Annotated in this window: 56 protein-coding genes and 2 pseudogenes (1 of these 58 running past the window's edge); 28 read left to right on the top strand and 30 right to left on the bottom strand. The window is 67.0% G+C overall.

Annotated features, from left to right (window positions below; genetic code table 11):
* Nucleotides 1-1,184 carry the final stretch of a helicase-related protein gene (locus PU704_RS17360; RefSeq protein WP_277552140.1) on the top strand. The gene continues 3,790 nt to the left of window position 1, outside the view, so the window shows 1,184 of its 4,974 coding nt (coding positions 3,791-4,974); its start codon lies beyond the left edge, outside the window; the stop codon is at nt 1,182-1,184.
* A 279-nt stretch (nt 1,185-1,463) separates the two neighbouring features.
* On the opposite strand, the gene PU704_RS17355 is transcribed toward PU704_RS17360, so the two are convergent.
* Nucleotides 1,464-1,796 (bottom strand): hypothetical protein, encoded by a 333-nt coding sequence (locus PU704_RS17355; protein WP_053005138.1) that lies wholly within the window; start codon nt 1,794-1,796, stop codon nt 1,464-1,466.
* 214 nt (nt 1,797-2,010) lie between these two features.
* Here PU704_RS17355 and PU704_RS17350 point away from each other — a divergent pair, with 214 nt between their 5' ends.
* From PU704_RS17350 to PU704_RS17340, 3 genes are read left to right on the top strand one after another with little or no spacing between them, the layout of a single operon-like run.
* Nucleotides 2,011-2,400 carry a plasmid mobilization protein gene (locus tag PU704_RS17350; RefSeq protein ID WP_075871008.1) on the top strand — a complete coding sequence of 130 codons (390 nt, stop codon included), beginning with the start codon at nt 2,011-2,013 and terminating at the stop codon, nt 2,398-2,400.
* A complete protein-coding gene (locus PU704_RS17345; RefSeq protein ID WP_075871007.1) occupies nt 2,397-3,911 on the top strand; it encodes a relaxase/mobilization nuclease domain-containing protein in 1,515 nt (504 codons plus the stop codon). Before PU704_RS17350 ends, PU704_RS17345 begins: the two co-directional genes overlap by 4 nt.
* 2 nt (nt 3,912-3,913) lie before the next feature.
* Nucleotides 3,914-4,684: a hypothetical protein gene (locus PU704_RS17340; protein ID WP_075871006.1), complete on the top strand. Its 771-nt coding sequence runs from the start codon at nt 3,914-3,916 to the stop codon at nt 4,682-4,684.
* A 64-nt stretch (nt 4,685-4,748) separates the two neighbouring features.
* On the opposite strand, the gene PU704_RS17335 is transcribed toward PU704_RS17340, so the two are convergent.
* Genes PU704_RS17335 through PU704_RS17300 form a run of 8 tightly spaced genes read right to left on the bottom strand, consistent with a single transcriptional unit; the run spans nt 4,749 to nt 13,798 of the window.
* Nucleotides 4,749-5,153, bottom strand: coding sequence for a DUF4913 domain-containing protein (locus tag PU704_RS17335; RefSeq protein WP_075871005.1), 405 nt, complete (start codon nt 5,151-5,153; stop codon nt 4,749-4,751).
* 2 nt (nt 5,154-5,155) lie between these two features.
* Complete coding sequence (locus PU704_RS17330; RefSeq protein WP_277552139.1) at nt 5,156-6,961, bottom strand: type IV secretory system conjugative DNA transfer family protein; 1,806 nt, start codon at nt 6,959-6,961, stop codon at nt 5,156-5,158.
* On the bottom strand, nt 6,958-8,709 hold the full coding sequence (locus PU704_RS17325; protein ID WP_075871011.1) for an ATP/GTP-binding protein: 1,752 nt from the start codon (nt 8,707-8,709) through the stop codon (nt 6,958-6,960). The genes PU704_RS17330 and PU704_RS17325 overlap by 4 nt, the downstream gene beginning before the upstream one ends.
* A complete protein-coding gene (locus tag PU704_RS17320; protein ID WP_277552138.1) occupies nt 8,709-10,226 on the bottom strand; it encodes an SCO6880 family protein in 1,518 nt (505 codons plus the stop codon). Before PU704_RS17320 ends, PU704_RS17325 begins: the two co-directional genes overlap by 1 nt.
* Entirely contained in the window at nt 10,207-12,081 is a 1,875-nt protein-coding gene (locus PU704_RS17315) for a TrbL/VirB6 family protein (RefSeq protein WP_277552137.1), read from the bottom strand. Before PU704_RS17315 ends, PU704_RS17320 begins: the two co-directional genes overlap by 20 nt.
* Nucleotides 12,074-12,823 (bottom strand): DUF8175 domain-containg protein, encoded by a 750-nt coding sequence (locus PU704_RS17310; protein WP_277552135.1) that lies wholly within the window; start codon nt 12,821-12,823, stop codon nt 12,074-12,076. The genes PU704_RS17315 and PU704_RS17310 overlap by 8 nt, the downstream gene beginning before the upstream one ends.
* 43 nt (nt 12,824-12,866) lie before the next feature.
* On the bottom strand, nt 12,867-13,166 hold the full coding sequence (locus tag PU704_RS17305; RefSeq protein ID WP_277552134.1) for a hypothetical protein: 300 nt from the start codon (nt 13,164-13,166) through the stop codon (nt 12,867-12,869).
* Nucleotides 13,163-13,798, bottom strand: a complete 636-nt coding sequence (locus PU704_RS17300; RefSeq protein ID WP_075871082.1) for a DUF6668 family protein — start codon at nt 13,796-13,798, stop codon at nt 13,163-13,165. Before PU704_RS17300 ends, PU704_RS17305 begins: the two co-directional genes overlap by 4 nt.
* 148 nt (nt 13,799-13,946) lie before the next feature.
* Between PU704_RS17300 and PU704_RS17295 the strand changes: the two genes are divergently transcribed.
* The 6 genes from PU704_RS17295 to PU704_RS17270 all read left to right on the top strand — a co-directional run bounded on the left by PU704_RS17295 (nt 13,947) and on the right by PU704_RS17270 (nt 19,549).
* A complete protein-coding gene (locus tag PU704_RS17295) occupies nt 13,947-14,195 on the top strand; it encodes a helix-turn-helix domain-containing protein (RefSeq protein ID WP_255396082.1) in 249 nt (82 codons plus the stop codon).
* A gap of 616 nt (nt 14,196-14,811) precedes the next feature.
* Entirely contained in the window at nt 14,812-15,744 is a 933-nt protein-coding gene (locus PU704_RS17290) for a MinD/ParA family ATP-binding protein (RefSeq protein ID WP_075871083.1), read from the top strand.
* A gap of 33 nt (nt 15,745-15,777) precedes the next feature.
* On the top strand, nt 15,778-16,896 hold the full coding sequence (locus PU704_RS17285; RefSeq protein ID WP_277552133.1) for a transglycosylase SLT domain-containing protein: 1,119 nt from the start codon (nt 15,778-15,780) through the stop codon (nt 16,894-16,896).
* A complete protein-coding gene (locus PU704_RS17280; RefSeq protein WP_075872983.1) occupies nt 16,893-17,486 on the top strand; it encodes a hypothetical protein in 594 nt (197 codons plus the stop codon). Before PU704_RS17285 ends, PU704_RS17280 begins: the two co-directional genes overlap by 4 nt.
* Before the next feature lie 58 nt (nt 17,487-17,544).
* Nucleotides 17,545-17,763 (top strand): hypothetical protein, encoded by a 219-nt coding sequence (locus tag PU704_RS17275; protein ID WP_075872984.1) that lies wholly within the window; start codon nt 17,545-17,547, stop codon nt 17,761-17,763.
* A 175-nt stretch (nt 17,764-17,938) separates the two neighbouring features.
* Nucleotides 17,939-19,549 (top strand): replication initiation protein, encoded by a 1,611-nt coding sequence (locus PU704_RS17270; protein ID WP_255396352.1) that lies wholly within the window; start codon nt 17,939-17,941, stop codon nt 19,547-19,549.
* Nucleotides 19,550-19,630: 81 nt separating this feature from the next.
* On the opposite strand, the gene PU704_RS17265 is transcribed toward PU704_RS17270, so the two are convergent.
* The 3 genes from PU704_RS17265 to PU704_RS17255 all read right to left on the bottom strand — a co-directional run bounded on the left by PU704_RS17265 (nt 19,631) and on the right by PU704_RS17255 (nt 21,616).
* The gene (locus PU704_RS17265) at nt 19,631-20,263 is read right to left on the bottom strand and encodes a Fic/DOC family protein (RefSeq protein WP_075872986.1); all 633 of its coding nucleotides are present in this window, start codon (nt 20,261-20,263) and stop codon (nt 19,631-19,633) included.
* Nucleotides 20,256-20,453 carry an antitoxin VbhA family protein gene (locus PU704_RS17260; RefSeq protein WP_075872987.1) on the bottom strand — a complete coding sequence of 66 codons (198 nt, stop codon included), beginning with the start codon at nt 20,451-20,453 and terminating at the stop codon, nt 20,256-20,258. Before PU704_RS17260 ends, PU704_RS17265 begins: the two co-directional genes overlap by 8 nt.
* A 236-nt stretch (nt 20,454-20,689) precedes the next feature.
* The gene (locus PU704_RS17255) at nt 20,690-21,616 is read right to left on the bottom strand and encodes a DNA-binding protein (protein WP_277552132.1); all 927 of its coding nucleotides are present in this window, start codon (nt 21,614-21,616) and stop codon (nt 20,690-20,692) included.
* A gap of 704 nt (nt 21,617-22,320) precedes the next feature.
* On the opposite strand from PU704_RS17255, the gene PU704_RS17250 reads away from it, so the two are divergent.
* Nucleotides 22,321-23,091, top strand: a complete 771-nt coding sequence (locus tag PU704_RS17250) for a ParA family protein (protein ID WP_075872990.1) — start codon at nt 22,321-22,323, stop codon at nt 23,089-23,091.
* Nucleotides 23,088-23,438: a hypothetical protein gene (locus PU704_RS17245; protein ID WP_139318639.1), complete on the top strand. Its 351-nt coding sequence runs from the start codon at nt 23,088-23,090 to the stop codon at nt 23,436-23,438. Before PU704_RS17250 ends, PU704_RS17245 begins: the two co-directional genes overlap by 4 nt.
* A gap of 469 nt (nt 23,439-23,907) precedes the next feature.
* Here PU704_RS17245 and PU704_RS17240 read toward each other — a convergent pair whose 3' ends face one another.
* Nucleotides 23,908-24,237, bottom strand: coding sequence for a histone-like nucleoid-structuring protein Lsr2 (locus PU704_RS17240; RefSeq protein WP_075872991.1), 330 nt, complete (start codon nt 24,235-24,237; stop codon nt 23,908-23,910).
* 406 nt (nt 24,238-24,643) lie between these two features.
* On the opposite strand from PU704_RS17240, the gene PU704_RS17235 reads away from it, so the two are divergent.
* Nucleotides 24,644-25,585, top strand: coding sequence for a HamA C-terminal domain-containing protein (locus tag PU704_RS17235; protein WP_075872992.1), 942 nt, complete (start codon nt 24,644-24,646; stop codon nt 25,583-25,585).
* A 151-nt stretch (nt 25,586-25,736) separates the two neighbouring features.
* Nucleotides 25,737-28,142: a DEAD/DEAH box helicase gene (locus tag PU704_RS17230; protein ID WP_277552131.1), complete on the top strand. Its 2,406-nt coding sequence runs from the start codon at nt 25,737-25,739 to the stop codon at nt 28,140-28,142.
* Here the strand turns inward: PU704_RS17230 and PU704_RS17225 are convergent.
* Together PU704_RS17225 and PU704_RS17220 are read right to left on the bottom strand one after the other, a co-directional pair.
* On the bottom strand, nt 28,095-28,271 hold the full coding sequence (locus PU704_RS17225; RefSeq protein WP_083665265.1) for an Lsr2 dimerization domain-containing protein: 177 nt from the start codon (nt 28,269-28,271) through the stop codon (nt 28,095-28,097). The two genes, PU704_RS17230 and PU704_RS17225, sit on opposite strands and share 48 nt — an antisense overlap.
* Nucleotides 28,272-28,310: 39 nt before the next feature.
* Nucleotides 28,311-28,766: a hypothetical protein gene (locus tag PU704_RS17220; RefSeq protein WP_075873089.1), complete on the bottom strand. Its 456-nt coding sequence runs from the start codon at nt 28,764-28,766 to the stop codon at nt 28,311-28,313.
* Between the two features lie 251 nt (nt 28,767-29,017).
* On the opposite strand from PU704_RS17220, the gene PU704_RS17215 reads away from it, so the two are divergent.
* From PU704_RS17215 to PU704_RS17200, 4 genes are all read left to right on the top strand, one after another.
* Complete coding sequence (locus PU704_RS17215; RefSeq protein ID WP_047804902.1) at nt 29,018-29,611, top strand: recombinase family protein; 594 nt, start codon at nt 29,018-29,020, stop codon at nt 29,609-29,611.
* Between the two features lie 164 nt (nt 29,612-29,775).
* Entirely contained in the window at nt 29,776-30,258 is a 483-nt protein-coding gene (locus PU704_RS17210; RefSeq protein ID WP_047804846.1) for a hypothetical protein, read from the top strand.
* A 134-nt stretch (nt 30,259-30,392) separates the two neighbouring features.
* Nucleotides 30,393-30,737 carry an aldo-keto reductase family protein gene (locus tag PU704_RS17205; protein ID WP_047804847.1) on the top strand — a complete coding sequence of 115 codons (345 nt, stop codon included), beginning with the start codon at nt 30,393-30,395 and terminating at the stop codon, nt 30,735-30,737.
* Nucleotides 30,738-31,050: 313 nt separating this feature from the next.
* Nucleotides 31,051-31,539, top strand: a complete 489-nt coding sequence (locus PU704_RS17200) for a GNAT family N-acetyltransferase (protein WP_047804848.1) — start codon at nt 31,051-31,053, stop codon at nt 31,537-31,539.
* Nucleotides 31,540-31,648: 109 nt separating this feature from the next.
* Here PU704_RS17200 and PU704_RS17195 read toward each other — a convergent pair whose 3' ends face one another.
* Nucleotides 31,649-32,146 (bottom strand): DUF1990 family protein, encoded by a 498-nt coding sequence (locus PU704_RS17195; RefSeq protein ID WP_047804849.1) that lies wholly within the window; start codon nt 32,144-32,146, stop codon nt 31,649-31,651.
* 41 nt (nt 32,147-32,187) lie between these two features.
* Between PU704_RS17195 and PU704_RS17190 the strand changes: the two genes are divergently transcribed.
* The 3 genes and pseudogenes from PU704_RS17190 to PU704_RS17180 all read left to right on the top strand — a co-directional run.
* Nucleotides 32,188-32,709 carry a hypothetical protein gene (locus PU704_RS17190; protein ID WP_047804850.1) on the top strand — a complete coding sequence of 174 codons (522 nt, stop codon included), beginning with the start codon at nt 32,188-32,190 and terminating at the stop codon, nt 32,707-32,709.
* 128 nt (nt 32,710-32,837) lie between these two features.
* Nucleotides 32,838-33,074: a S1 domain-containing protein gene (locus PU704_RS17185; RefSeq protein WP_047804851.1), complete on the top strand. Its 237-nt coding sequence runs from the start codon at nt 32,838-32,840 to the stop codon at nt 33,072-33,074.
* A gap of 98 nt (nt 33,075-33,172) precedes the next feature.
* Nucleotides 33,173-33,364 (top strand): annotated as a pseudogene (locus PU704_RS17180) (IS1380 family transposase); the annotation flags it as partial.
* Here PU704_RS17180 and PU704_RS17175 read toward each other — a convergent pair.
* A complete protein-coding gene (locus tag PU704_RS17175) occupies nt 33,364-33,822 on the bottom strand; it encodes a hypothetical protein (protein WP_277552143.1) in 459 nt (152 codons plus the stop codon). The pseudogene PU704_RS17180 and the gene PU704_RS17175 sit on opposite strands and share 1 nt — an antisense overlap.
* Between PU704_RS17175 and PU704_RS17170 the strand changes: the two genes are divergently transcribed.
* Together PU704_RS17170 and PU704_RS17165 are read left to right on the top strand one after the other, a co-directional pair.
* Nucleotides 33,704-33,994 (top strand): transposase, encoded by a 291-nt coding sequence (locus PU704_RS17170; protein WP_272027660.1) that lies wholly within the window; start codon nt 33,704-33,706, stop codon nt 33,992-33,994. The genes PU704_RS17175 and PU704_RS17170 overlap by 119 nt on opposite strands.
* Nucleotides 33,991-34,959, top strand: a complete 969-nt coding sequence (locus tag PU704_RS17165) for an IS3 family transposase (protein ID WP_272027659.1) — start codon at nt 33,991-33,993, stop codon at nt 34,957-34,959. Before PU704_RS17170 ends, PU704_RS17165 begins: the two co-directional genes overlap by 4 nt.
* 342 nt (nt 34,960-35,301) lie before the next feature.
* Here the strand turns inward: PU704_RS17165 and PU704_RS17160 are convergent, their stop codons facing one another.
* Entirely contained in the window at nt 35,302-36,252 is a 951-nt protein-coding gene (locus PU704_RS17160; protein ID WP_047804853.1) for a M56 family metallopeptidase, read from the bottom strand.
* 6 nt (nt 36,253-36,258) lie between these two features.
* On the bottom strand, nt 36,259-36,645 hold the full coding sequence (locus PU704_RS17155; RefSeq protein ID WP_255396363.1) for a BlaI/MecI/CopY family transcriptional regulator: 387 nt from the start codon (nt 36,643-36,645) through the stop codon (nt 36,259-36,261).
* Between the two features lie 108 nt (nt 36,646-36,753).
* On the opposite strand from PU704_RS17155, the gene PU704_RS17150 reads away from it, so the two are divergent.
* The 3 genes from PU704_RS17150 to cydD are packed head-to-tail and all read left to right on the top strand — an operon-like array spanning nt 36,754 to nt 42,885.
* The gene (locus tag PU704_RS17150) at nt 36,754-38,337 is read left to right on the top strand and encodes a cytochrome ubiquinol oxidase subunit I (RefSeq protein ID WP_047804855.1); all 1,584 of its coding nucleotides are present in this window, start codon (nt 36,754-36,756) and stop codon (nt 38,335-38,337) included.
* Nucleotides 38,338-38,365: 28 nt separating this feature from the next.
* Nucleotides 38,366-39,460 (top strand): cytochrome d ubiquinol oxidase subunit II, encoded by a 1,095-nt coding sequence (cydB, locus tag PU704_RS17145; protein WP_047804856.1) that lies wholly within the window; start codon nt 38,366-38,368, stop codon nt 39,458-39,460.
* Nucleotides 39,457-42,885: a thiol reductant ABC exporter subunit CydD gene (gene cydD / locus PU704_RS17140; protein WP_047804857.1), complete on the top strand. Its 3,429-nt coding sequence runs from the start codon at nt 39,457-39,459 to the stop codon at nt 42,883-42,885. The genes cydB and cydD overlap by 4 nt, the downstream gene beginning before the upstream one ends.
* A 185-nt stretch (nt 42,886-43,070) precedes the next feature.
* On the opposite strand, the gene PU704_RS17135 is transcribed toward cydD, so the two are convergent.
* The 8 genes from PU704_RS17135 to PU704_RS17100 form a co-directional block, all read right to left on the bottom strand.
* Nucleotides 43,071-43,985, bottom strand: coding sequence for an aquaporin (locus PU704_RS17135; RefSeq protein WP_160310813.1), 915 nt, complete (start codon nt 43,983-43,985; stop codon nt 43,071-43,073).
* A gap of 401 nt (nt 43,986-44,386) precedes the next feature.
* Entirely contained in the window at nt 44,387-44,548 is a 162-nt protein-coding gene (locus PU704_RS17130) for a hypothetical protein (protein ID WP_158041128.1), read from the bottom strand.
* A 61-nt stretch (nt 44,549-44,609) separates the two neighbouring features.
* Nucleotides 44,610-45,530 (bottom strand): cation diffusion facilitator family transporter, encoded by a 921-nt coding sequence (locus tag PU704_RS17125; protein ID WP_047804858.1) that lies wholly within the window; start codon nt 45,528-45,530, stop codon nt 44,610-44,612.
* Complete coding sequence (locus PU704_RS17120) at nt 45,530-45,907, bottom strand: ArsR/SmtB family transcription factor (protein ID WP_047804859.1); 378 nt, start codon at nt 45,905-45,907, stop codon at nt 45,530-45,532. Before PU704_RS17120 ends, PU704_RS17125 begins: the two co-directional genes overlap by 1 nt.
* 677 nt (nt 45,908-46,584) lie before the next feature.
* Nucleotides 46,585-47,754 (bottom strand): heparan-alpha-glucosaminide N-acetyltransferase domain-containing protein, encoded by a 1,170-nt coding sequence (locus PU704_RS17115; protein WP_238986112.1) that lies wholly within the window; start codon nt 47,752-47,754, stop codon nt 46,585-46,587.
* Nucleotides 47,755-48,220: 466 nt separating this feature from the next.
* Nucleotides 48,221-49,186, bottom strand: a complete 966-nt coding sequence (locus PU704_RS17110) for a cytochrome c oxidase assembly protein (RefSeq protein WP_047804905.1) — start codon at nt 49,184-49,186, stop codon at nt 48,221-48,223.
* A 285-nt stretch (nt 49,187-49,471) separates the two neighbouring features.
* The gene (locus PU704_RS17105) at nt 49,472-50,152 is read right to left on the bottom strand and encodes a DUF305 domain-containing protein (RefSeq protein ID WP_238986113.1); all 681 of its coding nucleotides are present in this window, start codon (nt 50,150-50,152) and stop codon (nt 49,472-49,474) included.
* Nucleotides 50,149-50,676: a DUF3105 domain-containing protein gene (locus PU704_RS17100; RefSeq protein ID WP_257879655.1), complete on the bottom strand. Its 528-nt coding sequence runs from the start codon at nt 50,674-50,676 to the stop codon at nt 50,149-50,151. The genes PU704_RS17105 and PU704_RS17100 overlap by 4 nt, the downstream gene beginning before the upstream one ends.
* A 57-nt stretch (nt 50,677-50,733) precedes the next feature.
* Between PU704_RS17100 and PU704_RS17095 the strand changes: the two genes are divergently transcribed.
* Nucleotides 50,734-51,471: a thymidylate kinase gene (locus PU704_RS17095; protein ID WP_238986115.1), complete on the top strand. Its 738-nt coding sequence runs from the start codon at nt 50,734-50,736 to the stop codon at nt 51,469-51,471.
* Nucleotides 51,472-52,057: 586 nt separating this feature from the next.
* Nucleotides 52,058-53,287: a heparan-alpha-glucosaminide N-acetyltransferase domain-containing protein gene (locus PU704_RS17090; RefSeq protein WP_238986116.1), complete on the top strand. Its 1,230-nt coding sequence runs from the start codon at nt 52,058-52,060 to the stop codon at nt 53,285-53,287.
* Nucleotides 53,288-53,400: 113 nt separating this feature from the next.
* Here PU704_RS17090 and PU704_RS17085 read toward each other — a convergent pair whose 3' ends face one another.
* The 3 genes and pseudogenes from PU704_RS17085 to PU704_RS17075 all read right to left on the bottom strand — a co-directional run.
* A complete protein-coding gene (locus tag PU704_RS17085; RefSeq protein WP_047804864.1) occupies nt 53,401-54,540 on the bottom strand; it encodes a sensor histidine kinase in 1,140 nt (379 codons plus the stop codon).
* Complete coding sequence (locus PU704_RS17080; protein ID WP_047804865.1) at nt 54,537-55,256, bottom strand: response regulator transcription factor; 720 nt, start codon at nt 55,254-55,256, stop codon at nt 54,537-54,539. The genes PU704_RS17085 and PU704_RS17080 overlap by 4 nt, the downstream gene beginning before the upstream one ends.
* 487 nt (nt 55,257-55,743) lie before the next feature.
* A pseudogene (locus PU704_RS17075) lies at nt 55,744-56,042 on the bottom strand (aa3-type cytochrome oxidase subunit I); the annotation flags it as partial.

The raw sequence follows: 56,042 nt of genomic DNA, 5'->3' as shown, positions 1-56,042 counted from the left end.
TGATCGGCTCCACGCAGAGGATGGGGGTGGGGACCAACATCCAGGCGCGGGCGGTGCACTTGGTGGACCTGGACGCCCCGTGGCGCCCGGCTGACATCGCCCAACGCCACGGGCGGATCATCCGCCAAGGCAACCAGAACCCGGAGGTCGCCATCTCCCAGGTGGTGACGAAGGGGTCGTTCGACACCTTCATGTGGCAGACGCTGGAGCGGAAGTCGAAGTTCATCGACCAGATCATGCGCGGCCGGTTGGACGTGCGTGAGATCGAGGACGTCGGGGACAACACGCTGTCCTTCGCCGAGGTGAAGGCGATCTCCAGTGGCAATCCGTTGATCTTGGAGAAGTCGAAGGCCGATCAGGAGCTGGCCCGGTTGGAGCGGTTGAACCGGGCCTGGCACCGCAACCAGTCCTCGCTGGTATTCCGCAAGGACGCCGCCCAGGCGCGCGCGGATGCGCTGGAGCAGGAGATCCCCGCGATCCGAGCAGCGGCCGAGCGGACCACTGATGAGCTCGGCGGTGCGAAGTTCCGGATGACCATCAACGGGGCCACCTACGACAAGCGCACCGAGGCGGCGGAAGCCTGGCAGCGGTGGGCCGGGGCGCACGCCACCTCGCGCCCGCCGAGGGCCGGGGAGACGGACCTCGGTGTCGTCGGTGCGATCGGTGGCCACGACATCCGGGTCGTGCAGCGGCCGGGGAACCTGGCCGACTTGAGCGCCTCACCGGTGGAGCTGCGCATCGACGATGCCCCCGGTGTAGCCGTTGAAGTCACCCGCGCGACGTCGCTGAACCCAAGTGTCGGAATGATCCAACGGCTGGAGAACCAGGTGCGGGCATTGCCGGAAGAAGTCACCAAGCGTGAAGCGGGCCTGGAGTCCGCCCGGCAGGAAGCCGTCGACGCCCGGGAAGCTTTGGGTGTCCCGTTCAAGCACCAGGACGCACTGGAAGCCGCCCGCTGGGAGGTCGAACGGATTGGGCGCGCCATGCGCGGAGAAGAGACGCCGCAACCGACTTTGGATCCGGAGCTGGAGGCGTTGAAGAAGCGGATGCGCATTAACTTCCCCGACGCTCCCACCGCGGGTCGCAGCAGTGGCGGGCATGGTGGAAACGGCCCCGGGCGTCCGCTCGAGGTGGCGCGGCGGCACGACGAGCAGCGTCCCCAGCAGGGCGGCTTGGAGCTGTAAATACTCGCTCTGCTAGGTCTATTCAGATGAACGGTGCCCGCTCCCCACTGGGGGAGCGGGCACCGTCGTTGCGTGGTGACCACGTGCTCGGGAAGCCGTCCACAGCTGGCGGCTACGGAAGTGCCACGGTCGGGCGTGAGGTGACCTGCCGGCTGTGGTCGGGTGGTCGGATGGGGTCCTCGCTGTCCATCATGGGTGCGGGAAAAGCCGCGGAGCGATGGGAGCTTTTGCCGTGCCCATGTGGGCACGGGGCCAGTGCCTCAGCCACGATTCACTCCGTCAGGAGGCAGTGTCAGCCGACTCCGCCAGCTCCTCGGGAGCACTGTCCGACGAAGGACTGGCACCATTTTTAGCCGCCTTACGCCGCTGCACGCGCTGTACCTTTTCGGGTGCAGCGAGCCCGATTTTGCGTAGCTCCTCGGCGGTCCATCCGCCGTTGTTGACGGCGGCCTGGAACGCCTGGGCATCGTTCTTCTCGGCCTCTTTGAGGGCCTCGCGGGCCTCGTCGAGAGCGCCTCGTGCGGTAATCGCCCGGCGGACATAGTCCATCCGGTCGTTGAGCAGCCGCTGTGCTGCTTCTTCTGCCTGCTGGGGGTCAGTGAGCTTCGCCATGCCCCCACGTTAACGGACGCACACGGCGCGTTCCACAGTCCACGGGCGTTCCGCCGGCGTTTCGCACCCGTGGTGCCCCAGCGGAGCAAAGCTATGTTTTATGTGCCATAAAATGCGTACACCGCTAGCCCACGGGGCTTTGCGGTGGCACACTGGTCGTGCGGGGCCCACAAAGTGGGGGCGCTGCGCTGGGCCGGCAAGGAGAGGAGGTGCTGTGGTGGAGCAGGAGAATCCGCGTCGGGTGTGGAAGTCGAGGCGGAAGCGGATCGAGGGCAAGACCCAGTACGTCCGGGTGTCCATGTCGGAGTCAGAGCGTGCTGCGTTGATGGTGCTGGAGCAGCAGACCGGGCTCTCGCCCTCGGCGCTGATGGTCGAGGCGGTGTTCGGATCGGCGGATCCGGTGGCGGTGCAGTTACGACGAAACCAGCTGGCCGAGCTGATTCAAATGCGACACCAAATGGCGACGATCGCCAACAACGTGAACCAGATCGCCCGGCACGCCAACAGCACCGGTGAAGTGCTGCCCGAGACGGCAGAGACGTTGCGGGAGGCCCGCCGATTCGGTGACGAAGTGCTGGCCAAGATCGAAGAGTTGATCCCGTGATCCCGAACATCACCAAGGGCGACAAGCCGATCGGGCTGATGAAGTACCTGGTGGGTCCAGGCCGTTCCAACGAGCACACCGACCCACACCTGGTGGGCGGATCGCCGCTCATCATGGCCTGGCACGACGACGCGCAGCTCAACGAGGAAGCCGCGGTGTCGATTGCCCGCGAGATCGACCTGAACCGGCGCGCCTTCGGGGTGGACGCCGACACCAAACACATCTGGCACTGCTCGTTGTCGATCCCGTACCAGGACCGCGAGGTCACCGATCAGGAATGGTCGGACATCGCCCAGCGGTTCATGGACGAGATGGACTTCACCGAGGCTGGGGCCAAGGCCGGCTGCCAGTGGGTGGCGGTGCATCACGGACGTTCCACCAAGGGCAACGACCACATCCACATCATGGCCTCCACGATCCGCAGTGACGGGACGAAGTGGGCCGATGGCAACGACTTCTCCCGCGCGCAGAAGGTCGCCCGAGGCATCGAGAAGGACTTCAACCTCATCCAGCTCGGCAACCACTCCGAACGGTGGCTACAGCAGGGCGAGGTGCGGCGGGACAGCACTAGGGAGCCGACCCGGTTCGCGCTGGAGCGCATCGTGCGGGCGTGCGCGGTGGCCGCCGAATCAGAGGCGCAGTTCGTGCGTCAGATGCGTCGGGCGAACATGCTCGTGCACCCCCGTTTCGCGGCCGGTACTGACTCGGTGGTGACCGGGTACTCCGTGGCGGAGCGCCCGCCGAAGGGCATGCGACCGCTGTGGTTCGGTGGCGGCAAGCTCGCCCAGGACCTCACGCTGCCGTCCCTGCGCACCCGCTGGCCGGACACCCCCGAGGCCGCCCAAGAAGCATCAGTGGAATGGATGGCCGCTAAGCGGCACCGCCGCATCGTCCACCCGGACGCACCCGGTGCGGCCCTGGACGAGGAGACCGCCCGGCGGCTGGCCGGGGAGCTGAAAGAGGTCCGCCGGCGGCTGGTCAAGATCGCACCGGACGACCACCAATCGTGGGCGCACGCGGCGCGTGAAGCCTCTGGGGTGTTCGCCGCGTGGTCGCACGCCACCGAAGACGGCCAAGGACCGTTAGGGCGCACGGCCCGGGTGCTGGCCCGGTCCGCGCACCGGTCCGGGGTGAAGATCACCACCCCGCTGCAGGCGCCGCTGCGCACCAGTGGCACCACGGCCTTCCTGCTGGCGGCCACGCGGGCTCCGTCCCCGATGGCGCAGGCGCTCATCATGCAGCAGATGCTGCGGATGACCCGGGCATTCCAGGACATGCACCAGGCCAACAAAGAGCTGCGCGAGACGCAGCTGATCGTGGACGCCTTCCAGCAGCACCTTTCGGTCGTGGCGGAGCCCCTGCCGGACGTGAAGCCCACGCGGACGCGCACCGCCTCCCATGCCGGACCGGTGCGTGAGCGTGGTGCGCTGCGCGAGACCCAGGGCCCCACAGCCGTTCCCACTCCCTATGTCGACCGCACCCCCCGCACGGACCACGGAATGGAGCTGTAGAGATGAGCACACAACCCGACGGCGTGAACGACCTGCTCTCCCGAGACCTCCAAGCGGCGATGGCCGTGGCCGGCCGCTGGGGCGAGATGATGGCCCGCCAGCGCGCCGAACAGGTCCGCCAACGTGTCACGGAGCAGCAGCACCGGCGGCGTGAGCTGGAAGAGCGCTTCGAAGCCGAACGCGCCGTGATGCGCACCGAGCTCGCGCCCGTGGAGCAGGACCGGTTCTGGGAGACCGCCAAGCCGGAAGACATCGCCGGCCACTACGGGCTGGCCCGGCAGTGGGAGCAGCACGACGAGGTCGCCCAGGCCGCGCGAGGACGGATCGAGGGGCAAGTGAAGGAACGCCACGGGTTGAGCGTGGAGGACTACCTCGAGCAGCGGACCCCGGAGCCGCAGCGCACCGAATCCGTCGAGCAGGAGGCAGCCGCACGCGAGACAGTGGACGCCCAACGTGACCACGCCGCCGCCGCTCTGAACGCCGCTGAGGCTGGCCGTGGCGATCTCCAGAACGACACCGATGCACGCAATGCTGCCGCTGAGGCCGAGGAGCTGTGGGACTCCGGGGACCGGCGCGCCAACCTGGCCAGTCGACTCATGGACGCCCTCGGTGGCACCGAGGAAGGCCGTGATGGCGTGCGCGCACGCCTGGCGGCGGACCGGGACCAGGGCACGCCCCCGATCGACGCCGTGCGATCCACCCAACGCGGCCCCAAGGCGCGGAAGAACACCGGGCGCGCAGCGGGACGGGAGAGGGGCCTGGAGCTGGGCTGAGGCCCTTCAAGCACAAGAGAAGGGGCGCAACCTGTGACAGGTTGCGCCCCTTCCGCTGTGAGGGTCAGTCGAACAGACCATCCGGTGGCGGCTCCAGGGTCAGGGGCACTCCCTTGGGGCTGTGCGTCCTAGGGGTGCAACCGTGGAAGGGCCCTTTCTCCTCGAAGAGCACACGCATCGTGGGATCGGCGTAGTCACGCCACCACACGGCTAATCCCGTAGACGGATCGGTGCGTAGCTGCTCCCACGCCCGCCACAACCCCGTCAGACGGCTCACCGCTTCCTCATGTCGCCACCACTGGGCGCACCAGGTGAACGTGGTCGAGCGGCCCGCAGGGTCCAGCTGACGTCGGTACACGGGCGCCAGTTGCTCGGTCACGAACTCCGCCACGTTCGCGTAGAACAGCTGTGCAGGAGGCTGTTCCTCGACGTCCTCGTTGCCGTCGGCGGCTTCCTCTTCCCAGTTCATGTCTACTCCTTCACCAGCGCCGCCCACCGGTTCCCGGCAGGCGCGGCCGCCGCTGGCTCAGCAGCCGGCTTCTCGGACTCGTCGCCCTGGTTGACGGTGGCCGCCGTCGGGTTGTTGTGGGCTTCTTCGGAGGCCCTGGACGCATCCGCGTAGGGGCGGTGGTCAATCGGAATGGTGCGCAGCAGCACGGCCCGGGCCCCGGAGCCGAACATCACAGCCCTCCCCTTGGGCAGGGCGGACAGGTCCGCCACCGACATGATGTCGTCGGTGGCGTCCTGGCGGGAGGTGGACCCGGAGTCCTTCTGCCTCGAGGAGGACACGGAGGTGTAGGTGTACTTGCCGATCAATTCGACAAGCATCTTCAAGTAGCCCTCCTCTTTGACGTTGCCGCCGTAGGTGACGACGTTGGCGGTGGAGAACAGCTTCTTCATCCCCGACTCACCCCACACGTCCACCCCCTGGGACCAGGACTGCAGGAACGTGGAGACCACGATGCCCCGGGACCCGTAGTGGCTGTAGAGGTTGGGCAGGTTCATCCAGCGGCACACGTTGGCCGCCTCATCGAGCACGCACAGCATCGGGGTGGACAGCCGGCCCCCGCGCTGGGTGACGGCGTGCTCCTCGGCGGCGGTCACGGTGGCCACGGTCAGTGCGGTCACCAGCGGCCCGGCGGTGCCGGCGCCCTCCTTGGACAGGGCGTAGAGGGTGTGCTTGCCGCGCACGAATGTCTGGGGGTCGAATTGCGGGCGGTCATCGTCCGGGCCAGTGGGGTTGACCCAGGCGGCGATCTTTTCGTTCTTCAGGCACGCGGCCATCTGCAGGGCGGTGGAGTAGACGCTGCCCCGGTACTTCTCCGGTTGGTGGATGGTGCTGGCCACCGAGTCGGCTTCCTTGGTCCACCCGTGCTCATCGAGCAGTAGCGCGGGGGTCTCATCGGTGGAGCGGGTCAGCCAGTAGTGGACCTTCTCGATGGGCTCCCCGCCGACGGCGGCCGCGAGCAACAGCCCGGCGAGCAGGTCCTTGCCGGCGGAGTCGAAGTGGCCATCGCCCTTGGCCCCGACGTCCCGGGAGCCGGCGGCGAAGTTGTTCGCCATCTCGGCGGCGCGCTCACTGTCGGTGACGTAGGTCAGCGGGTTCCACCACCAGGTGGGCTGCTCCCCGGCGACTCCTTGGGGGTCGAAGACCCACACGTCGCCGTTCTCGGCGCGGAGGTCGCGGGTGAGGTCGGAGAGGTCGCGTTTGTTGGAGGTGGCGATCACCGGGCCCGGGGCCTCGATGATGGAGGGGGCGGCCTGGGAGGTGGTCTTGCCGGTACGGGTGCCCCAGATGTGCACCAGCGTGTCCTCCCAGGAGGCGTAGAGAGTATGTCCGCCGCGGACCATCTTGCCGATCATCACCCCCGGGGCCTCCACGCCGAAGCGGGCGGCCTTGGCGCGGGCTTCCTTCTCGGTGAAGGGGGCGACGTCGCGGACTGAGGCCATGCGCGGTGCGGCGCGGTCGTGTTTGACCACCTTCTGGGCCTTTTGGTGACGCTTCCACCCCCACAGCGCGAACAATCCCATTAGCAGCATCCCGATGGTGGCGGCCAGGACGATTTCGGTGGTGCGCCACGGGAGATCCCCGGTGAAAATGCCTAGGGACCGTTCCCAGTACCCGGTGGGCAAGGGATCCGTGCGCGGGGTCAGGGCATGTCCCAGGCTGGCGAGGACGTAGAGGATGGCCGGGACGCCGACCAGAATGAGGAGCAGGGTCAGCAGCAGGGCGACCTCCCCGCCGCCGGTCTGGTACTTGCGGTCCAGGGAGCTCACCGGGCGCCTCTTTCCTGGGCGGCGCGGGACTTGGCCTCGTGCCACTTCTTCTCGGTGTCGTGGACCTGGGACCGGCGCTCGGTGGGGGTGAACTCCATGGCGAACGGGATGCCGGCCCGGGAGCCGACCTTGATGAAGAACTTTCCCTGGCCCGGGGGCGGGGTGGTGGTGCGGTCGTCGAAGTACCAGGCGGCGTTCTCCTCGTCGGCCAGCCACTGAGTGAGCTCGTCGTCGGTGAATGCCTGGTCGGTGGGGGCGTAGACGTCGTCGTTGGTGTACTCCAGGGCCTCATCACCCCGGCGGTTCCAGGCGGGTGGGTCCTGCCAGGCAGCGAGCTGCTCCTGCTCACGCATGGACAGCGGCACGGACTCGGTGAGCAGCGGCATCTCGGACTTGGCGAGCCCGCCGAGGATCTTGATGCCGCAGCGGTCCATGATGCCCTTGGCCTTCGCCCGGTCCTCTTCCCCGCGGACTGCCATCAGATCGGAGGGGGTGTGGGAGGCCATGATCTGCCCTACCCCCCACTCCCGGTTCAGCCGGGTCAGCGCGTTGACCTGGTCCACGATGCCGGGCCCGGCCGCCAGGGTGTTCCACAGCTCGTCGAGGATCACCAGGAACCGCTGACGCTCGATCACCCCGTCATCAGCGAGCATGTTGGAAGTGGTCACGGTGCCGAAGCCGGCCGACCAGCACGCCATCAAGGTCGCCGCCCGCAGGTCCGACTCGGTCTGGGAGATCCGCGACAGGTCGAAGACCATCGGCCGGGAGGCATCAATCCGGTTGGTGGAGGGGTGGGCGAACATCTGCCCGAAGGCCCCGGAGCCGCACAGGGAGTTCAGCGAGGACTCCAACCCCTCGGTGATGGCCTCGTACCGGGCGTCGTCGCCGCGGTCCAGGGCGACCTCGCGCACCTCGACCGGCTTGTCCTTCAGGACCTGGCGCAGGTCCGCCATCACCGGCACCGTGCCGGACTCCGCGTGGCGGGTCTCGAGGACGGTGAGGCACCGGTCCAGGATCGACTCCTCCCGCTCATCCAGCGGCTTCTTGCGCAGGATCGCGATCAACGAGGCGATCAGCGACCGGCGCCTCGAATGCAGCTCATCCAGCAGCTCCTCCGCCCTGGCCGGGGACAGCAGCTTGGCGGCCGCCACGGCCCCGCAGTCGTCCAGGGGGTTGATGTGTCCGACTCCGCGGCCCAGGGGCAGGACGGCGCCGCCGAGGTGCTCGATCATGGCCACGTGCTCGCCCTTGATGTCACCGAGGATCAGCGGCCACACCCCGAAGGCGGCCAACCCGATCGCCATCCGGCGCAGCATGGAGGACTTGCCCAGACCCGGGTTGGCCATCACGAAGGCCGAGGGGTTGGAGATCACCCGCAGCTTCAGGAACCAGGAGATCGGGTCACAGCACACCGGTTCCCCCGAGAGCAGGTTCCGCCCCAGCGGCACGCCTTCCAGAGGAGAGCCGCCGCCCATGGGGAAGGGGAAGAGTCCGCAGACCTGGTAGTTAGTGCCGCGCATCTCCCGGATCGGGTGCAGCAGCTGCGCCTCGCCCAGCCCCCGGCCCTTGTGTCCCCGCGGGCCCGGACGACCCAGCGCCTTGGCAGTGACCGAGGTGCTGCCGGTACGCGGGGGGCGGGCGAAGACCTTCCCGAGCTTCACCCGGGCGAAGGCGCGGTCCAGGACGGTGGTGGTGGCGTTGCCCCGGCTGGCCGGGAGGATGATCTGGTCTCGCTGCTTCTGCTTCATCACAGGGCGTTCCTCACGGTCGAGGGCAGGGCCAAATGGTCCGGGATGACCACACCGAGGGGTAGGCCGGCGGCGAAGGTGGAGTCCTGGGCGCCGTAGGCCTCCTCCAGGCGGATCCGGGCGGAGGTGCCGAGGTTCTCGATGATGGCTTCGGCCTCGTCCAGCTCGGCCCGTGTGCGGACGGTGGCGGTGACGACGAGCCCGAAGTTCAACAGCCCCGCCCCGTCAGCCTCTTCAGCCGCGGTGGCCTGCGCCGCACGGGTCTCTCTCGTGTCCCGGGCGGTGGCGCGGTTGCGGGAAGAGGCGTTGAAGGTAGCGGTGTTGATGTCGTTCTCCACCATCTGCGCGGCCCTCGCCGGGTCGATGGGCCGGTAGAGCAGCGTGACGCGCTTGCGCACCAGCTCGGGGTTCGGGGCGATCAGGGCCTGGAGCACGTTGGCCTGGATGGTCGAGCGCGGGGGCACCGACATCGCCCAGGACTTCGACCAGGAACCGTTGTGGTGGTAGGAGTCCCAGAAGGTGTCGGCGGCCTGCGGGCCCACCTCACTCCAGTCCAGTTCCGGAGCCTTGCCCTGAGAATGGGCGCGGTCGAACAGGACCGCCTCGGCCGGGTCATAGGCCACCCGGATCACCTCACACAACTGCTGCGCCGTCAATGGCTCGGCCACTCCGGCCCCGGTGTCGTTCAGGGACAAGGTGAGGTTGGGCAGGCGCGCGGCCAGATCGTCCGCGACCTCGCCGGCGTTGCGGATCCGCCCGCCGGCCCGCACTGCGGCTTTGAACGTCACCGCGATGTAGGCCCGGGTCACCGTGGCCCCGGTGGGCAGCATCTGCACGGACTCGTTGATCACGTCCCGGGCGAACTGCGGTGCGTTATCAGCCATGCGCGCCTCGATTTTGCGGGCCAGCCGGTATCCGGAGTCCGGTGCGGTCTCGATCGTCACCGAGGCCGCGGTCAACCCCGGCTCGTCGGTGAGCATCCCCAGCCAGTGCGACCAGCGGTCCACCCACCGGTTGATGTGCTCTTGGTCAACCATGCCCCCGCCGTCGGGCTCGGAGGAGAACACCACGGTGTAGTGGTGGCGCTGCGGCACCTCGAGAAGGGCGAAGGGGCGACCGTAGCCGTCGTAGTGCTCCGTGATCTTCGACCGGGCCGAGATCCCGGGCAGCTTCGTGGTGCCCTCCGGCACCCGGCTGACGGGGCCGGCCCGGTAGACATTGGCCCCGCTGTAACGGGTATTGGCCCACCCGGCGCGGCGTACGATGCGCTCGATGAGGGTGCGCCCGTGCTTGTTCTTCTGCATCGACAGCGCGATCAGGGTCAAGACCACGGCCTCGAAGGCCAGGGCGACCAGCCACAGGTTGAGCATCATCAGCAGGATCCCGCCGACCACACCACCGATCAGCAACACCGTGCCAGCGGTGGACAGCCCGGCCAGGCCCTTGGAGGTCGGGGTGCGGAAATTGCCGTACACCCGCGGGCGGTTCTCGCTGGTCTTAGCTTCGGTCTGCGCCATCAGGGCGGCCCTCGTTTCCGGTCTCATTGGCGATCTGCGCCTTGAACGCACGTGTCTGCTGCTGGATGGCCTTGGCCGCCGGCTTCGCTCCGGAGGGGCCGGTCGGCCGCGCCCCGCTACGGGGCGGCGTCGCGCCGGCAGCACTGCCCGGGGCGGGTCGGGCTCCGATGCCAGACGCTGCCGCACCTGCACCATTGCCCGGGGTGGGGTGCACCCCGGTGCTCGTGGCGGGTTTCCCGGCTCCGTCTTGGTTGGGTGCCGCGGCAGAGGCTGCACCCGCCGAGCTGTTGCCCGAGGTGGAACTTCCAGCGCTGGAGGTGCCACCTCCTGCACTGGACTGAGTAGCTTCGGTGACTGCTTCGCCGGTCTTCTGCGCGGCGTTGGCCGCCGCCATGCCCAAGGCCACCGGAGCTGCGGCTGCCCCAGCTGCAGCGGTACCAGCCGTGCCTGCCGTGCTGGTTGTGCTGGCTGTGCTGGCCCCCGTGGTGCCAGCAGTGCCGGTGGTGCCACCGGGGCTGGAAGCCGGCCCAGGAGGCGGGGAGCTCGGCCCGCCCTTGGAAGGAGCAGAGGACTGGGACGACGGCGTGGAGGAGGAATCAGAGCCGAACCCACGCCCCGAGCGAGCCAGGTGGGAGGCGCCCTGCGGGATGGCGGCACCCATCGCCGCGATGCCCAGCGCCCCACCGCCACCGCCGGAGGAGGACATCGAGCCCAGTACGGGACTGAGGAAGCCGATAAGCACCGGCAACGCGAACACGGAGGCGACGATCATCATCAGCCCGGCGGCGAACTGGATCAGCCCGCTGCTCCCGTCCTCCCACACCCCGGTGGTGGACATCTTGATCGCCAACCCGTAGATCAGGGCGGCGGCCGGCTTGTAGAAGGCGAAGGCCAGGGTCCAGGCGATGACCTTCTGGAAGAAGTTCTTGCCCGTCTCGGTGTTCAGGAAGGCGGCTGAGAGCGGGAGGATCCCGGCCATCAGGAACAGCATTCCGGTACGCAGCACCATCAGCATCAGCTGGATGAGGTTCACGATGATCGCCACGACCCCGCCCACGATGATGAGGATGACGTTGCCGCCTAGCCACACCGGATCGGCCGCGCCGGCGCTGGTGGCGTTGTCCAGGGCCAGCAGTTTGAGCACGTCGGTCTGGAAGTCCTCCCCGATGGCGGAGTCGATGATCTGCACGGCCAGGGCGTCGGTGCCTGCCACCAGGACGTTGAGGATCGTGACTCCGGAGGCGGTGACCACGGCCAGGGTGAGCAGGCCCTTGAGCAGCTCCCGGGCTGGTTCAGCACGCTGGGTCCAGGCCATCTGGGCGCCGGCGATCATCACGCTCAGGGCGGCCACGGCCAGGGTGAGGTAGAAGGTCTGGTCCTGGATGAACCCGACAGATCCGGTCAGGTTCATCGCACGAGCCGGGACGAGGAAGCCGATCAGGCTGGTGGCTCCACCGATCAGTGCGGCCCCGGAGGCCAGGAGGGTGGCGGTGTTGACCAGGCCGGCTCCGTCGCCGCGGCGGGCGTTGGTGGCCAGTACGATGCCCAGGAACAGCACCCCGAACACGCACACGCCCATCCCGATCCAGCTCGCGTAGCTCAGCAGCAGGTCGATGTAGGCGTTGAACTCCCCACGGGCCGGGGTCTGGGAAGTGGCCCCGCCCTGGGAGGTGAGGCTGGCGCTGCCGATCCGGGTCCACATGGACCCCAGGGAAGCGATCGTGTCGACCACACCGGCGGTCACGCCGTCCGCGATCTGATCCAGGGCATCCCCGGCCGCCCCGCTCAGTGCTTCACTGATGGTTCCCTTGGCCTTGCAGATCCCGTCGAGGAAATCGCACTTCTCCTCAGCCATTGTCCGGGCCCCACGCGATGTAGCCGCTTAGGTCCGAGACACGGCCGGAGACGGGGCCACCGCTGCCGTCGTCCTGAAGCGCGAAGTGCCAGTCGCCTTCGTGCCACACCATGTCCGTTGCGGTTGTTGAGTAGACCTTCTCTGTGCCGTCGTCGGCTGCTAGGACTACTTCGACGGTGGCCTTGTCCTCGGTGTAGGACAGCAGGCGGAAGCCGGCCACCTCTACGGGTACCGATGTGGTGTCGTTCGCTGCTACCCGTTGCTGGACGTTGCCGATCGAGATGTCCTTGCCAGGGCCGTCCATCACCCTTGCCCTGATGGTGTCGAGGAGCACCTGGGGATCGTTGCCGGAGACCAGCATGTTGGTCGAAGCCAGAAGTGCCCCTTCGGGGGTGTGAGAAAAGCAGGACCGAACACCGGTGTCGGGGTCCACGGTGCCCGGTCCGTGTTCCTCGGAGGCGGGAGCGTAGACCGCGCCCAGGGCAGTCCACTCGACGTCCTCGGGAGCCTCGGTCAGGGTGGTGCCCCCGGTGGCGTCCAGACCGCACACCGACTCCCCGCCAGGGGCCGATTCGGCGGTCGTGACCGGTGCCGGTGCAGCCTGCGAGAGCTCTTCGCCGTCGGGCCACAGCCACAGGACGATTCCCAGTACGATCAGCAACGCGACGAGGACGGCTGAGATGAGGAAGCGGGGGGTCTTCCACCAGGTGTTGTTGTCGTCTGTCTCGATCTGATCTGTCACCTGCTGCTCCTTGGGTGGGGGGTGTTCCTCGGGCTGCCTGCGGTCATGCCCCGGCGATGAAGGAGAGGATCGAGGCGCCGCCAGAGATCAGGGCCACGGCCAGCACGATCTTGATGATTCCGGAGACCTCTTCGGTGGTCTCTCCGCGGCGGGCGTCGAAGGCCATCTTTCCGCCGACCACCAGCAGTCCCAGGACGGCGATGCCCAGGGCGATCCACTTGCCGACACCGACCATGCGGTTCCAGGTGTCGCCGATCCCGAGAGGGGCCAGTGGGTCGGAGTCGGGCAGGGCGGCCGGCAGCGCCAGCACGGTGTCCTGAGTAGCAAGTACGAGGTCGATCATTGGGGGGTCCTCTCAGAAAGTGCTTCATCGGCTGCCTCACCGAGGGCGGTGAGGACTTTTCTCGGCTCCCGGGCCATGGACGCCCAGTCCACGGCTCCGGTGAGTCGGAGCTCTTCGATCCAGGGCACCACCCAGGTGGAGGGCACACCGCCGGAGATCACCCGGGTCGCTGTGGCCAAGGGCTTCGGGGTGCGGCCCGGGGCATCGGCCACCAGGACCAGGCCTTGGAGATCGACGTCGGGGTGGGCGCCGGCCGCCCAGTCGCGGGCGGCGAGCCGGGCGGCGTCGAGGCCCCGTTTGTTCTGCCGGGCCACCAGGAACACCGTCGCCCGGGCGTGCTGGGTTCCATCGTCAGGGCGCAGGGGCCACCGGTGGTGGCAGCTCACGCCGCCGAGCAGGTCGGTCAGGACGGACTCCCCGGCCCCACCGTGGACACCGAGCCAGAACACGTCGTGGGCGTCGGTGAGAAACCGTCCCAGTCGCCCCTCGTGCTCGGTGAGCCCAGTGACGCCTCGCTGGGGACCTGAGGCGCCACGGAGGACCGTGACGGTCTCCTCCACGACGTCTTCGAAGATCGGCCGGGTCTGCTCCTCGAGGGAGGGCGACACCAGCTCGGCCCAACGGTTGTCCATCACATCTCCTCGGTCGCAGGGCCTCCAATAGACTGGACCCTATGTGCATTAGACAACATCAACGGAGGATTAGCAATGTTAAACAATGATAGAGAACAAATAGGTATGACTGTGTACAGTGTTGCGTGTGGGAGCGAAGGTGATCGTCGTGTCTGACGCGCTCGACCGGCTTTTCGAGGGTCTGCCCGAGCGGCTCACCGTCGATCAGCTCGCCCACGTGCTGGGTCTGGGTGATCGCACGATCACCTACCGCTGGTTGCGGGACGGGATCGTGCCGGCGATCAAGCTCGGGAAGACCTGGCTGATCCTGCGCGACGACATCAAGGAGCACCTTCGCTCTCAGTACAACGTCCCTCATTCCACCGACAATGACGGGGCGCACACGAACGAGGAGTAGGGAGAGCACCATGGCTCAGGCACTGGAGAGGCCGGTCTGCACGGCGAGGATCGCCGAGGACGACAGTGTGGAGGTGACGATCGACCGGGTCCCCTACGAGTTCGCCTCGATGCCGGCAGCCATTGAGCATGTGGTCTCTATCGCCGGTGACCTGGGGCGACCCGTGAAACTGACGGCCATCGACCCGACCTCCGCGACCGAGCCGGAGACCTCCCTGATCGTTTCTGCGGACGGCTCCGTGGCAGCAGATGCCAGTGTCCCCATCAAGAAACGACCCTCCCGGGGAGGCTCTTCACGTGCTGTCACAGTCGATGACCTTGTATCGGATGCTGAGGAGGCGACAGGCCCAGTGGCGGCGACCGAACCGGCCGCTGACCTGATTGAACACCAGCCCGTGGAGCCCTCCGTCGACGAGGAGCCCCTGGAGACGCTTCCCGATGCCCGTGTCCCCTGCTCAAGGGACGTCTCCGTGCCGCCAGTTCTGGCCCCAACGTCCGCGTCCGTCACGGGCGACACGCCCGCAGAGACCCCTCTGGGCCCTGCGCGCGCAGCTGGCCCACAGGCGGGCAGCGCACCCTCCAGCGCCCCGGCGCCCACCAGCTCCACGTCGGCCCCGGTGGTCGTCGAGGCCGGTGATCCCCGTCTGCAGCTGCGCCGGGAGACGACCACGGACACGCCCGAGTCGTCGGCCCGGCAGGGTTGGCGCGGGTGGTGCAACCAGGCCCTCGGGCTGTCCCTGGCGGCCTCGGCCGCTGAGCGGGCGTCTCGGGCCCGTCGCGCCCGGATCCAGCGGCCCCTGGAGACTCACCGCACCGTCGCCGTGCTCCAGCTCAAGGGTGGAGGCGGGAAGACCACCACGGCCTACCACCTCGCCGCCACCGCCGGACGGGTGCGCGGGGGCAACATTCTGGCCGGGGAGTTCAACGAGAACCAGGGCACCCTGGCCGAACGGGCCCTGACCGCCAATCATGACCGCACCACCCTGGATCTGATCCGCAACCTCGAGACCGTCACCCGCCGCACCGCCGACCTCGTGCGCTACGTGCGCCCCCAGGGCGACGACCGCATCCACGTGCTCGCCTCTCCGCCCGAAGGCACCGACCGGACACGGGTGGACGGACGCTCCGTGCGGGCAGCGCATGAGACCCTGCGCTCCCTCTACAGCCTGATCCTGCTCGACACCGGCAACTCCGCCCAGTCCTCCACCTGGCGGGCCGCCGTGGACGTGGCGGACTCCCTGGTGCTGGTGGCCCACAACCGCGAGGACGACGCCCGCCTGCTGGAAGCCACCGTGGCCGCCGTCCAAGCCGAAGGCCACGGGCAGAAACTGGCCCGCTCCGTGCTGGTGGTCTCCAACACCGCCACCAACAACACCGAACGTCTCACTCGCCTGCGCGAGTACGCCGAGGCGGTCGGACTCGCCGGGGTCGTCGTCATCCCCTTTGACAAGTCCCTCCAGGAAGGACGCGCCTTCCACTACGACGCCCTGCACCCGGGGACCGTGCGGGCCTACGAGGAAGCCACCGCCACCCTGACCGACCAGCTCTGACCCACCGCCCTCCCATCCCCCCAGGAGGCTGTGATGTCGGCTGGATCCCCCCGTGCCCTCAGCGCCGTCGTGGCGCTGCTGTTGGTCTTCGCCATCGGCTCGATCGTGGCCCTCGCCGTGCTCGTCGCGACCCTGGCCGAGGACGAGGAGACGACCTCAGCTACCTCCTGCACCGTCACCGCAGGCACCACGGACAACGACAACGGTGAGGAGCGGGCACTGAACATCCCCAACGGCTGGGCGCCACTGGTCGAAGCAGCCGCCCAGACCGCCGGGCTGCCCGTCAGTGTGGTGGCGGCACAACTGGCCCAAGAATCCAGGTGGAACCCGGACGCCACCAGCCCGGCCGGCGCCCAAGGCATCGCCCAGTTCATGCCCGCCACCTGGGCTACCTACGGCGAGGGTGGGGACCCCTTCGACCCTGAGGACGCGATTCCCGCTTATGGCCGCTACATGGCCGCACTGAAGACCGACGTGCAACCGATCGCCGGTGACGACGCGGACGAGCTCGTGCGCCTGACCCTGGCCGCCTACAACGCCGGGCCCGGTGCTGTTGAGCAGCACCGGGGTGTGCCGCCGTATCAGGAGACGCGCGACTACATCGACACGATCCTGGGCACCGGACAGTCCCAGTACTCCGCCAACTGCCAGGCCCCCACCGGGGCTCTGGCCTGGGACGGGGACCTGGGTGAAGGCGAGTGGACCACTCCGTTACCGGGCGGGGTATTTACCTCCGGCTTCGGGGGCCGCGCCCTGGCCGGGGTCCCCGGCTGGGCCAACCAGCACGAGGGCGTGGACATCGCCACCCCCGGGGCCGGCCAGGGGAACGGTGGAGTCGTCGTGGCCCCGACCGCCCTGCGGATCACCGGGTTCAACGCCACCGACGGGTGCGTGATCGCCAAGGAGAACGGGGACGACCCCGACTTCGGCTTCGCCTTCTGCCACCTGCACTCCTGGGACGTAGCCAAGGGCCAGAAGCTCGCCCGCGGCGACGTCATCGGCACCGAGGGCAACCGCGGCCGGTTCGGGATGGCCACACACCTGCACTTCGAAATCTACAAACCCGACGCCCCCGACCTCGTCTTCCCTTACCAGGGGCACAACATCGACCCCGAGCCCATCCTCAAACAGAAAGGAGCATGGCCGAAATGACCCGACCCCGCCTGATCACCGCCCTGACCCTGTGCATCCTGCCCCTCACCGCCTGCGGGCCCGAGACAGCACAACAGGCCAGCGAGCAGACCACCACCCCCACCACGGCCACTGCCTCCCCCACCGAGCTCACCGTCGGGCAAGGAACCTTCCCCGACCCGGACAACGTCGATCGCAGCGACGTGGAAGCCACCGCAGAGACCGCTGCCCTGATCATCCACTCCTGGGACACCGCCACCGACTGCACCCAGACCGCGGCCGCCATCCGCGCCAAACCGTTGATGTCGGAAGAGTGGGCGAACAACCAGATCGAGCCTGAACGCAACGGCAACCAGGCCGCCTGGCTGGAACCAGCAGAACACCAGGCCTACAGTTCCCCCAGTCTCGTACCGGCCGTCGGTGACGTCTCCCGCGACGTCGCCAAGGACAAAGCCATCCGCGCCTACGACCTCACCTGGCAATGGATCAGCCGCGACGGCCACCAGATCGAAGCCACCGGCCAACGCCAAGTCGTCATCTACCTCGAGAAGCACAACGGGCAGTGGGACGTCGTCGGCCACCAGTCCCAAGACATGGGCAATACCGAGTAAGCCCGACACACCCTCGAAAGTCCTAGCGCTAGTACAAGCGATATGAAAGGGTGAGCGTATGACGGAGTACACACCGCCCAAGCTGCTCGGGAAGCGAGTGGCATTCAGCATGCGCATCCTGCCTGAGCAGCACCGCCGTGCGGCGGAGAAGGCGGCCGCCCTGGGCCTGTCCCAGGCGGACTACGTCGGCGCTCTAATTGATCGTGACTACGGATTGCCGAACGCACTTGACGACCGGCAGAACGCTGAGGAGCTCCCCATCACTAAAACCGCTTAAACGACTGACGGCCCGCCGTGGAGGGCGGGCCGTCGAAGTCAATCAGCTGTCGCAAGTTTGCCGACCGAGACAGCTGGTTCAACAGAAACCGGATGAGAACCGCATATGAACCCATTACCAGGGGACTGTTGTGTCCCCTAGTGTACCTGAGGCGCGTCCGCAAGTGGACCCCGCCTTGCTGGATGTTGTCCTTTTTTGCCCCGAGACGCCGGCCCGCCGCTTCCTGGCGCACCACCGGATCGAGTACTTCCGATGCGGTCAGACCAAGTCGCAGGCGTTCCCGAACCGTGGGCGGCCTGCTGGTGAGTTCGCGTTTGTCCAGCTCAACCCGGCGGATTGGTTGAACTTCCTTGTCGTCGACGTCGATGACGAGGCCGCGTTGTTGAACCTGATGCACCCGGCCGTGCCCGAGCCGACCTGGATCATCGAGAACCCCGAGACCGGTCACGCCCAGGCCGGGTGGGCTATCGAACCGGTCTACCGGGGCGAGGGTGCTCGGCCGGGTCCGATCCGTTACGCGGAGGCGGTGCAGCGGGCCCTGGACCGGCTCGTGGACGGGGACCTGTGCTTCACCCGTTACCTGGTGCGCAATCCGGCTGCTGAGTTCCCGGCCGGGCGCGTGTGGTGGGGACGCAGAGCCAGCCCGTGGTCCCTGGGTGATCTCAAGGCGCACATGGCCGAGTACATCGACCCGTTCCACGACGAGGCCATCGACGGCCCCGCAGCACCGGCCTGGGACCCCGGTACGACCCTGCTGGGCCGCACCGGCATTCCGCGGGTCCCCGTCGTGGACACCGCCACGGAGGTGGGGCGCAACACCGCGATCTTCCGCGCCACCCGCCGGTGGCTGTGGGACCGACGGCAGCTCCACCACCAGACCCCGACCGAGGCCGCCTCGATCGCCCACGCCCGAGCGCTCAACGCCCAGCTGCCCGACCCCCTCTCCGATAGCGAGGTGGCCTGCCTGGCCCGCTCGGCCGTCCGCCAGGTCAACGCAGGCAAAGGACGCCCCACCTCCACCAGCGGCTCTGATGCCGCACCTGAGTACCTGGCGAGCATGGGACGGCGCGGCGGGAAGGCCCGCACCGAAGCCAAGGCGCGCGCGGCGGCGAACAACGCCGGAAAGGCCCGCCAAGCCCGCACCCACCGTGCCGGGCAACTGAAGGCTCAGGCTGCCCGGTTGCGGGCGGCGGGGGCGACCTACCGGGCCATCGCCGAGGCGGTGGGACGCACCGCACGCACTGTGATGGCGTGGCTGAAAAACGAGCCCGCCGCCCCCGCTGGCGACACCGTGGACGAGGGTGAAGTTCTCCAAGCAACAGGTATTGGTTCCGCCGGCGCTGGGCGCCCCGACCCCTCCCCTAGCCTGGTAGTGCCCCCCGCAGCTGCTGATGGTGAGGATCCCTCCGTGACGACTGAACCTGCCTACCAGTGGCCTGAAGGCGTCCTGCCCGGAGAACTAGACCCCGACTTCCGGGATCGGCTCCGCCCCGAGCACCGCGGCCTCACCCTCTGGGTGCCCCTGGACTACCTGGAGGACCACCCCATCGGCTCCGGGTACTGGTCTTTCACGAACGCTTCCGACTACTGGGAGACGGTCAAGGACGGACCGTTCCACGGCGCTGCGCTGGGTGGTCGGGAACTGCACGTGACTCAAGTGGGTGCCCGGGTAGGCGAACTCCACGGACTGCGCTTCCCACACCTGACGGCCGTCACCTATGAGGTCACTCGAGTCGCCGGCGACTCCTGCTGGTCAGCGCGGTTCCCCGGCTACATTGTCCACTGACGGGTCGCGTCCGAGCTGAGTGTCGCAGTGTTCTCGGGGGCTTCGCGTTGCCCGGGCCTGTCCGACCGTTAGCTGGTCCGGTCAGGAACGCGGCCGACGGTGTTGAGGCGCAGGAGTGAGGATCACCGCGAACATCTCCTGCAAGGTAGCAAGGTCATGGTTCTCGGCCGCGTCCCGGGACGCAGCGTCGTTGACCGCCCCGGTGACCTGGGCCCAGTCCAGCCACCAGCCGGCGGCTACGGCCAATGAATCGAAGAAGAAGCGCTGGGTGCGCCCGTTGCCCTCCCGGAACGGGTGGAGATAGTTGACCTGGTCATAGTGATAGGCCAACCGTTCGATGAACCGGTCCCGATCCAGGTGCTGCAGGTAGCGGTCTTGGCGTAGCTGGTCGAAGACGAAACCGGCCGAGCGGGCGATCATCGACACCGGCAGGAACGGCTGCGCACCTGGGACCGTCTTGCGCAGATCCACGGTGCGCAGCTGCCCCGCCCAGGGATAGATGTCCTGGAACAGGTGACGGTGAATGGCCTGCAGCTCGGCCAGACCTCGGGTAGGCGCCGGTGGATGGCGCCACAGCTGCAGGGTGCGGACCACCACGAGATCAGCTTCCGCGGCGGCGAGCTCTGTCGCGGTGCGGGCGCCGATCAAATTGGTCAGGACCCCGGTGTGCGGGTCCAGATACGGGTCACGGTGCGGACTGGGGGCCTCACTCAAGGCCGTAGCGGGCGCGCGTGCGCCGAACCAGCTCCTCGACCTCGAGCCCACCCTCGGCGAAACGATCCAGCTCCGCCCGGGTCGCTGCAGTGACGTGGAGTCCCTCCATGGCCGCACTGTGCACCACGGAAGCCACCTGCCGTGCCCGATCCACCTCAAGAGCCGGCGGCAGAATGTGCTGCTGCGCCATGGAACCTCCCCGGTCGGTGTGCTGGGCCGTGCTGTGCGTATCAGTCTATCAAGGCGTCCCTGGCCAGCGACGGGCCACCACACCCCCGGGTTCCCGTCCGGGCGGACCCGCCGACTACAGCTCACTGTGCGGCGAAATGCCGGGATGCCAGAGAGCATTAGACGCCACCCGCCACGTTTTACCGGTGCTGTGGCGTATCGAAGAGTGACTAATGGCCTGCTCAGCGGCCGCTTCCCTCAGGGCTTTCGGGGCGGCTCGTTCTGTGCTGCCGTTTCCAGGGCATGCACCCTGTCACGGGCGGTGGTCAGCTCGGCCCGCAGCCGCTGCGCTTCGTGCTCGGCCTCCTCACGCCGACCCTGTTCATGAGCGTGCGCCCGGCCCTGCACGGTGGCCTCCGCACGGGCGGCCTGCGTCTCGGATCGTGCCCCCTCGAGGTCAGTCTGCAGGAGCTGGACCTCGTGCAGCGCCTGGTCCCGAGCCGACTCCGTCGCGGTGACCGTGGCGGTCAGCTCGAGCACCTGGGCCTCGGCCCGCTCCCGGGCTTGCTGCGCCGACTGGGCCTCGGTGCGAGCTTCCTCGAGGTCGGCCTCCAGCCGCTGCGCGCGCGCCACGGCCTGACCCCGGCTGGCCTCCACTTCGGAGACCTTCGTGACCAGCTCGGCGGCCTCGACCTCGGCCTGGACCCGCCGGCCTTCCTCCCGGGCGCGTTCCTCCTTGGCCGTGGCCGCTTCCGCCCGTGCCGTCACCAGAGCGGCACGAGCAGACTCCAGCTCGATCTGCAGCCGCTCGACGTCGTGCAACGCCTGCTCCCGGCCGGTCTCGGCTTCGGTCACCGCGGTGACCAGCTCCGCAGCCTCCGCCTCGGCCTGCTCCCGGCCGGCCCGCGCCTCGGCAGCGATGTGCTCGACCTCGGCCCGCGCCGTGCTCAGGGCCGTCCCCCACGCCCCGCGCAGGGCCCGGGCCACCGCCTCCGGCGGCTCGGGCACGGACTGAACCTGGGCGCGGGACTCCCGCCAGGCCCGGACCCCATCCGAGGCGTCCTGCATGGACACCTGCGCCGCCCGGCGCACCGCGGCCACCGTGATGCGCTCCTCCGCCTCCGCGAGACGGTCGCACGCCGCGAACACCCGCTCCCGCGCGCTGCGCTGGATCGCCTCCGTCATGAGAGAACCTCCGTAGTAGTAGTAATCTTACTACTACTACTGCAAAAGTACATGGGCGTTGTGCCGGCACCCGCGGTCACGCCCATCGGCACATCCCTCCCTCGGTCGCGGCCCGTGACTCCTCCTGTAGGAGCGCGGCCTCGCGTTTCAGCGCCAGATCGGCCCGCCTCCTTCCTCGTCGAACGATGGCTGCCGCGCATTTCTACGGCCCTGACGGGCCTCCGAAACACTTGCCCAAGGGGAAGTCGGCGCCACCTTGGTGCCATTCCCCTACTCCACGTCTCGTTTGTAGAGATCCCCCGCTTCTGACAGGGAGCTGGGGGCGTTCCGGACGCAACAGGGGATATGGAGAAGGAGGCCAAGAACGCGATGGACGCCGGGAAGGTGCCTTGGCACCTCGTCGGCAGACTGCTCGGTGGCGCAGAGCGATAGATACACACGAGCTCAACCGCCACAGGCGATGGTGGCCGCACGGCAGACGACGCCGACTACTGGGGCTCCCTCTGGGGCGGGTCGCTAGGCAAGAAACAAGCGTGGCACTCACTGCGCCCTCGCTAGGCGCATGAACGCCCGACGGAACGATGTACCAAGGGCCTTCGAATTAATGGTAGATAGCAAGATAAATAGAGCTCTATATATATGGCTGGCTAGTTAGCCTTCGAGCTATATGGCAAGCTCCCTAGCTGTCTTGGTACCGTGCAACCATGCAAACCCTCATGGTGTACAGCGAATCCGGCGGAGTCACCAAGACCACCACCGCCGTCTCCCTAGCAATGGTCGCCGCCGCCGAAGGGCGTCAAGTCGTACTCGTTGATCTCGACCCCCGCGCGGCCTCCACCAAGTGGTTCGGGGTGCAGCCCTCGGCGGAAGGAATGCACATTGGGGCAATCCTGGGCGATGAGAACCCCGAAGGCTGGGCCGAGGATCTCGCGGTGCCCAGCGGGTGGCACCCGAACCTCCGGGTGATTCCCTCGGCCCGCAATGTCTCCAACCGTGAGGCCGATCGGGCCGATCATGCGGAGCTGCGGCTGAAGATCTCTCTGACCGGTCTGCAAGCGGATGTGGTGGTCATTGACTGTCCCAACCGGCAGGGTGGCCCGTTGACGCTGTCGGCGTTGAACGCGGCGGACACCGTGGTCTACGCCGCCACCGCCACCAGCGATGGCATCGACGGGGTGGACGGGGCCCGGCGCACGGTCGCCCAGTTCCGTCGGCACCGCCAGCAGCTCGGCGCCCCGGACACTCTCACGGAGGCCGGCATCGTCGTCGGTGGGGTGAAGGAAACCATCATGAGCCGGGCGGCGGTGGCCAGCCTCGAGGAGCTGCGGGCCACGGGGTTGTTCCTGGAGCCGTTGATCCCGGACCGGGCCATCGTCCAGGAGGTGCGGATTTCGGGGGAGTGGTACGGCCAGTACCGCAAGGGCGCCCGCGTGCTGGACGCCTACACTGCGATTGCGAAGCAGGTGCTGCGATGACCGACAAGCCGGAGCGTCCCGCCTCATTGCAGCGCCGCCGGCCGCGCCCGGCCCCGGATGAGCACATCGACCCGGTCGACTACACACCCCCACGCACCACGACACCCCAGCCCGCGACGCAGGAGGTGTCGTCCCCGCCGCTGCAAGCGACACCGGCGGCGGAACCCCCGTCGGCCGCGCCTAAGCGCGGGCGTGGCCGGCCTCGTCGCGAGCCCACGATCCAGCTGGGTGTGCGGGTGGCCCAGGACGTCTCCGATCTGATCGAGGAGCTCACCGAGCACGACGGCACAGCGAGAGCGGTGATCGAGAACGCGGTGCGCGCCTACGCCCAACAGATCAACCGGTAGTACCCGGACCCCCGATAGGGGGGTGCGGATGCGGGCGGCTTTCCCCTGGTCGGCGAGGAAGGAACCCGGCTCACCGTTGGTGGTGGGCCGGGTTCTCTTCTTCTGGGGACAGGCGGCGGGATGGGGCGAGTGGTCCCGGGGGTCTTTGATCGATGCGGATGCCCGCCTCCTTCCGCAAGGAGCCAGGGCCAACCCCCAGTAGGATCCGGTCTCGGGGGCCAAAGGGACGACCAGCGCTGTCCGATCTGGACGCGGGGCGTCCCGGCGGCCTCGTTCCGGGCAAGGACCGTCAGCCTGTCACCGGCTTTTCACCGTGCGGAGGGGACCACGGTGAGGGCCCCCGGTACTCGACCCCTGCCCCGAGACGTTCCGCTTCGATGTCGCAGCGGTGGCCCGCAAGCGCCAGCCTCTGCTGTCGCAGATCACCTGGACAGGCTCGAGGGGCGTGTCCAGGTGGGGGAGTGGGTACCTACTGGGCGGCGTAGTAGGCGTCCTTGATGGACTGATGAATACGGCCGCGGTCGGAGATCTGGTGGCCGTTCTCCTTGGCCCATGCCCGGATCTTCGCCGTCTCCGGGTTACCACCGGAGGAGGAACGGGACCCGGTGACCCGGGCGGACTTGCCCTGGGCCCGCCGGCCGGAGGCGGCGTAAGGGCGCAGGGCCTCCCGCAACTTCTCCGCGTTAGCTGCCGACAGGTCGATCTCGTACTGCCGGCCGTCCAGGCCGAACTGGAAGGTCTCATCAGCAGGACCACCCTCGAGGTCGTCCTCCAGAATGATCTGCACGCTCTGGGCCATCACAGCACCTTTCCCTTGATCTCATCGTGTCTTGCGCTGGAATACGCTCACAGTCAGTAACCCCGGCACCGACCTAATTGCATACATGCTCTCTGGAGGGGGCAGCAGAGTCCCCGAAGTTCTAAGTCGGTAGCTCGAGAAACCTGATCCGCTTCTTCCGGCACCCTTCCACGATCATCACACAGCGAATCCATCCGCCGACCACCGTGATGACGTAGCATGCCACCTCATTGGCGAAGAACTCTGGTCGACACGTTGGGCACGATTTCAAGCAACCGGGACACCCCATGGAGTATCCACCCTAGCTTACGGATCAATGTCGATTCAGGACGCTTCACCGAGTCGCAAAGGTCTCAGACTTGCTCTGCGGTACCGTTGCCCAAAGCCTACCCGTAGGAGTACCGGATTGACTGCCGCCGAGGAAGAGTTTGACCTCAAGACCGCGTTCGCTGAGCTGGTACAGGGAGACTGGTCGCGCTTTGATCACCTACTGCATGAGCCAGTCGAACCGCAGGTTATCGCCGACACTAAGGCCACGATTCGATGCCATTACTTGGCTAGTGACCCATCAGGGAACCCCAGGGTTAAGCCACTGGCCCGACAGCTCTCCAAGCAAATTCTACGTTTTTGCACACCCAGAAGCAGGCTCAACTCAATCAAGTCTATCGATGATGAACTTGAGCGGGATGAGGCGATGACCGAGGCAGTTTTGAACGCAAGGCGTCTTTTCACCACCAAGCAAGAAAATACCGGCGAAGGTGGTGAACTTCTCCTATACATTCTTCTTGAAAGACATCTCCAAGTTCCACAAATCCTCAGCAAGCTTTCACTGAAGACAAATACGCAAGTGCAAGTGCACGGGTCCGATGGTATTCACGCCAAGTTGGAGGAGGACCATACGCTGGGGCTTTACTGGGGCGAATCTAAAATCTACAAAAATTATACGAGTGCTTTTGCAGACTGCTTCAATAGCAGTGCCCCATTCCTCATTGGATCAGCTGATACGCAAGACCTCTTTCTGATCAAAGAGTACGCAGACTTAGGCGATTTAAACTTACGTCATGCCATTTTAGATTACTTTGATGAGGCTCATCCCAAGTCTCAAAAACTCGATGTACGCGCTGCATGTCTTATTGGATTTTCTGTAGACGAGTATCCAGTTCTTCCAGCCGATATAGAAGCAGCGCGTATTGCTATTCAAAACGACCTCACTAAATGGAGTGCTAACATACTGGGGCATATCCAAAAGCATGGTATTTCAAACTATCAAGTTGAAGTATTTTTGATTCCTCTGCCTAACGAAATCGAGTTTCGCGATTCGATCAGGAGCGCCCTTAGTGAATCCTAACGATTTTGTTGCCAAGACGCTTGAGCGTCCAGGCGTACGTAGCGCTGTTGATTACTCGGTTCGAACCTCATTGCTCAACTCAATCCCCGTGATCGACGGCGAGAGGCCTCCAGAACCTAATTGGCGATTCGCTCTTCTGTGTGCTAGTGCCATGACCGATTTGTTGGAAAGCGAAGCCGCACAACAAGCCATCCTACGCATCGCTCAAGGGTGCCTTATCTCTCCAGTATCCACCGACGTGGAACGCGAGGGCGCTGAATCACTTCTCCGACGTATGGGCAACAGCCGCGCCATTGGGTTGGCCAAAAGTCGAGGGCTATTAGCTGCCGACGACGCCGTGCGGGTGCCATTGGATTTGCAATGGGAGATTGCAGCCAAGGAGCAATCCTTTTCCATTGACTTTGGTGACGGCCAGTCCTTCCTGGCAAATCCGTTCCAGCGACGCTTCTGGGAAGCGGCAGAGAATAGTTCATGGGTAAGTGTTTCCGCTCCTACGTCCTCTGGAAAAAGCTTTATTCTCCGTAAATGGGTCGAACGAAAAATCGCTGGTGCGAATCCATGTCGCGTTGTTTTTTTGACGCCTACACGCGCACTTGTTGAGGAAACTGGAACTGCTTTTCGTGAATCCCTCCCTTCTGACGTACCAGTCATTACACTTCCCTGGGATGCAGAAGTCCTCAAAAACGACAAAGAACTATATGTCCTAACCCAGGAACGCCTTCATCTAATACAACAGTTTAAGTCTGGCTTTTCATTTGACTTCTTAGTTGTTGATGAAGCCCAAAAGGTGGGTGATGATTCGCGCGGCATTATTTTGAGCGAAGTGATTGACGAGGCAGTATCTCGCAATCCATTGCTTCATGTCGTCTTCGCCAGTCCGATGGCGTCCAATCCTGAAATCCTACTGGAGGGAAGGCCTGGGAATACCTCGGCACAGGCACTTGTTGATGGAACTTGCACTGTCAACCAAACTTTGCTCTATGTCAATCAAGTGCCCCGTAATACGCGATCATATGAGGTTCGGGTTGCTAATGGGGGGAAGAGCTACGCCGCAGGCAAGGTACACCTCTCCAATCGCCCAACAACACTTGCGATGAAGTTCGCCTTGATCGCTCTCGCAATGGGCGAAGACAGCACTGGCAATCTAATTTATGCTAACGGCCGAGCGTCTGCTGAAAAGATGGCAAGCCTCATTTCCCATTACCGACCCAAACAGGAATTGGATGCGTTTACCAAGCAACGCATTAATGACGCCGTTTCCTACGTCTCCGCGGCAATCCACCCGAAGTTTGCCCTATGTACCACCCTTAGAAAGGGCTCGGCTTTCCACTATGGCTCTATGCCCCTGCATGTCAAGGAGCTTGTAGAGGGCCTTTTCAAGGACGGTATTGTAAAGTACTTGACCTGTACGTCGACTCTACTGGAGGGCGTGAACCTTCCTTGTACCAATATCTTTGTTCGTGCTCCCAAGAAGGGTGACCAGAAGATGAATGAAGCAGACTTCTGGAACTTGGCTGGGCGCGCGGGCCGCTGGGGCAACGAATTTCAAGGAAATGTTGTATGTATTGACACAGAAAAGGGAGGATGGGGGGCCGTGCCCACGGCTCGCACGCGTCAAATTATTCAACGAGCGGCCGATTTAACTGATGTTGGCGTCACCGATCTTGAAAGTTTTGTTGATTGGACTATCTCTGAGCCTAGTCGGCCTGCCGATGCGGTCGAAGAGACCTTACTCAGTTTTTTGAGTTCACGTTCTATGGCCAACCGCACGCCCTCTGAGATTTTCGGGGTTCGTACCTCTGACGCCCTGGCAGATCGTGCTCAGCAGGCTGTTGCACGCGCTCTAACTGACGTGAATGTTCCACGTTTCGTAATTGCTCGCCATGCGGGAATTAGCCCCACGCGCATCCAGGCGCTTGTAGATTTTTTCCGGAATCAGAATGACCTTGAGTCCTTCGTGTTACCCACTCCGGAAAGCGATGACGCCTATGAGGCGTACAAGTCTGCTCTTGACTTGGTTGCGGTGACGTTGGGCGGTCCATGTGGAAATGACGGTCGGCGCTTTTCCTTATCGCGACTCATTGTGCGATGGATGAAAGGTGTACCCATGAGCAGAATCATTGATGATCGATACGCTTACCGCAACTCTCAGGGGACGGCCGACTGGTCCAGCGTTATCCGAGATGTAATGAAAGATGTGGAGGATTTTTGCAGATTTCATGCTCCTAAATACCTCGCCTGCTATGCAGATGCCCTCGAAGTCGCCGCAGGCCGTCCCATGGGCGAGCAGTCTGCTGAGGCCGTGACTATGATGCTGGAGTTGGGGGTTCCTCGTACAACCGACATGTCACTTATTGGGTTGGGCTTGTCTCGTGCAACCACAATTGCAATTGGTGAACTTCAGCGCGATGGGGAGCTCGACCGAGCTGCTGTTCAGGATTGGATTGTCTCCGTGGACTGGGAAACAGCTCCTGTGGCTCGCTATGCGGCTCAGGAAGTGCTGCGTCTCCTAGAAGGTTTTGACAGTCAGTGGGGTTCCGCGGCCGTCGGAGATTGAGGTTGTCTCGGCATCGGGGGTGGAGAGGTCGGGCCCGTAGATTTTGCCGTCGAGGCTGAACTGGATGGCGTCCTCGGCGGGGCCGCCGTTGAGATCGTCCTCGAGATGCGCTCCGACTTTCTGAGCCATGGGCGGTGTGTCTTTCGGTATCCGGGTGGGGGATTGGGGTCAGGGGTGGTCGGGGGCGTCGTCGGTGGGCACATCGTCGGCAGATGCCTCTGCTGGATCCGCCAAAGCCATGGTCTTCGCGCGGTTGCCGGTGATCACGGTGCCCTCTTCGGTGAGGTCCACGCAGAGCATGCCGTCCTCCATGAAGGGCTTCCATCGCCTGGTAGCGGTGGCGTCGATGCCGTAGTGCGCGGTGAAGGCGGTGGCCGAGACGATCGCCTGCCCGGGCCCGCGCTTGGACCCGTTCCGGACCGCGTAGGCATGCGGGGAGGAGTCATCCGTGGCGCGCAGTGCCATGACCTGACGGTCGCGGTCGTAGAGTAGTTCCACCGTCTCGGCGTTGTCGACCAGATCGTGGGCGGCCTTGTTCAGCGAGATCACTCCGCGCTTCTGGATGGTCACGCTCGGCGCTTTGGCCAGCGGAGTCATCCTCTTGTTGAACACCTCGAACGGCATCGTTCCTCCTATGGCTCATGACTGACAACAGTGAATTCCATCGTAACCATTGCACGCACTTGCCCGGCAGTCCTGTGCAACTCGTCGGGTGTGTCTTTGAAGGCAAGGGATGCGAGACGTCTCGTCCGTCGAATTTTGCGGTGGAGAACCTCTGCGGGTTTCCGCGGGTCGATGAGTCTTGCAACTATGTGCTTTATGTTTGCCCCTAGAATCAAATACTCAACGTTGGTTGCGAGACAGATGGGGTGGACGTGGGGAAGCTGATCGGGTACGCCCGAGTGTCGACGCGTCAGCAGGACGCGGACCGTCAAGTGTCTGACCTCCTGGCCGCCGGCGTGCGGCGCGATGACCTCTACGTAGACAGTGGAGTGTCTGGAGGCCGTGCGTCGCGTCCTGCCTTCGACAAAGCGGTGGCCGCGCTCGAGGACGGCGACACGTTGGTGATCACGACGCTGGACCGGTTGGGGCGGTCGACGCAGAACATGCTGGTCTTCGCCGAAGCGCTGCGCGGGAGAGGCGCCGGTCTGCGGGTGCTGAACCTCGGTGGGGGAGACGTGGACACCCACACTCCGATGGGCTCGATGGTGTTCACCGTCATGGCGGCCCTGGCGCAGATGGAGCTGGAGATCAAGCGGGAGCGGATCACTGACTCGGTGGCCAAGCGCCGGGCCGCCGGCAAGGACCTCGGTGGGCGGCGTCAGACCTTCACCGACTCCCAGATCCGCAACGCGCTGCGGCTGATCGACACGGGGGAGCCGGCCACTCAGGTCGCCCGGGACCTCGGGATGTCCAGGGCCACCCTCTACCGGCGGATTCGGGAACTCCCGCAAGCGACGACCATCTGAGACCGTCATCTCCTGTGGGCATCGTGATACGTATGCCGTTCGTGCCCGGGTGCGAGGCAGGGCCCGGTGGTCGATTGAGGTGCTTTCCGAATTCCGCTGACCAGTGCGGAAGGAGGGCGCGTGGCGCTCGACCTGACACCTGTCGATTTCTCTACGGTGGTGGCATGGGAACCATTGTGTCTGCTCCTGCCGATCTGGTGGTGGCCACCAGCGACGGGATCGATGTGCGCTTCGCCGGCATCGACCTCGCTGCCAGCCTGTCTCCGCATGCGCAGGAGCCACCGGGTGGCCACGGCGTACGGATCAGCCTCGCCGCGGTGCGAGGGGCCGAGACCATGCGCCGGGACGGCCAGTTCCAGGCTGCCCGCCTGGCCTGGGCCCAACGACGGCAGGACAAGATGACCGAGGAGGAGCCGTTGCCGCTGATGCCGGGGTTCTCCGTTCTGGACCGGGTCGGGGTGGTGCTCAGCGATGAGCTCGGTACCGAGTACCGCTTGGTCGCCGGACAGGCGGCCGGGGACGGCACCGAGTGGGAGAGCGCCTGGGAGTTCGTGCCCCCGCCCCCGGAAGCGGCTGGGACGCTCCGACTCCAGTTCACCCTGGACGGGGCACCGACCGGCAAGACCTGCGAAGTCTGGGTCCAATAGACCTCCGACGGCGCCCGTGAGCCGGGTGACCGTGCCCACGACCGCGTGTGTCGCGTCGTCGCGGTGGGATGACAGGCTTGGCCCCGCGACCTCAGGCGCAGGAACCACGAGCACAGTTGGGGAAAGGAGCAGCGATGGGCAGCCCGGACTATGCAGGGCTGGAGCGCCTGCTGCGGGAGCGCAACGAGATCGACTGGGTGATGGTCGCCAACGTGATGGACGATGCCACCGCCTACGGTCTGCCCGCCACCGAAGAGGGCGTCATTGATTACATCGTGGGGCTTCATGAGCAGGGCAAGATCCGTGTGGGCATCTACGTCCATGGCACCTCGGAAGGATTCGTTCCGTGGGAGGAACCGATCCTCGACCTGCCGGTCCGCCTGCGGGCGGCCTTGGTGCTCACGGATTCCGAGGATCCCTTGGGGCCGGTGATGACTGTCATGTTCACGTTCATCGACGAGGATCCACCCCTTGCTTGATCCCATGGAGGGCAAGGGATTCCTCTGCGGGCTCAGCTGGAGGGTATGGCGAGACTCCGGGGTCTGCTTCCTGCCTTTCTCTCGCCCTCTCAGACGAGACCCGTGAGTGCTCCTTGCCGACAGGTCGGCCATAGCGTGGGGCGACCTTACCTGGGGCCTCCATACGTACGGAAGGAGATCACTTGACGGCCGCGACGGCCTCATCCGGAGTTCAATCTTTGACCCACTGTGCTGCGGTTGAGGTTCATCTTCGAACATGCGGCCTGGTCAGCGGCAGCGCCGGTCTAAGGCGGGGCGTCCCTAGCATTGGGGCATGCGCCTCCGAGAGACCAGCCCAGCCGATTTGGACGTCTTCCTGAGTTGGGTGCCCTCCGAGGCCGACATGGTGCTCTGGTCCGGGCGGACTTTCACGTGGCCGCTGGATCGGGGGCAGTTGGAGACCTATCTGCAGAATGATCAGCGCCGGTATTGGACCGGATTGGATCCCGACTCCGGGGATCCGGTCGGTCACGCCTCGTTGCTCATCGATGTCGACGCACACATGATGCGGCTCGGGTGCATCCTCCTCGACCCGGACGCTCGAGGGCGCGGTCTGGGGCGGGGACTGATCGGCACAGCGGTGCGCACGGGCTTCGAGGTCACGGGGTTGCCGGTGATGAAGCTCGGTGTCTACGCGCACAATGTCTCCGCCCGGCGCGTGTACGAGAGCCTGGGGTTCCGGGAGACCGGGCGGGTGCGCAGCACCGAGGTGGGCGGCCAGCCCTGGCACGCCCTGGAGATGGAGCGGTCACGACCCAGCTGACCCCGCCCATGGGCGCCGGTCCTTTCCACCGGTGCTGAGAGCTGGCGCGAGGATGCGGCGTCGCGATGGGGACTCCGGTGGCGTACGCCGTCCTGTTGTCGGGGAGGCGCTAGAGAGCCTGCAGGTAGCGGGAGGTGTACCGCTGTTGGAGCCGCCGGTTGATCGGCGCCAGGGCGCGGGACCACCACGTGCCCTGCCGGGAGAAAGCGGTGATGGTCAACACGACGGCGTCGTCCTCCCGCCAATCGACGCAGAACCTCTCCTCGCCCTGCTCCGGGTGGCCCTGCAGGGTCCCGTAGGCGAAGCCCCGCCGGCGCTCCTCCTCCACGACGTAGACCACTTGGCAGCCGAAGGAGATCCGCAGCAGGTGCCGGCCCAGGCGCAGACGGACGCGGCTGCCCTGCTCGACGCGCGGTGTGGTGGCCTCGACGGTCAGGCCGGCTGCCCGGTGCATCTGCCAGCTCATCAGGCGCTCCGCGGCTCGGTGGAACGTCGGCTCCCCGTGGCCGATGACCCGGTGGACCCTCAGATGGTCGTACCCGTCGGGCAACTGCCCGGCGGTGGCACCGATCTCCGGGTAGGTCAGTGGGCGGTCGAGCAGAGTCATAGCGCTCACTATGCCAAGGGAGCGCTTTATATATAGCCCTCGTGGGGTTGGGTGCGCTCTCTTGTGCGGTGTTGATCGCCCGGGGATTCATCATCTACTTCACCTCGCCCCCGAGTGGGGCCGTGATCGGTGCCGGAATCGGCATCGGGTTGCTGCTGGTGCTGTACTCGACCGTCCTCGTGCCCTTGGCGCTGGGCCGGGAATGCGCCCCAGCACTGGGGGCCGTGTTCGCGGGTCTGGCCGTCGCCGGGACCCTGGTCGAGCTGGCCGGATCTGCCGGCCCGGCGAACCTGCCCGTGGTCGGGCTGGGGTTGGCCTTCGTGGTGATCAACATTGCCTGGATCAAGCTCGAACGTGACGACAGCGGTTGGGTGGGTCTGCTCACTTGTGTGGTGACGGGACTGCTGGTTGGCATCGAGCTGGTGGCCATCGTTGCGCGCGGGGCCCCCGGGCTGGGTGAGTTGCTGCCGCGCCTCCTGGTTCTCGGGGGAGCAATGGTCCTGGGTGTGGCGATCCGCCGACGCTGGAACCGCGTCGGCGATGAGCACGACCGGTCCACTTAGGCCGGCACCTTCAGGGAAAGGCGTTGATCAGGGATGGGCGCAGATCAACAGCGGACGTCGGGGACTGATGTGGGTCGCCCTTGGCGTCAGCATGGCTTTGGTCGGTCAGCGAGGTGAATCATTGGGGTATGGGATCGAGCTACAGCAGCGACGGCGTGGTGCGGGAGTGGTACGGCGATGAGGGCTGGGGGGTGGTTGACCTCTCGGGTCACTCCGGCGGGTGTTTCGTGCATTTCACGCACATCGAGGGCCCGGAGAACGCCTATAAGGAACTGGTTCCGGGCCAGCAGGTAATCATCACTTGGGAACGGGTCGAGCAGGACGGCTATCCCGCCCGAGCGATACGGGTCGAAGGGATTGCATAGGCGAGTTTCCTACCGCGGTCAGTCGCGTCTGCTTGCCCTGAGTAGGTGGGCGTACCTGTACACCTCGGCCACCTGAGCGGGTGGGGTTGCTGCCGGTGATGCGCCTGGCCCAGGAGATCGGGTTGCGCGACCTGGTCGATGAGCGGTTGAGCGTGCCCACCGACAAGGGCGCCAACCCGGGGCTGAAGGTTTCCTCGCTCGTGGCCGGGATGCTCGCCGGGGCCGACAGCATCGACGACCTGGTCCTGCTGCGCCAGAGCGCGATGAGCAAGCTGTTCGAGGCCGTCTATTAGAGGGCTGGCACCGCACCGGTGGTCGACGAGGTCCCGGCATCCTCGGTTCCCCTGGCAGGGTCCGTGATGTCTACAGGATCGTTTGGCTCACCAGTCTTGGGGGTTGGTTTGGCAGTCGCCATTCGTGCCGGGCGTATGGGCTCCTCTTCCTTGTCGTTGAGGATGCCGTCCCCGTCGATGTCCGGGTCTTCCTCATTGAGCAGGCCGTCCCCATCCATGTCCGGGTCAACCTCATTGACGAACTTATCGCCGTCGAGGTTGTCGTCAGCCTCGTTGTCGATGCCGTCGCCGTGAGGTTCCCCCCGGACCGTGGAGGCATCGACAATAGGGATCGAGATGCCAGAGAAGCGGAAGAAGTACGACCGGGAGTTCCGTGAGGGAGCTGTCCGGATCGTCGAAGAGACCGGGAAGCCGATCGCGCAGATCGCGCGTGACCTCGGCGTGAACGAGGGCACCCTGGGCAACTGGGTGGCCCGCGCCAAGGAGGCCCGCGAGGGCCGTGACGGGCTGTCCCAGGACGACGTCGAGGAGCTCAAGCGGCTGCGCGCGGAGAACGCCGAGCTGCGGATGGAGCGTGATGTCCTCAAGCGATCTGTGGTCCTGTGGGTGAAGGAGGCGACGAAGTGAGCGTGGCACGCTTCGTCGCCGACCAGAGGACCAACTACCGAGTGCCACACACCGTGACGTGCCGGCTGCTCGGGGTCAGCCTGGCGTGGTTCTACAAGTGGCTGGCCCGCGCCACCGGGCCGTCAGCGATGAGCGGTCTGCACACTGCTCGAGACCGTCGCCGCGATGCCGTCGACCGGGCGGTGCGGGCGGTGTTCGCCAAGAAGCGCGGGCTGCATGGCTCGCCTCGCTTGGTCCACGATCTGCGCGAGGAGGGCTGGCAGGTGAGTGAGAAGACCGTGGCGGACTCGATGCGCCGCCAAGGCCTCATCGCGCGGCGGATCCGGCGTCGCAACGGTCTGACCAGGCAGGACAAGACGGCGCCGAAGTTCCCCGACCTGCTCAAGCGGGACTTCACCGCTGATCGCCCGAACACCAGATGGGTCGGGGATATGACCGAGATCCCGACCGTCGACGAGCACGCAGGCCCGGGTGCGAAGCTGTACCTGGCGACCGTGATCGACCTGTACTCCCGCCGGCTGCTCGGTGCTGCCACCGGGTTGCGCCCGGACGCGGAGCTGGCCTGCTCGGCGATCAAGATGGCCGTCGCTGCCCGCGGCGGGGTGGAGGCAGTCAACGGGTCCGGGTGGCGCAAGGACGAGGCCCAGCGGGTCATCTTCCACACCGATCGCGGCTCGACCTACACGGCGAACTCGTTCACCACGTTGTGCGCTCAGCTCGGAATCCGGCAGTCGATGGGCCGAGTCGGGTCGTGCTTCGACAACGCCGCAGCCGAGGCGTTCTTCTCCTCCCTGGAGTGGGAGGTATTGTCACGACACGAGTTCGAGAACACCCGCACCGCTCAAGCCGTTGTGCTGGACTGGTGCTACGGCTTCTACAACCACGACCGCCGACACAGCTCGGCGGGCATGATGAGTCCGATCGGTTACGAGAACACCGCGGCCCCCACCCGGAAAGCCGCATAAGGAAGCCCTCCACGATTCGGGGGGAACCACATGATCGTGGTTCCCCCAGGATGTCGCGGGCAGCGACGGAAAGATCAAGCAACGGACCGAAGGCATCAAACATCGGTGTGCGCGTAGGAGCACGGACAATCCTCCTGAGGATACGTCTTCGCTCCCGTTAATGCGGTGTAGGGCGGGGACGCAACGCTGTATGACGCGCAGAGCTGCCGCCCTCTGATTCGAGGTTCCTGAATCGGTGGCAAAGTGGCGCTGATGCAACTCACTTGACGCGGTAGACCTCGGTGTCACGGCGCCAAATCGTGGTTCAGGTGGTGCCGTGGCAACCAGGATGGTCCACTCCTGTCAGTCGATCAGGTTGGTGAGGCCGGGGGCGAGCAGCAAGACGGTGGGCACGGTGATGAGCGCAGCGGCTGCGCTGATGACTGTTGCCTTTGGTCCCGCCGGCAAGGGTGTGGCTTCCAGTCGCAGGATGCGCTGACGGGCGTCCTCGACAGGGGCCGCGCCTGTCCAGGTGCCTTGGATGCGGTGCGGGGGAGCAGCGGATCCACTGGTGCTGACGAGGGCGACGGCTCGGGCGAGGGAGCGGTCGTCGATGCTTCGGCGGGCGTGGTCGTCGGCGAGCATCTCAACGAGGACCCCGACTTCGCGGTGGGCGCGGTCGGCGATGGGAAACCAGGGCAGGGAAGCCTTCCAGGCGCGGAACAGCATCAGCACGATGTCATGGCGCTGGGTGGCATGTGCCCTTTCGTGCTCGATCACCGCGTCCAGCTCGTCCTCATCGAGCAGCGACAGCAGCCCGGCAGAGAGCACGGTCATCGTGGTGAACGCCCCGGGGAGGCAGTAGGCGACCGGGGCGGGGTTGTCGAGGAGCCGGGTGCCGGGGGCGTCGGGCAGCGGTGTGCTCAAAAGCAGGACCAGCTGGGCATGGCGGCGGCGATCGCGTTCGGCGCGCACAATCGTGACGACCAGGTTCAGCAGCAGATGCCCGCCGAGCAGAACTGCTCCGGACAGCGCGAGGATGTGCACCGGCCTTGCCGGGCCCCATGGCTGATCTCCCAAGAAGCTGGTGGCGAAGCTGATGCCGCCACTGACCAAGTCCGGCCCAAAAGGGGCCAAACCGAAGGTGAGCAAGGCCCCGAGCATCGACAGCCCGCCGGCCAGGGCGACGGCCTGCCAGAGCACCAGTGCGGTGGCGGGGGCGCGGGTCGGCCACTTGGCGTGCGAAAGCAGGATCGGGACGGGCCAGGCCAGGGCGAGGGCAAATGCGGCCAGGGCGAGCGAGGTGCTGATCACATGGACTCAGTGGTCGTCGAGGAGGCGCCGCAGAGTTTGTGCTTCCTCGGAACTGACGCCTCCGACGAAGCGTGCAAGCACAGCGGCCCGGTCGTTGGCTGTTCCCAGGACCTCGTGCATGAGGTTGGCCATGTGCTCCTCCCGGGAGGCCGCAGCTAGGTAGCGGTGGGGGCGGAAGGTGCGTTCTCGTGTGACAAAGCCTTTGCGCTCCAGGCGGGACAGGACGGTCAGCACAGTGGTGGCGGCGCGGGGCCGGCCGCTGTCGGTGGTTCCGGTCAGCTGGTCCTGGAGGTCGTAGGCCGACAGGGGGGTGTCCGCCTGCCAGAGGATCTCCATGACGGATCGTTCCAGGTCACCCAAGGAGGTTGCGCGTTTCGAGTCGTTGACTGCCACCAGCTGATTCTAGCGGACCGACCCACATGTTCTACAGTGGTGTAGAAATATTTCTACGAGTCGTAGAACTATTTTTACACCACTGTAAAAACGCTTGGGGGACAACCCATGGATCCGTTGGAGATCGCCCGGTGGCAGTTCGGGATCACCACCGTCTACCACTTCGTGATGGTCCCGCTCACGCTCGGGCTGGGGCTGCTGGTGGCGCTCATGCAGACGATGTGGGTGCGCACCGGCAACGAGCGTTGGCTGCGGATGACGAAGTTCTGGGGCAAGCTCTACCTGATCAACTTCATCATGGGCGTGGCCACCGGCCTGGTCCAGGAGTTCCAGTTCGGGATGGCCTGGAGTGAGTACTCCCGCTTCGTGGGCGACGTCTTCGGGGCACCGTTGGCGATGGAGGGCCTGCTCGCCTTCTTCTTCGAGTCCACCTTCCTGGGCCTGTGGATCTTCGGGTGGGACCGCCTGCCCAAGAAGCTGCACCTGGCCACGCTGTGGACCGCGGTGCTCGGCTCCGTGGTCTCTGCCTTTTTCATCATCGTCGCCAACTCCTGGATGCAGCACCCGGTGGGCGTGGAGATGGTGGACGGCCGCCCGGTGATGAACGACGTGTGGGCGGTGCTGACCAACAACACGGCCCTGGTGGCCTACTCCCATACTCTGGCCGGGTCCGTGGCAGTGGGCGCGGCGTTCCTGATCGGGGTCTCCTGGTACCAGCTGTGGCAGCGCCGCCGGGACAACATCGACACCGTCGACGACTCCGGTGCCGTGGTCGTGGGAGAGCGGGTCGATATTCCCGGCCGGGACCGGGTCGACCACGCGGTGTGGCTGTCCAGCCTGCGCATCGGTGCGGTGGTCGCCGCCGTCGCCTTTGGCGGGGTCGCCGCCACCGGGGATCTGCAGGGCAAGCTCATGTTCGACCAGCAGCCGCTGAAGATGGCCGCCGCTGAGGCGGCCTGCCACGACGGCACCAGCTTCTCGGTGCTGGCCGTGGGCCCGCTCGGAGCCCAGGACTGTGACCAGGTGACCAACGTCATCGAGATCCCGGGTCTGCTGTCGTTCTTGGCCCACGGGGACTTCGACACCGAGGTCAAGGGCGTGAACACCCTCATCCCACAGTACGAGGCCGCCTACGGCACCCACCTGCCTGAGGACCCCATGTACGGCGAACGGGCCGGCCAGAAGATCGACTACCTGCCCCTGATGGAGGTCACCTACTGGGGGTTCCGCCTGATGATCGGCTTCGGCATGCTCGCCGCCGGCTTCGCGGCGCTGACGCTGTGGATCACCCGGAAGGGCACCGTCCCGGCCTCCAAGCCTTTGATGTGGGTGGCGGTGGCCTCCATCCTGGCACCCTTCGGGGCCAACATCGCCGGGTGGGTGTTCACCGAGATGGGCCGGCAGCCGTTCGTGGTCGTCCCGAATCCCAACCCCAGTGGTGTGGACGGGGTGTACATGTACACCGCCGCTGCCGTGTCACCGGGAGTCAGCGGGGAGGAGATCCTTTTCTCCCTCATCACCCTCGGGTTGATCTACGCGGTCCTGCTGGTGGTGGAGACGAGGTTGCTCGTGCGCTACGTGCGCGGCGGGGTCGCCTCGGCCATGCCCGAGCTCGCCCACCGGGACGATGACCCCGCCCATCCCGAGGGCATGACCGGTCGGCGCGATGACGTGCTGGCCTTCGCCTACTGAGCCCGACGACCACAGAACGGCCCCTGACATGGAACTGCTTCCCACTTTCTGGTTCATCGCCATCGCGGTGCTGTGGATCGGGTTCATCATCCTGGACGGCTTCGATCTGGGCGTGGGCATGCTTATGCTCACCAGCACCCGGGACGAGCGCCAGCGCCGGCAGATGCTCAATACCATCGGCCCGGTCTGGGACGGCAACGAGGTGTGGCTGATCACCGCAGCCGCCGGGCTCTTCGCCGCCTTCCCCGACTGGTACGCCTCCTTGTTCTCCGCCCTGTACGTCCCCTTCGTGTTCGTCCTGGCCGGGCTGATCTTCCGGGCGGTGTCCATCGAGTACCGCGGCAAGGTCCACAGCGACCGGTGGCGGCGGTGGGTCGACCGGGCACTGGGGACGGGGTCGTTCCTGGTCGCCTTCGGGCTGGGTGCTGCCTTGGCTTTGACCACCACGGGCCTGCCGCTGGACGCCAACGGCGACCGTGTCGGCGGGGCCTTCGCCTGGTTCACGCCCTACGCGCTGCTCGGCGGACTCGCCCTGGTCGGGTTCTGCCTCGTGCACGCCTCGGCCTTCCTGGGGCTGAAGACCGAGGGACCGGTCCGGGTGCGTGCCCGCCGGTTCCTCCTGCGTTTCGGCCCGGCCGCGCTGGTGCCGCTCACCGTGTGGGTGCTGGTCGTTCAAGTGCTCCACGGCAAGGCCTGGACCTGGCCGCTGGTCGGTGCCGCGGTCCTCGCGGCGCTCTTCGGGTGGACCAGCGCCCGCCTGGGCCGGGAAGGCCGCGCCTTCGCCGGCTCCGCCGCACTGCTGTTCTGCGGCCTCACCTCGATCTTCGTCAACGTCTACCCCGTGGTCCTGCCTTCCACGATCGACCCCGCCCACCACCTGACGGTGGCCAACGCCTCCAGCAGCGACTACACCCTGGGGGTCATGACCGTCGTGGCCGCCATCGGCTTGCCCTCGGTGATGCTCGCTCAGGGCTGGAGCTACTGGGTGTTCCGTCGGCGCCTGACCACCGGCCATCTGCCCGCCCCCCACCCCGTCCTTCCCGCCGTTGCCCCGAAACTCGCCGCGGGTACCCGACGTGAGGGTGTGCCGGGGACGGGCGCGGACGGGAACAGGCAGGCATGAAACGTCCCCCGCTGGGCCCCGGCGGTGCTGCCACAGTTTTCACCCTCGGCCTCCTCGGAGCGCTCAAAGCCCTGGCTCTGATCGGCGTGGCCGAAGCCCTGGCCCGCGGCATCGTCGGGGTCATCGCTCATGACACGGCGGCCTGGCACCGGGCTCTGCTGGTCGGGGTCGGTGCTGGGCTGCTGCGTGCCGGAACCATCTGGGCCACCCAGGTCGTCGCCGTCCGCGCCGCCGGGCGGGCGAAGCGGGGGCTGCGCCGAGAACTCGCCACCCGCCTCCTGGCCGGGGGCGGCCACGACGTCGGCGCCACGACCACCGTGGGCACCCTCGGCCTCGACGCCCTCGACGACTACTACGCGCGCGTGCTGCCCTCGGTCACCGCCGCCGCCACCGTGCCCCTACTGGTGGGGGCGAGAATTCTGGCGGCCGACTGGGTCAGCGCCCTCATCATCGTGCTCACCGTGCCCCTGATCCCGGTGTTCATGGCACTGATCGGGCTGCACTCCCAGGACAAGGCCCAGGAGTCCTCCGCCGCCCTTCAACGACTCTCCCATCACCTGGTCGAACTCGCCCGTGGACTGCCCGTCCTGGTGGGTCTGGGGCGGATCGAGGAGCAGGCTGCGGCGCTGCGCGATGTTTCCGAGCAGCACCGGCACACAACCATGGTGACCCTGCGCACCGCGTTCCTCTCCGCGCTCGTGCTCGAGCTGATCGCCACGCTCTCCGTCGCCGTCGTGGCGGTGTTCGTCGGCGTGCGCCTCGTCTACGGTGACCTCGACCTCCTGGTGGGACTCGTGGCCCTCATCCTCGCCCCGGAATGCTTCGCTCCCTTCCGCGACCTCGGCGCCGCCTTCCACGCCTCCCAGGACGGCATCGCGGCCCTGCACCGCTCCCGTGAGCTCGTCACCGAGCCCCCGGCCCCCGACATCCGCAGGCCGACGCCACCGGACTCGAGCCCCGCAACGATCAACTCCCAGCCGGACACGCCAGCGGACCAGGCACCCATGGTGCGGATCAGTGGGGTGGTCGTGCGCTACCCAGGACGGCTCTTCCCAGCAGTATCCGGTCTTGGCGCCGAGATCCCTTACGGAACGATCGCCAGCGTCGAAGGCCCCAGCGGCAGCGGCAAATCCACCCTGCTCGGGGTCCTCGCCGGAACCATCGAAGCCCAAGACGGAACCATCCACGGGATCGACCCGGCTGCAGTGGCCTGGGTGCCTCAGCACATTCACACCGTCGGTGAGACCGTCCTCGACGAGATCCAGCTCTACGCCCACGACACCGCTTCCGCCCACCACACCCTCGCCCGAGTCGGACTGACCGAGCTGGCCGAGGCGGACCCGAACCAACTCAGCCCCGGGGAACTGCGCCGCCTGGGCCTGGCTCGGGGCCTGGCCCGCATCACCGCCGGGGCCCGGCTGCTGCTCCTCGACGAGCCCACCGCCCACCTCGATCCCACCAACGCGCACCGGGTCGAAACCCTCATCGACGCCCTGCGCGGCACCACCACCGTGATCCTGGCCTCCCACGAAACCGAGATCACCGCCCTCGCCGACCAGAAAGTGCTCCTGGGGCAGCCCGCCAGCCCCCGCGGGGAGGGGGCGCATCGCCGACCAGGAACCACCGCCCCGGAGGAGCAGTCGGTGCCTGATCGCCAAGCTGAGGCGTCCCACCCTTCACTCGCCGAGACCTCCGGTGGTGCGTTGGGCGAGCTCGCGGCGTTCCTCGCCTCCACTCGCTGGCGCATGCTGGGGGCCGCGGCCCTGGGTACGGCCTCGGCCCTGTTCGCCGCCGCCCTCACCACGCTGTCGGGCTGGCTGATCGTGCGCGCCAGCGAGCAACCGGGAATCATGTACCTGATGGTCGCCATCGTCGGCGTCCGCTTCTTCGGCATCGGCCGTGCCCTGCTGCGCTACGCCGAGCGACTGGCCACCCACGACGCCGTCCTGTCCGCCACCACCGAGCTCAGGTCCCGGATCTGGGCCGGGCTTGCTACCCGTGGTCTGGCCTCCCGGGCCCTGGCCACCGGCGGGGCCGCACTGGAGCACCTGGTCGAGGCCGCAGACCGGGTCCGTGACCTGGCCCCGCGGGTCCTGCTGCCACCGATGGCCGGGGCCGGCACCGCCCTGGGGGCTGTCGTCGCCGTCTTGGCCCTGTGCCCCATCGCGGTGCCCACGCTCCTGGTCGCCGTCCTCGGCGGGCTGCTCGCCGGGCCCGTCGCGGCGCTGCTGGCCGACCGCTCCGCGGCCCGCCATCTCACCGTGGTGCGCTCCAGGGTGATCCGCCGCTTCGCCGCGATGGTCTCCGCCTCCGGTGAGCTGCGCGCCAACGGTCGAGCCAAGGACATGCTCGCCCGGCTGGATGACCTCGAGCAGCGCGCGGACACCGCGGCCCGCTCCAGTGCCTGGGCGCGGGGCCTGGGCGAGGCCGTCGTGGTGCTGGCCTGTTCCCTCTCCTCCGTGCTGATGCTGGCAACCACCGCCGAAGCCCTGGCGGCAGGCACGATTTCCGCACCGGTCGTCGCCGCGCTCGTGCTGCTGCCCCTGGGTCTGATCGATCCGCTGCTGGGCGCGGTCGATGCGGTACAGCAGTGGCCTGCGCTGGCCCAGTCGCTGCGCAAGGTCCATGCCGTCACTCCCACAACCACCCGCCATGAGCGGCCTCAGCCCCCCACCGGGGCGGTTCCGACTCAAGTCCAAGAACTGACGCTGGCCGACCTGGCCGTCACCTGGCCGCAGGCGCCGGCCCCGGCATTCCGCCACCTCCAGGCCACCGTGCGCCGCGGCCAGTGGCTCGTCGTTGAAGGTCCCTCCGGCTCAGGCAAGTCCACCCTGCTGGCGACCCTCCTCGGCCACTTGCCCGCCGCGGAGGGCTCATGGCAGGTCAACGGCTCCGACAGCACCACCTTCAACGCCCGGCAGCTGCGGCGACGCTTCGCCTGGTGCCCCCAGGAGGCGCACCTGTTCGACTCCACCATCCGCGGCAACCTCCTGCTCGCCCGGGGGAAAGACGATCGGCCCACCGATGAGGACCTGCGCGAGGTCCTCACCCGCGTGGGCCTGGACTCCTTCATGGACGGATTGCCCCAGGGCCTGGACACACCAGTCGGGCCCAGCGGAGGGAGTCTCTCGGGAGGCCAACGACAACGCATCGCCGTCGCCAGGGCGCTGCTCACCCGTGCCGACGTCCTGCTTCTCGACGAACCCACCGCTCACCTCGAGGCACCCGCTGCCCACGCGCTGATCTCCGACCTGCGCTCAGCACTGTCTGACCGCGTCGTCGTGCTCGTGACCCACCACGCCGAACAACGTACTGGAGCAGACGTCCACCTCCGCCTACCAGGGGTGCACCCGCACTCCGCACCGCAGCCCAGTGACCATGCGCAGGCCAGAAACGGCGACCGGTCACTGACGCGTGTTCCCTGACCGGTCCCGCCAACGCGACCGATCTCAGGCGCTCCAGATGGGATACACCCCTTCCGGGGACTCTCCTCAACCCGTCCTCAGCCCCCGACGCCCGGCCGGCCTGCGCTGGCGCGGGTGGATCCACAAGGCTCCGAGGGGACGTCATGGTGAATAGGACTGTCACATCACGAGACTGCTGGACTTTCTCACGCTGTCGGGGCGCTGGAAGTGTCGGTACCGGTGCTCGCTGTGGCGTCTTCGGCGGGCGGCACGGTGGCGGGGCGGGGTGCGCGGCCCAGATCCACCACACGGTAGATCAGACCCGCCACCAGGCCCCCCAGCAACGGGGCAACCCAGAACAGCCACAGCTGGGACAGGCTCTCAGCACCACCGATGACCGCGGTGCCGGTGGAGCGGGCCGGATTCAGCGATCCGCCGTCGAAAGGCGCCAGGATGGTGAGCAGGAAGGCGAAGGTCGCCCCGATCGCCACCGGGGCCAGTACCGCGTTGGCCCGCGGGGCGGTCGAGCCCAGGACCACGAGGACGAACAGGGTCGTCGCCACGAACTCGATCAGAAGCACGGTGGGCCAGCCGGCTTGGGAGGTGGAGTTCTCCCCGTAGCCGTTGGCCACCGCACCCAGGGCTTGGGCGGTGGTGGAGGCATCGATCAGTGTCATCAGCACCGCCCACAGCAGGCCCACCGCGACCAGTGCTCCGAGCACCTGGGCCACCACGTAGCCGAGGGCGACCTTGGTCGGAGTGCGCCCGGCCACGACCGCCGCCAGGGTCACTGCTGGATTGAAGTGTCCCCCGGAGACGTGTCCGAAAGCCACCAGTACCGCCAGCAGCGCCAGCCCGAAGCCCAGTGCGGAATCGATCACCGCGGTGGCGAAAATGCCCGTGCCCAGCCCGGCGAAGACCAGCACGGTAGTACCGGCGAACTCCGCCGCCCACCGGGCACCGGCCGACGGGGCCGGGGTCACCCCGCCGGTGACGGAATCTTTGCGCACCGCATCCGGGACCGGGGCCACCAGATTCTGGAAGTCGGGGGCGGCCGTGTCCGTAGCACGGGCAGGCGCGGTGGATCCCATAACAGCGGGTCCCGAGGCGTTGTCGGTCATAGGGGGTTCTCCTGCAGGTCGCTCGACACGGCAGTGCCAAGATGGTGGGTCAGCAAGTCCGGGCGTGGGTGCCGGTGCCATAGGACCACGGTTTGCTGAATGGTTCTTGAACACGGGCCCAAACGTGTTGATCCCACAGCCGGTCCTTGCTGGTTGGTCGCTTCACTGTCGGCGAAGGGGTGGTTCCGCCTGTTGAAGGACTCCTTGGTGGGGCTCCCTGGTGGGTCCGGCTCCAGCGAGGGCCAGCCCATCGGGTCGGAAATGGCCGGGACGACGGGCAGGGAGGTGATGACTCTGCCACCCCACCGGTCCTGGACGGGGGGAGGAGTAGGGACTGGGACGGCGGTCGGCCTGATCGGGTGAACGAGTCAAGAGCACCCGGTCGGGCTGATCACCGCAGGTCAGTGCAGACTCAGGGCTGTGGTGGTGATCTCGGAGATGCCGATCTGGTCGATCAGTGCCGGAAGGTCCTCGGCCTCGGGTCTGAAGCCCAGCAGCGGCACGGTGGAGCCGGTGTGGTCCTGGGACTTTTCGGTCGGGGAGGTGGCGTAGTGGAGATTCATGCGCCCACCGTCGGTGGTGGCTAAGGTCGCCGTCGCGCCGGCGGACCGTCTCAGGCTGCCTTCACCAGGTCAGGTCGTGGCAGCCGGGCCGGTCGGCGGGTTCTACCTGCAAGGTGGCGTGCTCGATCGCGTACCGTTCGCGCAGCACGTCCTGGGCGCCGACGAGTACCTCCTGGTGGTCCGCGCCGGGGGCCGCGACGAGGTGGGCGGTGGCCACGTTCATCCCCGAGGTCAGCGTCCACAGGTGCAGGTCGTGGACCTGGGCCACCCCGCCGACGTCGCCGAGGGTGGCCGCAACGGTTTGGGGATCGATGCCGGCCGGGGCGTGCTGGCCGAGCACGGCGAGCACCTGCCGTCCGAGGGTCAGCGCCCGGACGATGACGAAGACCGCGATGAGGGCGGCCACGACAATGTCCCAGATCGGATTTCCCGTGAGGATGATCAGGGCGCCGGCGATCATGACGCCCACCGAGCCGGCGGCGTCGGCCACCACCTCGAAGTAGGCGCCCTTGACGTTCAGGCTGTCCTTGGACCCGCTGCGCAGCAGGAGCATGGAGACGATGTTGATGACCAGCCCGATGAAGCCGACGACGAGCATCGTCCCGGAAGTCACCTCGGGGGCCTCGCCGAACCGGCCCATCGCTGAGACGATGACGTAGGCGCCGACACCGAGCATGATCAGCACGACCAGGCCGGAGGCGAAGATCTCGGCCCGGTAGGAGCCATACGTGCGCCGGCCCGTGGTGTCCGGTCTGGTGGCGATGTGGGTGGCCAGCAGTGTGCTGGCCAGGGCCACCACGTCGGCGGCCATGTGGCCGGCATCGGAGATGAGCGCCAGGGAATTGGAGACCAACCCGGCGACGAGCTCGACGACGAAGAAGGTCGCCGTCAGCGCGAACGCCGCAGCCAGCCGCCGGCGATAGCGCCCACCCGCGTGCCCTGCGGTGGGCATGGCCGGCCCGTGGCTGTGCCCGGCGCCCATCAGGAGCTCCCCTCGTGCCGGGTGTGCTCGCGGCTGAGATCGAGCAGCATCCGCACATGAGCATCGGCGAGACGGTAATACACCATCCGCCCGTCCCGTCGGTTCTCGACGACCCCGGCAGTGCGCAACAGGCGCAGGGCCTGGGATACCGCCGTCTCCGGGACCTCCACCGCGGCGGAGAGGTCGCACACGCACAACTCACCGGCCTCGAGCAACGCGTAGAGGATCCGCACCCGACGCGGGTCGCCGAACAACCTGAACATCGCGGCGAGCTGCACCGCCTCGGCGTGCTCGGGAATGTTCTGCCGGGTCAGCGCCACCTTGTCGGGGTGGGCCGCGACGACCACGCAAGTCTCCAGCGGGGTGACCTGAACCATGAGACCTCCTCACATCTGACTAGATCTGCATATGTTATCCCATGGGGCATCTTCCGGTACCCAGGGCCAGCGCCACCTTCACCCAGGGGCGCAACCGATGCCGGAGCGGTCATGCCGCCAGCCCCTCGATGGCCGGTCAGGGTCTCCGGCAGTCTCCAGGGCCTGAGCCCTTTGAGCATCTGCATCGGGCGTCGCGGACTGGTTCACGTCGTGTGGATGGTGCGCCTTGTCCGTCCCGGGCTCATCCTGGCCGGACATGCGCGGCGCATCTGCGGGCTGCCCCCTTCACCGCCTCGTCCAAGCCGACCCTGACCCCGCGCACGTGCCCATCCTCGTCGCATGAGCGCAGCCTTGCGGTGGAAGGGCCTATGCAGGTGCCCTGCTGGTCAAGGGCGGCGTCCTCGTGTGCTGTCTCGGGTACCCGAAATGTTTGCTGGCCTGCCGATTGGCTCCGACGGCTGGTTGCCAGGCGGCGGAACGGGCGCATCCTGACCACGACGGGCCCGGAGGGCCGGGGCGTCACGTCGTCGTGGCTACCGGAACGGTGGCCCAGCAGGGGCCGACCGACTGTCGAAGGCGCTGTGCATTGCTATGTGTCCGGCGGAGATGTTGTTGGTGTCCGCTACCGATGTCGCCGGCGTGATGGGGACCAGCTGCTGTTGCAGCTGGGTCCGGGCTCAGTCTTCGCGACGACCGGGGGTGAGGACGAGCCCGCGCCCGGCGCCGGCGGTCCGGGCCAGGGCCCGCTCCAGCGGGCCTTGCCCGTAGGCGCGTTGCCAGGCCACGGCGAACACCGCCGCCCCGCCTGCGTGGATGAGGAACCACAGCATGGGCACCTCGTAGTGCACCATCGCGGCCAGGGCCAGCAGGTGGGCCGTGTAGAGGGTCAGGGTCATGGAACCGGCAGCACTGAGCGGCAGCAGCCAGGCGCCGGATTTCCGCCCGATGAGCAGGAACGCCCCCAGCACGGCTGTGCCGGAGCCGAGGCCGTAGAGGATGGCGATCGGGGTGTTGGTGTGCGGGCCGGGGATCAGCATCCACCACCACGTGGTGTCGGGCAGGACGGGGTCGGGGCCCCAGATGAGGATCTCGTCGATCTGCTCGTGGCTCAGCGACGGGGTGGAGCTCATCAGTTGGTCGTAGCCGCCGGCCTGGAGGATCAGCACCCAGTAGACCAGCCACGCGGCCAGAGCCAGGATCAGACCGGCTACGAGCAACCGGCCCTGGACGTGCAGGGACCGCAGGTTGAGCCGGCCGATGGCTATGCCGGCGAGCAGGTAGGTCAGGTACGGGAACGCGGGGTAGGTGCCGGTCAACAGCACCTGGGACAGCACGGTGCCGGGGTCGGTGAGCACCCCGGTGATGGTGGGGTTGTAGGTCTCCATCTCCGGTAGCGCGTCGCGCAGGGACTGCATCAGCACGGGGGCGAGCACGGCGTTGACCCCGGCGAGGACGAACAGGGTTCGTGCGGGCAGGTGCAGGAAGGGGATGGCCAGCAGGAAGAACACCCCGTAGTAGATCAAGATGTTGTAGGCCGGCGGGTCCTCCGGCATCACCTGGTTGACGAGCAGACCCAGCACGGTGATCAGCACGGCCCGGACGAGCACCCCCACCCGGTCAGCCGTCATCGTCCGGCCCCGGTGGGGTGTGCCTGCGCCGGTGGAGAAGGCCAGGCCGACCCCGGCCAGCAGGGCGAACAGGGCCGCGGCCCGGCCGGCGAAGAGCTGCCACTGCAGGGTGACCTCGTAGGTCTCGGGGTCCCAGGCGGGCAGAATGTGGATGGAGAACATCCCCAGCAGGGCCAGACCCCGGGCGGCGTCGACCCCCACCAGCCGTGGCTTCTTCACCAGCGGGAGCTCTGAGCCCCCTGTTGGTCCCCGCGTCCCCGAGTTCGGATGGTGGACGTTGACCATGCTGGTGCGTTCCTTCTCTCGGCTGTACCGGCGGGCCCCCGCCCACCGGTCCGGACCTCCGGGCCCTGTCTATCTCCATCCGACCAGGACGGACTTTCCCAGGCTTATCCTTTTCCTGTGTCCTGGCTGTGGAAGCAGCTCCAGTCGCCAGTGCCTGCCGCGAGGCTTGCGGACGGTTTTCTCCGGCCCCGCCACCATCAGCACCACGGACGTGCACCAGGTTCAGAACCGGTGGAGATGGTCAACGATCGGGTTTTCTACGCCCGGGGAGGAGTTGTCCTTGGCCAGACGATGTCCTGCAGACCACCGGGGACCACGCACCGGGTGACGGCAGGGACCGGCCGCGTCGGCGTCTTTGCCCGCCCCGACCGGCTCCGGTCGGCGGCTGATGCCTGTGGGGCTAGCGGTTCTCGGTGCGCTGCTGCAGCTGATCCAGGTAGGCGTTGTAGGCATCCAGATCCGGGGTGCCCCTGACGGCGGTTTCGGCCTCGTCGCGGGCGGCTTTGCGCGCATCGTCGCGGTGCCACTGGCTCATGATGAACAGCAGGATCAGCACGGACGGTAATTCGCCGTAGGACCAGGCCAACGAGCCGGCCAGGACCTGATCGGCCATCGGGTCGAGATCCCAGCTGTCCGGCGGGGTGGCGAAGAAATCCACGACGGGCAGCGGAGCCATCATGACGATGACGCCGAAGAAGGCGTGCAGCGGCATCTCGGGGACAATGTCGGCCAAGCGACTGCCGTAGGTCTGCTTGGTCGGTAGTGGATCGGCCGACAGCAACGGAACGGTGAACAGGATCCCGGAGGCCAAGAACAGCAGTTCCAACCCGGTATGGCCGTACCAGGTGGGCAACAGCCGGTCGTCCAGCCCGCTGAGATACACCCCGTAGAAACTGACCAGGAACAACGGAACCAAAAAGGCGGGATGGACGGCGAACCTGCCCCACCGGGAACGCAGACCCCCCAGGGCCAGACGCAGCACCACGGCGCCGGGTCCGCGGTGGGGTGTGGCCCGCAGCAGCAGGGTGCCCGGGCTGCCCAGGACCAGCAGTGCTGGGACGATCATCATCAGGGTCAGCTGCTGGAACATGAACACGGAGAACATGCGCAACCCGTAGCCTTCGATTCCCGCGCCCATGATGAGCGCGGTGGCCGCGCACCCGGTGAGAAAACACAGGGTCCGCCATACCGGCCACCGCCGGCGTGCTGTCCACAGCCGGGCTGCTCCGGCCAGATACAGCACAGCCAGCACCAGCGCGATGGCCGGGATGAGCGGAACCGGTTGCATCGTGGGAGCCAGGAAGTTCTCCAGGCTCGGGGGCTCGATCGGAACCCAGACCGGGCCCTCCACGCTGCGGTCAACCATGGTCACGGAAAGCATCGACTGCCATGGCCGCATTTTCGCACGCCACAGAACGGTCCCGGGGTCCTGATCGGGCCCTGAGCCCAGGACCGGTCCGAGAGGGGCGGGCGTGCCCCACCGGCCCCGTCCCTGACTTCCATGGGATCTTGGAGGTGGTGGCCGAAGAACCCCGGTGGATTCCGATCACGGCGCGCAGCGGGGCCGAGCCTGGAGACCGGTTCACGTCTGAGCCCGTCAGCTTTTGCACGGGCCCGGCCACGTGTGCTGATCCTGGTGTGCGGATGGGGATCATGATGGGGTGCGGCGCTCGGCCAGCAGGTCCTCCATGTAGTCGATCTCGGAGGTCTGGCTGGTGGCGATCGACTGCGCCAGGGACGTCACCACGGGATTCTCGGTGCGCTCCAGGATGGCCTGGGCCATGGTCGCACCTGCCTGGTGGTGAGGGATCATCAACTCGAGGTAGAGCCGTTCAGCTTCCCGGCCTTCGGCGTCCTCCAGCTGGTCCAGCTGTTCGGCGGTGGCCATACCCGGCATTCGCGCATCCAGGCCCGGGGTCGTGGAGTCCATGCCGGGCATGGACGTGTGGTCCTGCGCGCCGTCGTCCATCCAGGCCATGGTCGGCTGGGGCGAGGCCTGGGGCAGCCCCCACACGGAGAGCCACCCGTACATCTGCCCGGCCTGTTGCTGCTGGGTGCGGGAGATGTCGTAGGCCAATCGGCGGATCTCCGGATCCTCCGTGCGGTCCCGGACCAGGGAGCTCATTTCCACCGCTTGCAGGTGGTGGGTCTGCATGTCGCGGGCGAACCCGGCTTCCGGGCTGCCCTCCGCCGGGGTGGACGACGTTGGAGCGCTCAGCTGCCCCACCGCCCAGCCGGCAGCTGCCAGTAGCACGGCCGCCAGCACCAGCAGGACCCACCGTCCCCGGTGCCCTGCCACGCTCCTGGAGGCGGCGCCGGTGCTGGTGCTCACGCGACCCGGCTGGGGGCATCGATGCCACCGGTGCAGGACGCCCCGGGCTCCGGGGCCTCGGGGGACTGCCAGTACTTGGTCACGAACTGCTCCAGGCGCTCATCCTTGGGGGAGTCCACGGCCACCTGAGCCCCCCACGCCGAGACCATTATGGGGGCGCCCAGATCCTCGTAGGGGGAGAGCACCACGTAGGTGTCGGGGACAGCCTGGCGCAGGGCCTCCACCTGGTCCTCGGACAAGGCGGAGGGGTCGTAAGCGGCCCACACCGCCCCATGCTCCAGGGCGTGCACAGCGTTCTCCTCGGGCACCGGCTCCGTGTAGACCCCGCAGTTGAGCCAGGCACTGGCATGGTCCCCGCCCACCGGGGGCGCCTGCTCGTAGTCCACCGCGGCCTCCACATGGGAGTTGCCGAGGTCGCCGAAGGTCTGCAGCCCGGCGATCTCGATGTCCTCCCGCGCCTGGGGCGGGGGATCGTTGATCACCGCGACGGCCACTAGAGCTGCGACCGCTGCGACAGCGGTCACCGCACCCGCTCCCGCCAGGACCCGCCGCCTACGGGTGGCCCGGGCATCGGCCGCCCAGTGCTGATCCAGCAGCGCAGCACGTTCCTGCCGCGCCCGCTCCGGGTCCGTACCATCCGCCATGCGGTCTCCTCCAATGGACCAAAAAGGGTCTTGCTCCTCCTGAACGGGCAGGACGCTAGCGCACTGTGCTGGGTCTTTCCTGCACGGCCTTCTTCGGAAGATCGTCGACCACCCACCCCTGAACACGTTGACGAGGATGCCCGCTCGGGCGAACTGGGCATCGACGGGGCCGGGAAGACGACGACGGCCGCGGCGCTGGTGGCGGCGGAGCGGCAGGCGGGACGGGAGGTGATCGTGCTACGCAACCGGTCCGGTCGCCGTTGGCTGGCACGCACCTCGGCACGCGTCGGGGTGGAGGTGCCGGTGCGGTGGGCGGACCGGTTCGAAACCGGAGTGCGCACCGTCAACGTCCTGGTCTGCCAGGTGCGTGCCGCACGCCGGGACGGTCTGGTGGTGATCAACCGCCACCTGGTGTGCCAACTGGTGCTGCGACGGGTCCGGGATCTGCCGCCGGGCCGGGTGCTGCCGTGGTTGGCGGTCACCGTGCTGTGCGGGGTTGTTGTGGTCGTTCTCGACGTCCCGGCCGAGACCGCCCATGCACGGATTCCTGCCCGCGGGCAGGATGCCGAGTCGCTGGAGTATCTGCGCGCGGCCCGGGCGAGAACCGCCACTGGGGCACCCAAGGCGGTTCTCGCCCGGCTCGCACGACTCACCGGAGCCAGCGCTCATCATTGAGCTTAAGTAAAGGCGGTGTGTAGATACCATCAAACATGGTTAATAACGGCTGCGCGCCCTATTTTCCGGGTTGGGGAAGAGATAACTTTCAGTGTGAGAACCCCCAGTTCTCATCGGCCGGTGCCCCGGGCAGTCCCTCGGGTCAGTGGTGTGAGGGTGCCCTGGTTCGGCCTCCCCTGAGTCAGGGCACCCTTTCGGACTGGACTGGCGCGGCCTTGGTGCGTTGCGGAGGCGGCGGCCTGTCGTTTCCGCCTGAATGCTGACCCTCGGGCGCCGGGCGGATTCAACGGTGATAAGGGGTCAATATTCGCTCGGCGTTGACACAGCCGGCGTGGGATCTTTCGCGCAGAACCCGGTAAGGCGGCGTCGGTTCTCCACTGTCGTTTGTGCCGCTCGTACGTGAGCCTGCCCTTTTCGTCGGCGGCTCACGCAATCTTCATGGGAACTTGAGAGTCCTGCGACCTGAGCTTTAGGCGCAGCACCCATCGTGAGGGCAATACAACTCCGGGTGCCCTACGGCCTCGGATGCGGCCACGGGTCGCACGCTTCGCCGGCCCTGGAGGGGCCGGCTCGATCAGGGGGAGTCATGAGCGCGATGTCACGGGCGGAGAAACCCGATCCAGCGGGACTGGATGATGCACTGATCCGGCCCACGAGCCGGTTGGTGGGGATCGACGCGGCGAGGGGGTTGGCGCTGATCGGGTTGATGGCCATCCATCTGCTGCCGGCCTGGAACGAGGAGACCGGGGAGGCCAGCTGGTCCTGGCGTTTGTTCTCCGGAGATTCGGCAGCGCTGTTCGCGCTGCTGGCCGGGGTCGGGCTGGCGCTGACCTCCGGGGGGCGTCACCCGCACCAGGGTCGGAAAATGACCGCTGACCGGATCGGGCTGCTGGTACGGGCGGTGCTCATCGCCGCTGTCGGTCTGTGGATCGGCACGCTGATGTCGGAGGACCCGCCGGCCTACAACATCTTGATCTACTACGGGGTGTTCTTCCTGCTGGCGATCCCGTTCCTGCACGCCGGCCCGAAGGTGCTGTTCATCAGCGCTGCGGTCTTCGGGATCGTGTCCCCGCTGCTGATGCAGGGCCTGCTCGATCAGCTGCCCGCCTGGAGCAACTACAACCCCACGCTGACCACCGTGCTCACCGAGCCCGGGGCCACGGCCTCCCAGCTGCTGCTGACCGGGACCTACCCGGCCCTGCCCTACATGACCTACCTGCTGGTCGGACTGGGGCTCGGCCGGTTGAACCTGCGCAAGCAGGAGGTCCAGATCCGGTTGCTGGTCGTCGGTGTCGGGGTCGTGATCTTCGCTCAGGCCGCCTCCTACTTCCTGCTCTACGCCTTCGGCGGCTACCAGCGGCTGCTGGCCGCCTCCTCGATGGGCGAGCACGAGTTGGAGGAAGTGCTGGTGTGGGGACCGGACTCGCTGCCGACCTCCACGGTGTGGTGGCTGGCGATCGCCACCCCGCACACCAACACTCCGCTGGCGATCGCGGCGAGCCTGGGCGTGAGCCTGGCCGTGCTCGGGGCCCTGTTGCTGATCGCCCGGAAGGCCGAGACGTGGCTGATGCCGCTGGCGGCGATGGGGGTCATGACCTTGACCCTCTACACCGCCCACCTGGTGGGCCTGTCCTTCGAGATTCACTACGACCAGCCCTACCTGTGGTTCGTGATCAATCTGGCTGTTGCGGCACTGTTCGCGGTGGCCTGGCACCGCGCCCTGGGCCAGGGCCCACTGGAGCGGGTCGTCAGCCTCAGCGTGAAGGGCACCCGCCGGCTCGTGCTCAACAGATCCTCCGGGGCCTCGCACGGGTAGACGACACTGCACCCCCCACGCGGGCCGTGCCTGCCACCGCAGCTGAACAGCTGCGGTGGCAGGCACGGCCCGTCGTTGTTCCCAGACCTTAAGCCCGGGGCCCTCAGTGTGGCTCAGCCGTTGGGCCGGTGGCGGGGCAGGTGGATCCGGAAGCTGGCCCCGCGCCCGGGGCCGGCGCTGGTGGCTTCCAGGGTCCCGCCCTGGGCCTCGATGAGGGTCTTGCTGATCGCCAGCCCCAGCCCGGAGCCGCCGCGGTGGGCCTCCCGTCCGGTGTTCGCGCGGTAGAACCGCTCGAAGACGTGCGGGAGGCTCTCAGAACTGATGCCCTCCCCGGAGTCGGTGACCGTGTAGGTGACCGCCTCCGGGGCGTGGTCGGTGTGCAGGGTGATGGTGCCCCCCGGCGGGGTGTGGCGCAGGGCGTTCTCCAGCAGGTTGCTCAGCACCTGGCCCATCCGCTCCGGATCCAGCGGGATCGGGGTGACGTCCATGCCGGTGCTCAGCGAGGTGATCGACACTCCCTTGCCGGCGGCGTCGGGCTCGATGGCCGCGACCGCCTGGTCCGCCAGGTGCTGGGGGTCCTGGGGGGTGAGCTGCATCCGGGTCATGCCTTCTTCGGCGGCGGTGAGCTGGCGGATGTCGCGGGCCAGGCGCTCCAGGCGGGTGATCTGGGCGTTGAGGATCCCGGTGGTGTGCCCGTCGAGTTCCACCACCCCGTCCTCGATGCCTTCCAGATGTCCTTTGAGACTGGCCAGCGGGGTGCGCATCTCGTGGGCCAGATCGGCCAGCATCTGGCGCCGGGTGGTGTCCACGGCGTCGAGCCGGGCGGCCATCTCGTTGAAGGAAGAGGCCAGGGAGTCGAACTCCGGGCCCAGCTTCGCCGAGGTGACCCGAACCTCATAGTTGCCCGCGGCGACCTCACCGGCGGCGGTGCTGAAGGAGGCCAGGGACCGCCCGATGGTGCGGTAGAGGTAGAAGGTCAGCAGCCCGGCGATGTAGAGGGCCGGCAGCCCGCCGATGACCAGGGCCGTGAGACTCACCGAGCGGAAGGCGTCCTGAAGGTGCACCAGCCCGGTGGCCGCATCGGCGTGACCGGCCTGAACGAGCTCGTGGTAGAACATGTTCGGCCCGATCAGCACCGCGGTCACGACCACGATGATCAGCCCGACGGCCAGCACCGCGGTCTGGGCCAGCATCAACCGCACCGTCAACGGACTCCAGGACCAGCGTCGGCCCGTCGAGGTGGTGGTGCTCATCGGCCGGTGCCCATCCGGTAGCCGACCCCGCGGATGGTGTGGATGAATTTCGGGTCGGTGGCCGTATCGCCGAGCTTCTTGCGGATCCGCCCGATGTGCACGTCCACCAGGTGCTCGTCCCCGGTCCAGTGCGTGTCCCAGACCATCTCCACCAGCTGCCGGCGAGAGAGCACCAGCTGCGGGTTGGTAGCCAGACACAGGAGCAGGTCGAACTCGATCCTCGTCAGCGCCACCGGCTCCCCGCCCAGATGCACTTCCCGGGCGGCCTCGTCCACCACCAGGTCCCCGATCACCAGCGCCTGGTCCTGACCCGCCGGCTCCGGGGCGGGGGCGGGCCGGGTGCGCACCCGGCGCAGCATGGCCTGGACTCGGGCCACGAGCTCACGCGGGCTGAACGGTTTGGTCACGTAGTCGTCGGCGCCCACCGACAGGCCCACGATCTTGTCGATCTCGTCGTCGCGGGCGGTGAGCATCAGCACGTGGCAGTCCGAGAAGGTCCGCACCTGACGGCACACCTCGATCCCGTCGATCCCCGGCAGCCCCAGGTCCAGCACCAGCACGTCCGGGGAGAAGTCGCGCACCGCGGCCACCGCCTGGTTGCCGTCATGGCGCACCGCGACCTGAAGGCCGGCCTTACGCAGATACTCCACGACCAGTTCCGCCAGGTCGACCTCGTCGTCGACCACCAGGACACGTCCGGGAGAGGGAATGGACATGACGCCTCCGTGGGTTCGTGGGGGTTGGGACGATTTCCCTGAAATGGAGTCTCCGATCGTGGTTCAGATGACGGATCCTTCACGAGGTTCACCCTTCCTCATTGCGCATCCAATCGTCTGCAGGTCCAGGTTGGCGACCGCTGTCATGGAAGATCTCGAGGTTCCCGGCGCCCCGATCATGGCGACCCACCAGGAGACGGGCGCTTGAGCCCCTTCGCGGGGCTCCTCGTGGCAACCACACGGCTCAGGTCTCCCTGCCCAGATTGGGGCTGGTTTTCCCGCGCCGTGGCCCTGCTCCTGCACATCTGGAGGCAGCCTTCGACGGGGTCCGTGGTGGCCTACGGGTGTCGGAGCGCAATGCACTGGTAGGTGGACACAAGGGCGCGTCCAACTGTGGAAGGCAGGGACATGCCCCCGGCCAGGGCAAAGTGTTGCTGGTGGAGTGTGTCGTGCAGACCACTTGCGTGGAGCGAGCGGGGGACTGGTGTCAGCTTTCTCGGGTGGCGATGGCGGCGTCGTCGACCGGGGACTGCTGCGGGGACTCCGCCGCCAGCTCCGGGTGGTGCAGGTCCAGGGCGGGACGCTCGGAGCGGATCCGCGGCAGCGAGGTGAAGTTGTGCCGCGGCGGCGGACACGACGTCGCCCACTCCAGCGATCCGCCGAACCCCCAGGGGTCGTCCACCTCGACCTTCGTGCCGTGGCGCCAGGTCGTGTACACGTTCCAGAAGAACGGGATCATCGACACGCCCAACAACATCGCCCCGATGGTGGAGATCTGGTTCATCC

The organism is Kocuria oceani, assembly GCF_029524215.1.
GTDB classification, from domain to species: Bacteria; Actinomycetota; Actinomycetes; order Actinomycetales; family Micrococcaceae; genus Kocuria; species Kocuria oceani.
Note: the sequence above shows the minus strand (reverse complement) of the source record. Positions and strands in the feature narration are given on the sequence as shown.

What these genes read in the sequence shown, in the direction of transcription:
- PU704_RS17125 (WP_047804858.1), bottom strand. Translation starts at nt 45,530, where the DNA reads ATGGGCGCCGGGCACAGCCACGGGCCGGCCATGCCCACCGCAGGGCAC.
- PU704_RS17085 (WP_047804864.1), bottom strand. Translation starts at nt 54,540, where the DNA reads ATGAGCACCACCACCTCGACGGGCCGACGCTGGTCCTGGAGTCCGTTG.
- PU704_RS17110 (WP_047804905.1), bottom strand. Translation starts at nt 49,186, where the DNA reads ATGGTTGACCGCAGCGTGGAGGGCCCGGTCTGGGTTCCGATCGAGCCC.
- PU704_RS17260 (WP_075872987.1), bottom strand. Translation starts at nt 20,453, where the DNA reads ATGGCGCAGCAGCACATTCTGCCGCCGGCTCTTGAGGTGGATCGGGCA.
- PU704_RS17335 (WP_075871005.1), bottom strand. Translation starts at nt 5,153, where the DNA reads ATGAACTGGGAAGAGGAAGCCGCCGACGGCAACGAGGACGTCGAGGAA.
- PU704_RS17280 (WP_075872983.1), top strand. Translation starts at nt 16,893, where the DNA reads ATGACCCGACCCCGCCTGATCACCGCCCTGACCCTGTGCATCCTGCCC.
- PU704_RS17305 (WP_277552134.1), bottom strand. Translation starts at nt 13,166, where the DNA reads ATGATCGACCTCGTACTTGCTACTCAGGACACCGTGCTGGCGCTGCCG.
- PU704_RS17340 (WP_075871006.1), top strand. Translation starts at nt 3,914, where the DNA reads ATGAGCACACAACCCGACGGCGTGAACGACCTGCTCTCCCGAGACCTC.
- PU704_RS17315 (WP_277552137.1), bottom strand. Translation starts at nt 12,081, where the DNA reads ATGGCTGAGGAGAAGTGCGATTTCCTCGACGGGATCTGCAAGGCCAAG.
- PU704_RS17150 (WP_047804855.1), top strand. Translation starts at nt 36,754, where the DNA reads ATGGATCCGTTGGAGATCGCCCGGTGGCAGTTCGGGATCACCACCGTC.
- PU704_RS17080 (WP_047804865.1), bottom strand. Translation starts at nt 55,256, where the DNA reads ATGTCCATTCCCTCTCCCGGACGTGTCCTGGTGGTCGACGACGAGGTC.
- PU704_RS17220 (WP_075873089.1), bottom strand. Translation starts at nt 28,766, where the DNA reads ATGCCGTTCGAGGTGTTCAACAAGAGGATGACTCCGCTGGCCAAAGCG.
- PU704_RS17325 (WP_075871011.1), bottom strand. Translation starts at nt 8,709, where the DNA reads ATGAAGCAGAAGCAGCGAGACCAGATCATCCTCCCGGCCAGCCGGGGC.
- PU704_RS17210 (WP_047804846.1), top strand. Translation starts at nt 29,776, where the DNA reads ATGGGAACCATTGTGTCTGCTCCTGCCGATCTGGTGGTGGCCACCAGC.
- PU704_RS17205 (WP_047804847.1), top strand. Translation starts at nt 30,393, where the DNA reads ATGGGCAGCCCGGACTATGCAGGGCTGGAGCGCCTGCTGCGGGAGCGC.
- PU704_RS17195 (WP_047804849.1), bottom strand. Translation starts at nt 32,146, where the DNA reads ATGACTCTGCTCGACCGCCCACTGACCTACCCGGAGATCGGTGCCACC.
- PU704_RS17130 (WP_158041128.1), bottom strand. Translation starts at nt 44,548, where the DNA reads ATGAATCTCCACTACGCCACCTCCCCGACCGAAAAGTCCCAGGACCAC.
- PU704_RS17225 (WP_083665265.1), bottom strand. Translation starts at nt 28,271, where the DNA reads ATGGCTCAGAAAGTCGGAGCGCATCTCGAGGACGATCTCAACGGCGGC.
- PU704_RS17230 (WP_277552131.1), top strand. Translation starts at nt 25,737, where the DNA reads ATGACCGATTTGTTGGAAAGCGAAGCCGCACAACAAGCCATCCTACGC.
- PU704_RS17240 (WP_075872991.1), bottom strand. Translation starts at nt 24,237, where the DNA reads ATGGCCCAGAGCGTGCAGATCATTCTGGAGGACGACCTCGAGGGTGGT.
- PU704_RS17250 (WP_075872990.1), top strand. Translation starts at nt 22,321, where the DNA reads ATGCAAACCCTCATGGTGTACAGCGAATCCGGCGGAGTCACCAAGACC.
- PU704_RS17285 (WP_277552133.1), top strand. Translation starts at nt 15,778, where the DNA reads ATGTCGGCTGGATCCCCCCGTGCCCTCAGCGCCGTCGTGGCGCTGCTG.
- PU704_RS17245 (WP_139318639.1), top strand. Translation starts at nt 23,088, where the DNA reads ATGACCGACAAGCCGGAGCGTCCCGCCTCATTGCAGCGCCGCCGGCCG.
- PU704_RS17185 (WP_047804851.1), top strand. Translation starts at nt 32,838, where the DNA reads ATGGGATCGAGCTACAGCAGCGACGGCGTGGTGCGGGAGTGGTACGGC.
- PU704_RS17355 (WP_053005138.1), bottom strand. Translation starts at nt 1,796, where the DNA reads ATGGCGAAGCTCACTGACCCCCAGCAGGCAGAAGAAGCAGCACAGCGG.
- cydD (WP_047804857.1), top strand. Translation starts at nt 39,457, where the DNA reads ATGAAACGTCCCCCGCTGGGCCCCGGCGGTGCTGCCACAGTTTTCACC.
- cydB (WP_047804856.1), top strand. Translation starts at nt 38,366, where the DNA reads ATGGAACTGCTTCCCACTTTCTGGTTCATCGCCATCGCGGTGCTGTGG.
- PU704_RS17255 (WP_277552132.1), bottom strand. Translation starts at nt 21,616, where the DNA reads ATGACGGAGGCGATCCAGCGCAGCGCGCGGGAGCGGGTGTTCGCGGCG.
- PU704_RS17320 (WP_277552138.1), bottom strand. Translation starts at nt 10,226, where the DNA reads ATGGCGCAGACCGAAGCTAAGACCAGCGAGAACCGCCCGCGGGTGTAC.
- PU704_RS17090 (WP_238986116.1), top strand. Translation starts at nt 52,058, where the DNA reads ATGAGCGCGATGTCACGGGCGGAGAAACCCGATCCAGCGGGACTGGAT.
- PU704_RS17135 (WP_160310813.1), bottom strand. Translation starts at nt 43,985, where the DNA reads ATGACCGACAACGCCTCGGGACCCGCTGTTATGGGATCCACCGCGCCT.
- PU704_RS17275 (WP_075872984.1), top strand. Translation starts at nt 17,545, where the DNA reads ATGACGGAGTACACACCGCCCAAGCTGCTCGGGAAGCGAGTGGCATTC.
- PU704_RS17300 (WP_075871082.1), bottom strand. Translation starts at nt 13,798, where the DNA reads ATGGACAACCGTTGGGCCGAGCTGGTGTCGCCCTCCCTCGAGGAGCAG.
- PU704_RS17120 (WP_047804859.1), bottom strand. Translation starts at nt 45,907, where the DNA reads ATGGTTCAGGTCACCCCGCTGGAGACTTGCGTGGTCGTCGCGGCCCAC.
- PU704_RS17200 (WP_047804848.1), top strand. Translation starts at nt 31,051, where the DNA reads ATGCGCCTCCGAGAGACCAGCCCAGCCGATTTGGACGTCTTCCTGAGT.
- PU704_RS17170 (WP_272027660.1), top strand. Translation starts at nt 33,704, where the DNA reads ATGCCAGAGAAGCGGAAGAAGTACGACCGGGAGTTCCGTGAGGGAGCT.